The sequence below is a fragment of the Paraburkholderia sp. NMBU_R16 genome (assembly GCF_013282575.1).
Classification (GTDB): Bacteria; Pseudomonadota; Gammaproteobacteria; order Burkholderiales; family Burkholderiaceae; genus Trinickia.
Map to the genome: position 1 here is coordinate 1 of NZ_JAAAYE010000029.1, position 57,671 is coordinate 57,671.

The 57,671-nt window shown below is 63.7% G+C and carries 40 protein-coding genes and 1 pseudogene (1 of these 41 running past the window's edge); 20 read left to right on the forward strand and 21 right to left on the reverse strand.

Annotated features, from left to right (window positions below):
* Positions 1–333: 333 nt before the first annotated feature.
* From tssJ to GWC77_RS16155, 17 genes are all read left to right on the forward strand, one after another.
* Positions 334–858, forward strand: coding sequence for a type VI secretion system lipoprotein TssJ (gene tssJ, locus GWC77_RS16075; protein ID WP_173258475.1), 525 nt, complete (start codon positions 334–336; stop codon positions 856–858).
* Positions 855–2,225 (forward strand): type VI secretion system baseplate subunit TssK, encoded by a 1,371-nt coding sequence (tssK, locus tag GWC77_RS16080; RefSeq protein WP_173258477.1) that lies wholly within the window; start codon positions 855–857, stop codon positions 2,223–2,225. Before tssJ ends, tssK begins: the two co-directional genes overlap by 4 nt.
* Positions 2,226–2,252: 27 nt before the next feature.
* Positions 2,253–3,566 carry a DotU family type VI secretion system protein gene (locus GWC77_RS16085; RefSeq protein WP_173258479.1) on the forward strand — a complete coding sequence of 438 codons (1,314 nt, stop codon included), beginning with the start codon at positions 2,253–2,255 and terminating at the stop codon, positions 3,564–3,566.
* A 2-nt stretch (positions 3,567–3,568) separates the two neighbouring features.
* On the forward strand, positions 3,569–7,207 hold the full coding sequence (tssM, locus tag GWC77_RS16090; protein WP_173258481.1) for a type VI secretion system membrane subunit TssM: 3,639 nt from the start codon (positions 3,569–3,571) through the stop codon (positions 7,205–7,207).
* Positions 7,204–7,881: a type VI secretion system-associated protein TagF gene (gene tagF / locus GWC77_RS16095; protein ID WP_173258483.1), complete on the forward strand. Its 678-nt coding sequence runs from the start codon at positions 7,204–7,206 to the stop codon at positions 7,879–7,881. The genes tssM and tagF overlap by 4 nt, the downstream gene beginning before the upstream one ends.
* Before the next feature lie 69 nt (positions 7,882–7,950).
* Positions 7,951–9,831 carry a serine/threonine-protein kinase gene (locus tag GWC77_RS16100; RefSeq protein WP_173258485.1) on the forward strand — a complete coding sequence of 627 codons (1,881 nt, stop codon included), beginning with the start codon at positions 7,951–7,953 and terminating at the stop codon, positions 9,829–9,831.
* Between the two features lie 28 nt (positions 9,832–9,859).
* Positions 9,860–10,900: a type VI secretion system protein TssA gene (tssA, locus tag GWC77_RS16105; protein ID WP_173258487.1), complete on the forward strand. Its 1,041-nt coding sequence runs from the start codon at positions 9,860–9,862 to the stop codon at positions 10,898–10,900.
* A gap of 72 nt (positions 10,901–10,972) precedes the next feature.
* Positions 10,973–11,560, forward strand: a complete 588-nt coding sequence (gene tssB / locus GWC77_RS16110) for a type VI secretion system contractile sheath small subunit (protein WP_173258489.1) — start codon at positions 10,973–10,975, stop codon at positions 11,558–11,560.
* A complete protein-coding gene (gene tssC / locus GWC77_RS16115) occupies positions 11,553–13,055 on the forward strand; it encodes a type VI secretion system contractile sheath large subunit (protein WP_173258491.1) in 1,503 nt (500 codons plus the stop codon). The genes tssB and tssC overlap by 8 nt, the downstream gene beginning before the upstream one ends.
* A gap of 34 nt (positions 13,056–13,089) precedes the next feature.
* Complete coding sequence (locus tag GWC77_RS16120) at positions 13,090–13,581, forward strand: type VI secretion system tube protein Hcp (protein ID WP_173258493.1); 492 nt, start codon at positions 13,090–13,092, stop codon at positions 13,579–13,581.
* Positions 13,582–13,597: 16 nt separating this feature from the next.
* On the forward strand, positions 13,598–14,167 hold the full coding sequence (tssE, locus tag GWC77_RS16125) for a type VI secretion system baseplate subunit TssE (protein ID WP_173258495.1): 570 nt from the start codon (positions 13,598–13,600) through the stop codon (positions 14,165–14,167).
* 2 nt (positions 14,168–14,169) lie between these two features.
* Complete coding sequence (gene tssF, locus GWC77_RS16130) at positions 14,170–16,041, forward strand: type VI secretion system baseplate subunit TssF (protein ID WP_173258497.1); 1,872 nt, start codon at positions 14,170–14,172, stop codon at positions 16,039–16,041.
* Positions 16,038–17,105, forward strand: coding sequence for a type VI secretion system baseplate subunit TssG (gene tssG / locus GWC77_RS16135; protein ID WP_254366991.1), 1,068 nt, complete (start codon positions 16,038–16,040; stop codon positions 17,103–17,105). Before tssF ends, tssG begins: the two co-directional genes overlap by 4 nt.
* 13 nt (positions 17,106–17,118) lie before the next feature.
* Positions 17,119–19,779, forward strand: a complete 2,661-nt coding sequence (gene tssH / locus GWC77_RS16140; RefSeq protein ID WP_173258502.1) for a type VI secretion system ATPase TssH — start codon at positions 17,119–17,121, stop codon at positions 19,777–19,779.
* Entirely contained in the window at positions 19,758–21,962 is a 2,205-nt protein-coding gene (locus tag GWC77_RS16145; protein WP_173258504.1) for a type VI secretion system Vgr family protein, read from the forward strand. Before tssH ends, GWC77_RS16145 begins: the two co-directional genes overlap by 22 nt.
* Positions 21,963–21,970: 8 nt before the next feature.
* A complete protein-coding gene (locus GWC77_RS16150) occupies positions 21,971–23,251 on the forward strand; it encodes a hypothetical protein (protein ID WP_173258580.1) in 1,281 nt (426 codons plus the stop codon).
* Between the two features lie 16 nt (positions 23,252–23,267).
* Positions 23,268–27,881, forward strand: coding sequence for an RHS repeat-associated core domain-containing protein (locus GWC77_RS16155; RefSeq protein WP_173258506.1), 4,614 nt, complete (start codon positions 23,268–23,270; stop codon positions 27,879–27,881).
* A 91-nt stretch (positions 27,882–27,972) separates the two neighbouring features.
* Here GWC77_RS16155 and GWC77_RS16160 read toward each other — a convergent pair whose 3' ends face one another.
* The 7 genes from GWC77_RS16160 to kdpF form a co-directional block, all read right to left on the reverse strand.
* Positions 27,973–28,449 carry a putative adhesin gene (locus GWC77_RS16160; protein WP_173258508.1) on the reverse strand — a complete coding sequence of 159 codons (477 nt, stop codon included), beginning with the start codon at positions 28,447–28,449 and terminating at the stop codon, positions 27,973–27,975.
* A 197-nt stretch (positions 28,450–28,646) separates the two neighbouring features.
* Positions 28,647–29,351 (reverse strand): response regulator, encoded by a 705-nt coding sequence (locus GWC77_RS16165; RefSeq protein WP_173258510.1) that lies wholly within the window; start codon positions 29,349–29,351, stop codon positions 28,647–28,649.
* A gap of 3 nt (positions 29,352–29,354) precedes the next feature.
* Positions 29,355–32,138, reverse strand: coding sequence for a DUF4118 domain-containing protein (locus GWC77_RS16170; protein ID WP_173258512.1), 2,784 nt, complete (start codon positions 32,136–32,138; stop codon positions 29,355–29,357).
* A gap of 63 nt (positions 32,139–32,201) precedes the next feature.
* Positions 32,202–32,783, reverse strand: coding sequence for a potassium-transporting ATPase subunit KdpC (gene kdpC / locus GWC77_RS16175; protein WP_173258514.1), 582 nt, complete (start codon positions 32,781–32,783; stop codon positions 32,202–32,204).
* 28 nt (positions 32,784–32,811) lie between these two features.
* On the reverse strand, positions 32,812–34,938 hold the full coding sequence (kdpB, locus tag GWC77_RS16180; protein ID WP_173258582.1) for a potassium-transporting ATPase subunit KdpB: 2,127 nt from the start codon (positions 34,936–34,938) through the stop codon (positions 32,812–32,814).
* 86 nt (positions 34,939–35,024) lie between these two features.
* A complete protein-coding gene (gene kdpA / locus GWC77_RS16185; RefSeq protein ID WP_173258516.1) occupies positions 35,025–36,833 on the reverse strand; it encodes a potassium-transporting ATPase subunit KdpA in 1,809 nt (602 codons plus the stop codon).
* Positions 36,830–36,922, reverse strand: coding sequence for a K(+)-transporting ATPase subunit F (kdpF, locus tag GWC77_RS16190; protein ID WP_173258584.1), 93 nt, complete (start codon positions 36,920–36,922; stop codon positions 36,830–36,832). Before kdpF ends, kdpA begins: the two co-directional genes overlap by 4 nt.
* Before the next feature lie 385 nt (positions 36,923–37,307).
* On the opposite strand from kdpF, the gene GWC77_RS16195 reads away from it, so the two are divergent.
* Positions 37,308–37,907, forward strand: a complete 600-nt coding sequence (locus GWC77_RS16195; RefSeq protein ID WP_173258518.1) for a chorismate pyruvate-lyase family protein — start codon at positions 37,308–37,310, stop codon at positions 37,905–37,907.
* Positions 37,900–39,099 carry an FAD-dependent monooxygenase gene (locus GWC77_RS16200; protein ID WP_173258520.1) on the forward strand — a complete coding sequence of 400 codons (1,200 nt, stop codon included), beginning with the start codon at positions 37,900–37,902 and terminating at the stop codon, positions 39,097–39,099. Before GWC77_RS16195 ends, GWC77_RS16200 begins: the two co-directional genes overlap by 8 nt.
* A gap of 145 nt (positions 39,100–39,244) precedes the next feature.
* On the opposite strand, the gene GWC77_RS16205 is transcribed toward GWC77_RS16200, so the two are convergent.
* From GWC77_RS16205 to GWC77_RS16220, 4 genes are all read right to left on the reverse strand, one after another.
* Positions 39,245–39,823, reverse strand: a complete 579-nt coding sequence (locus tag GWC77_RS16205) for a carboxymuconolactone decarboxylase family protein (protein ID WP_173258522.1) — start codon at positions 39,821–39,823, stop codon at positions 39,245–39,247.
* A gap of 16 nt (positions 39,824–39,839) precedes the next feature.
* Positions 39,840–41,177 (reverse strand): aspartate aminotransferase family protein, encoded by a 1,338-nt coding sequence (locus tag GWC77_RS16210; RefSeq protein WP_173258524.1) that lies wholly within the window; start codon positions 41,175–41,177, stop codon positions 39,840–39,842.
* 21 nt (positions 41,178–41,198) lie between these two features.
* Positions 41,199–41,537, reverse strand: a complete 339-nt coding sequence (fdxA, locus tag GWC77_RS16215; protein ID WP_173258526.1) for a ferredoxin FdxA — start codon at positions 41,535–41,537, stop codon at positions 41,199–41,201.
* A gap of 78 nt (positions 41,538–41,615) precedes the next feature.
* Positions 41,616–43,010: a KamA family radical SAM protein gene (locus GWC77_RS16220; protein WP_173258528.1), complete on the reverse strand. Its 1,395-nt coding sequence runs from the start codon at positions 43,008–43,010 to the stop codon at positions 41,616–41,618.
* A gap of 193 nt (positions 43,011–43,203) precedes the next feature.
* Here GWC77_RS16220 and GWC77_RS16225 point away from each other — a divergent pair, with 193 nt between their 5' ends.
* The gene (locus GWC77_RS16225) at positions 43,204–44,115 is read left to right on the forward strand and encodes a LysR family transcriptional regulator (protein WP_173258530.1); all 912 of its coding nucleotides are present in this window, start codon (positions 43,204–43,206) and stop codon (positions 44,113–44,115) included.
* Between the two features lie 139 nt (positions 44,116–44,254).
* Here the strand turns inward: GWC77_RS16225 and GWC77_RS16230 are convergent, their stop codons facing one another.
* The 10 genes and pseudogenes from GWC77_RS16230 to GWC77_RS16270 all read right to left on the reverse strand — a co-directional run.
* Positions 44,255–45,952, reverse strand: coding sequence for a DUF4157 domain-containing protein (locus GWC77_RS16230; RefSeq protein ID WP_173258532.1), 1,698 nt, complete (start codon positions 45,950–45,952; stop codon positions 44,255–44,257).
* 5 nt (positions 45,953–45,957) lie between these two features.
* Positions 45,958–48,084, reverse strand: a complete 2,127-nt coding sequence (locus GWC77_RS16235) for a hypothetical protein (RefSeq protein ID WP_254366999.1) — start codon at positions 48,082–48,084, stop codon at positions 45,958–45,960.
* A gap of 90 nt (positions 48,085–48,174) precedes the next feature.
* Positions 48,175–48,606, reverse strand: a pseudogene (locus tag GWC77_RS29620) (DUF4157 domain-containing protein); the annotation flags it as partial.
* Between the two features lie 51 nt (positions 48,607–48,657).
* A complete protein-coding gene (locus GWC77_RS16240) occupies positions 48,658–50,898 on the reverse strand; it encodes an ATP-binding protein (RefSeq protein ID WP_173258534.1) in 2,241 nt (746 codons plus the stop codon).
* Positions 50,885–51,394 carry an aspartyl/asparaginyl beta-hydroxylase domain-containing protein gene (locus tag GWC77_RS16245; RefSeq protein WP_173258536.1) on the reverse strand — a complete coding sequence of 170 codons (510 nt, stop codon included), beginning with the start codon at positions 51,392–51,394 and terminating at the stop codon, positions 50,885–50,887. Before GWC77_RS16245 ends, GWC77_RS16240 begins: the two co-directional genes overlap by 14 nt.
* A 10-nt stretch (positions 51,395–51,404) precedes the next feature.
* A complete protein-coding gene (locus GWC77_RS16250) occupies positions 51,405–52,220 on the reverse strand; it encodes a hypothetical protein (protein ID WP_173258538.1) in 816 nt (271 codons plus the stop codon).
* 21 nt (positions 52,221–52,241) lie between these two features.
* Positions 52,242–52,931 (reverse strand): hypothetical protein, encoded by a 690-nt coding sequence (locus GWC77_RS16255; protein WP_254366993.1) that lies wholly within the window; start codon positions 52,929–52,931, stop codon positions 52,242–52,244.
* 6 nt (positions 52,932–52,937) lie between these two features.
* Entirely contained in the window at positions 52,938–53,891 is a 954-nt protein-coding gene (locus GWC77_RS16260) for a hypothetical protein (RefSeq protein ID WP_173258541.1), read from the reverse strand.
* Positions 53,892–53,984: 93 nt separating this feature from the next.
* A complete protein-coding gene (locus GWC77_RS29625) occupies positions 53,985–57,392 on the reverse strand; it encodes a hypothetical protein (protein WP_254366994.1) in 3,408 nt (1,135 codons plus the stop codon).
* Positions 57,389–57,671, reverse strand: partial view of a hypothetical protein gene (locus GWC77_RS16270; protein WP_173258542.1) — the 3' end only. 542 nt of this gene lie beyond the right edge of the window; 283 of the gene's 825 nt are visible here — the last part of the coding sequence; the start codon falls outside the window, past its right edge; the stop codon is at positions 57,389–57,391. The genes GWC77_RS29625 and GWC77_RS16270 overlap by 4 nt, the downstream gene beginning before the upstream one ends.

The following is a 57,671-nucleotide window of genomic DNA, read 5'->3' on the forward strand; positions in this document are numbered from 1 at the left end:
GCCGCATTCTGCCGCAACCAGCCATACCTCAGCTTGTCGATTCAGAGCGCCTCAAGGGTTCGCTGCGCCGGGCTTACGCCCGCCCTTGACCCGCTAACATCACCCACTCGGAATTCAAAAGAGGCATAAAAAGGGTAGTTCACTGCTGGAATATTGATCCTTATCGGCCCTGAATATGCTCGGCTGAGGGGCGTTTTATTGCGTATCAACATCCGAGCGAAGCTGTCGCGTATAAAGTTTTTTTATGTCGCGGATTAAATTTGTTTGCTTGAATTAGGCGATCTTCCATGTCGATAAAGCGAAGTGCCAGATATCAAGCGTAGGAAACATCAAATGACTCACTGGCAATGGCCTGCCGGCCGGATTCTGTCGGCGTGTCTCGTATTGCTCCCGGGCTGCGCTGCGACCGAGCACCTGGCCGCGGCGCCCTATTCGGTCACGTTCGATGTCGCTGCAGACGTGAATCGGGATACGAACCGCAACCCTGCACCGATCGTACTGAAGGTCTTCCAACTGAAGACCGCATCGGCATTCGAGGGCGCCGACTTCTTTTCGTTGCAGAGCAAACCGGATGCGGCCCTCGGCGGCGAGCTCTTGAGCGTCGAGCGCGTCATCCTGCGCCCGGGCGAATCGCGGACGCTGCGCTATGTGGGCAATGTGGAGGCGCATGCGCTCGGCGTCGTCGCAGAGTATCGCTCGCTCGAGCAGAATCGTTGGAAGCTGACCGTCGCGCTGCCGCAGCCGAAACAACTTAACTTCTACCGTTTTTGGCAGACCTCGCCCAGCGAGATGAAAGTGACGATCGCCGTCAGGAGCGGTGGCTTGGCGCTCGGCAACGACAAGCGAGGCGGTTCATGAGCGAAGCGCTTTCGTCTTCGACATCGGTTGCGGCGTTGCGCCAGCGCGTGGTCTGGACCGAGGGAATGTTCTTGCGGCCCCAGCATTTCCAGCAATTGGAGCGGCACTGGGAACGCTATGTCCGCGTGCGTTGCGCAGCACTTCAAGGATTTTTCTGGGGCTTCGACGAACTCGAGATCGATCGGGATCTGCTCGCGCTCGGCAAAATCGCTTTGCTCGCGGCGTCAGGCGTCATGCGCGACGGCACGCCATTCGACTTGGCGCACCCAGAGGACCGACCCGAGCCGTTGGACGTACCCGCGCACGCGAAGAACCAACTCGTCGTGCTGGCGCTGCCATTATGGCGCGGTGGCGCCGAAGAGATATCGTTCGGCGGCGAAACGCATACGGATCTGGCGCGCTATCTGGTGCGCGAGCACGAGGTGGCGGACGCCAATACCGTTGCACTTGGTCCGGCACTCGTGCAAACGGGCCGCCTCAATGCACGGCTCATGCTCGAATCGGAGTTGAGCGGGGAGTGGCAGGCGCTCGGCGCGATACGCGTCATCGAGCGCGGCACGGACGGGCGTTTGCTCGTCGACGAAACCTATATTCCGCCGAGGCTCGTCGCGGCTCGCGATCCGGTGCTGGTGGGCTATACGCGCGAACTGCATGCACTGCTGTCGCAACGCGGCGAGGCGCTAGGCGAACGGCTTGCGCAGCCGGGCCGTGCGGGCGTTTCCGAAGTGGCGGACTTTCTGCTGCTGCAACTCGTCAACCGCTATCTGGCGCTCACCTGGCACGCGCAGCAGGAGGTGGTCGTACACCCCGAGACGCTCTTTTGCGATTGGCTGAAGCTCGCCTGCGATCTCAGCACGTTCACGGCTGCGGGCAGACGTCCGCAGGTCTTGCCGGTCTACTGCCACGACGATCTGCATGCGAGCTTCGCTGCGCTGATGGTCGAGCTGCGGCGCTCGCTGTCGACTGTGCTTGAACAGAACGCGATCCAACTCGAGCTGACGGACGCAGGCAATCGCGTCCGGGTTGCCGTAATTGCCGATCCAGCATTGCGCGAACACGCCGGTTTCGTGCTCGCGGTGCACGCCGACGTGCCGGCCGAGACGTTGCGTGAGCGCTTTCCCGCGCAGGCGAAGGTGGGTCCCGTCGAGCGCATTCAAGACCTCGTGCATTTGCAACTGCCGGGCATCGGCATGCGGCAACTGCCGGTCGCACCGCGACAAATTCCCTACCACGCCGGCCACACCTATTTCGAAATCGACAAGGGCAGCGAGCTTTGGCGTCAGTTGGAGCGCTCGGGCGGGCTGGCCTTTCACATCGCCGGCGATTTTCCCGCGCTGTCGATGGCGCTTTGGGCGATCCGGGGCTAATAGCTGGATTAGAAGCAGACATTTTCGATGAACTACTCTTCCGATTCGTTTGCCGCCGGTGCGGGCGGCTTCGTTGCGCCGAATCCCGGAGGCGCGCAGCCGCCTGGACCGTCGGCCGCGCGCGCGGACGCCGAGCCGGCGCCCGGCCAGTGGGCCGCGAGCGGCACGAATCCGCTCGTCGCAGCGGCCAATCCGCTGCTGAACCTGCTGCCGCAGATTCGCTCGACGGTGCATCACCCGAACCCCGCCTGGTTGCGCGAACATCTCGCAACGGAGATTCGCCGGTTCGAAGCGCGGGCTCAGGAGGCCGGCGTCGCGCCCGAGGCGATCATCGGCGCGCGCTATTGTCTGTGCACCGCGCTCGATGAAGTTGCGGCGCTCACGCCATGGGGCGGCGGCGTCTGGTCGGCGCATAGCCTGCTCGTGCTGTTTCACAACGAGACGTGGGGCGGCGAAAAATTCTTCCAAGTGCTCGAACGTCTTTCGCAACAGCCGCGTCAGCATATCGAGTTGCTCGAACTGCTCTACTTTTGTCTGGCGCTAGGCTTCGAAGGACGCTATCGAGTTCTCGACAACGGCCGGTCTCAACTGGAGGCGCTTCGGCAGCAACTCGCGCAGACGATCCGTTCAGTGCGCGGCGAATACGACCCGGCACTCTCTCCGCACTGGCGCGACGAACTCACGCGCGAAGCCGTGCGGGGTCCCGCCGTGCCCCTATGGGTGTGCGCGGCGCTTGCGCTGCTTGTGTGCCTGGGCGTGTTCGGCGCATTGCGCATCATGCTCGCGAGCCATTCCGATCAATTGTTCGCATCGATCGATTCGCTGCATTTGCCGCAATTGCAGCCGAGCCCGCCGGTGCCGCGTCCCGCGCCGCCGCCGCGCCTCGCGCGATTCCTCGAGCCCGAGATACAGGCCGGTCTCGTCACCGTGCGCGATGAAGCAGATCGCAGCGTCGTGGTGCTGCGCGGCGACGGCTTGTTCGAATCGGGCTCGGTGGATGTGATCGGTCGATACCTGCCGGTTCTCACCCGCATCGCGGACGCCTTGAACCGTGTGCCGGGCAATGTTCGCGTGACAGGGTACACAGACGATATCCCCGTGCATACCGTGCGCTTCGCATCGAATTGGGACCTCTCGCGCGAGCGGGCCGAAGCGGTTCGCAGCCTGCTCGCGGCCCGGCTCGGTCAGCCGCAGCGCGTCGTCGCGCAAGGACGCGGCGCGCTCGACCCGATCGCACCCAACGACAGTCCGGCCGGGCGCGCCCGTAACCGGCGCGTAGAGATTACGCTGATGCTCGCCCCTGTGGACAGCGCGGCATCGGCAGCCACGGAGACGCACTGAGCATGAGCCAAGTCTTTGAGCGTATTGCGCGTGCGCTGCGGCGAGGTGAAGCAATGACCTTGGCGGGCCTCGTCGTGCTCGCTGTCCTGATCTGGATTGCCGGCCCGCTGTTCGCGTTTGCAGGTTACCGTCCACTCGAAAGCGCATGGGTGCGCTGCTCGGTCATCGGCTTGATATTCGCGGCGTGGGCGATACGCTTCGCCTGGCGTCGCTGGCGAGCCGCGCAGCTCAATACGCAGATGCTGAATCAGTTGCGTAGCGCGAGCTCGCGCGCGGCGGGTCAGGAGCCGGCGCAACCGCACCTGGAGGAGTTGCGCAGCCGCTTCGACGAAGCTGCGACGCTGCTGAAGCGCGTCAGCTTCGGCCGGGTCGACGGCGCGCGCAAAGGGGTGGCGAGCTGGTTCGAACGGATGTCGCGTCAGTATCTGTATCAGTTGCCCTGGTACGTCTTCATCGGTGCACCCGGATCGGGCAAGACCACGGCGCTCGTCAATTCGGGGCTCAGCTTTCCGCTTGCGGAGCAGTTCGGCCGTGCGGCGATTCGCGGCGTGGGCGGCACGCGCCATTGCGACTGGTGGTTCACGAACGATGCGGTGTTGATCGACACGGCCGGCCGATACACGACGCACGAAAGCAACCGCGCGCTCGACGAAGGCGAATGGAACGGGTTCGTCGAGCTGCTCAAGAAGTACCGCGCCCGCCAGCCTTTGAACGGTGCGATGCTGACCATCAGCGTAGCCGATTTGCTGAGCGCCTCCGAAGCGGAGCGCACGCAGCACGCGATGGTGCTGCGCCGGCGTCTGCAGGAGTTACGCGCGCAGCTTGGCATTCAGTTCCCTGTCTATCTACTCGTGACGAAAGCCGATCTGCTCGCCGGCTTCATGGAATATTTCAGCGCGTTCGGGCGGACCGAGCGTGCGCAAGTCTGGGGTTTCACGTTTGCCTTGCGTGAGAGCGGCGCACCCACGTTCGATTTGCGCGAAGCATTCGATCGCGAGTATCGACTGCTGAATCGGCGCTTGAACGACGCGTTGCCGGAACTGCTCAGCGGCCAAAGCGACGCTCGCCATTGCGAGATGGCCTATCTGCTGCCGCAGCAATTCGCGGACTTGCAGGACATGTTGGGACAGTTCGTGGCCGAAGTGTTTTCGGTGTCGAGCCTCGAGCCGATGCCGTTGCTCCGCGGCGTCTATTTCACGAGCGGCACGCAGGAGGGCACGGCATTCGACCGCGTGATGAGCGGCATCAAGCGCTATCTGAAGATCGAGGGCGTGCCGCCTGCGGCGCAAGCCGGCTCGACGGGGCGCAGTTTTTTCCTGAAGAACCTGCTGCAGGAACACATCTTCCGTGAGGCGGCGCTGGCCGGCACCAACATGCGCTGGCATGAACGGCGGCGCGCGCTGCGAATCGCCGGCTATGTCGCGCTCGGTCTCGTGCTGTGCCTGACGGTCGCGGCCTGGATGCGCAGCTACACACGCAATCGCCTGTATCTGGACGAGGTGGCCGCGCGCGTGCCGGTGGTGGATGCCGAGGTCAGCCGCGCGAAACTCGCCGATGCCGACGATATCGCACGTCTGCTGCCTGCGCTCGATAAGTTGCGGGCATTGCCGGCCTCGCAGCGGTTCGACCTGCATCGTCCGCCGCTCGCGTATCGATGGGGACTGTTCCAGGGCGAGAAGATCGAGGAGGCCGCCGACGCCGTCTATCGCCGCGCGCTCGAGAACGTGCTGCTGCCGCTTGCTGCGCGCCGGATGGAATCGGCGCTGCAAGAGGCCCGCAACGGGAGCGGCGAATACGCGTATGCAGCGTTGAAAGCCTATCTGATGCTGTACGAAAGCGCGCACTACGACCCGGCATTCGTGCAGGCAGTCGTGGACCTCGAACTGGAGCGCTCGCTGCCGGCCGACTTTCCGGTAGCGCAACGTGCGTCCCTGCGCTCACATCTGGCCTCGCTGTTCGGCGATCGTGTTGCCGTGTCGCCGTTTCCGATGAACGAGCGCCTCGTCGCCGACGTGCGCGACCGCCTGCGGCAGATCCCATTCTCGCAACGGCTCTACGGCCAGCTCGCCAGCACGATGCGCGCGAGCACGGCGGCTTACGACTTCAGCGTCGCGCAGGCAGTGGGGCCGGACGCGTCGCTCGTGTTCCGGCGTCGCAGCGGCAAGGGGCTCGACGAGGGCGTCCCCGGTCTTTATACGCCCGAGGGCTACTGGAACGTGTTCGCCAAGCGGCTGAACGACGAGATCGACCGTTTCGGCCGTGAGGAAATGTGGGTGCTGAATCGGGGTGCCTCCGAAGTTCCGAGTGCGGCCGACGAAGCCAACTGGGCGCGCAACATCCGACAGCTCTACCTGAACGACTACGTCAAGACCTGGGACGATTATTTGGCCGACATCGCCCTGCAGCGCGGCGCCACCCTCACGCAGAGCATCCAGATTGCACGGATGCTGTCCTCGCAGGATTCGCCGCTCGTGCGCCTCGTTCGTGCGCTGGCACGCGAAACAGCGCTCGGGGAGGCCGACGGCGGTGGCGAGCACGCGCTCGAGGTGCAGGTGCAGGACAAGGTCGGCGAAGCCCGAAGCTCGCTCGCGCAGGTTTTCGGGGGCGTGCCGGCAGGCGACACGCGTAGCGCACCGTCGCCCACTCGGCCCGAAGACGCGGTCGACGCCCATTTCGCCGGCTTGCGCGCGCTGGCGCCTGCCAGCGGCGGCAAGGGCGAGCAGGGGGCGGGGCCGTTGGATACGACGCTCAAGATGATCGATGCGCTTTACACCTACCTGTCGGCAACCGACGACGCGCTGCGCGGTGGCGCGACGCCGCCGCCGTCCAGCGCCATGGACCAGGTCCGCGCACAGGCAGGGCGCTTGCCGACGCCGGTGCGCGAGATGCTCTACGACCTTTCGAATGCGGCGAACGGCAATGTCGCCGCCGTCGAACAGAAGAACATCGCGCAAAGCGCGGGCACGAGCGTCGGCGACTTCTGCCGGCAGGCCATCGCGGGACGCTACCCATTCGCGCGTGGTGCGGCGCGTGATGTCGCGCCGGCGGACTTCGCTCATCTGTTTGCGCCGGGCGCACTGATGGACGACTTTTTCCAGAAACACCTGCAAACGCTCGTGAATACGTCGGCCCAGCCCTGGCGCTTCGACAACCGTCCGACCGACGCGAATCCGTCGGACGCGGCGATGCTTGCGTCGTTCGAGAAAGCGGCCGTGATCCGCGATGTCTACTTCGCCGGTGCAAGCCACGATGCGCAATTGAAGGTCGAGATCATGCCGCTCGACATGGACCCGTCGATTACAGAGATGGTCCTCGACGTCGACGGACAAATCATCCGCTATGCGCACGGGCCGCAGGTACCGGCCACGGTGCAGTGGCCCGGTCCGCGCGGCAGCAACCAGGTCCGGCTGCAGGTCTTCGAGCAGTCGGGCGCGACCGGCGGCTTCATGACCGAAGGACCGTGGGCGCTGCATCGACTCTTCGATCGCGCGTCGCTTTCGTTAGGGCGTGCGCCCGAGCAGATGGTCGCAAGCTTCACCGTCGACGGCAAGCCGTTGTCGTTACGCGTGACGGCCGGCAGCATCCGCAACCCGTTCCGGCTGCCGCAGATGGAGTCGTTTTCGTGTCCGGCGAAGTCATGAGCGCTGTCCCTATGTCCGACGACGCGACGTTGCCAGCCTGGTACGGGAAGATTCCGAGCGCCGGCGACTTCGTCAACCGACGGCTGCCGCACGAGCTTGCGCTCTGGTGGGAGCGCTGGATGCAGCTAGGCGTGAGCGCAATGCGGCAGCGCGGCGCGGGCGAGATCGAGCGCTATTACACGATCGCACCGGCGTGGAATTTCCTGATTCCCGCAGGCGCCGGAGCATCGTGCGTTCAAGCCGGGTGTCTCGCGCCGAGTTGCGATCGCGTCGGGCGCTATTACCCGCTGATCGTCACCCAACCGATCGCGGTGGCGGACTACTGGAGCGGATTGCCCGATGACGCCGACGCGTTTTATCGGCAGATCGGTATCGCTCTGATCGAAACGATCCGCTTCGCGCATTCGCCCGGGCACTTCGAGCAGGCGCTTGCGCAAGCGCGGCTCCTGCCGCGCGGCGCGGTCGGTGGCAGCTCGACCTGGGCGAGCGAGGCCGCGCCGTCGGCCGAGCCGGTCGCATGGCCCGCGCTGTCGCAGTACTTCGATCCGCACGGGGCGACGAGCTTCTGGTGGACTCATCGCATCGACGGCTCCCCATTGCGCACGCATGCGCATACCGGTGTGCCCGACGCGCGGCTGTTCGTCAGGCTATTCGGCGCGCAGCCGGATGGTTAGCCGAACGCGCGGCGACGAGAGAAGGCCTGCGCGAACAGCGTGGGAGGAGAACGGTTCAAGAGGTCGCAAATGACGGAACAGCTATCGAGGGAAAACGAACAGGACGCAGGCGTCGCCGTGGCCGGACAGGCCGTGCGGCCGCTGCCGCTCGGCCATCGGCTCGGCGAATTGCAGATCGAGGCGGTGCTCGGCGGCGGCGGCTTCGGAATCGTCTATCGTGCGTTCGATTTGGCGCTGCAGCGGGTGGTGGCGATCAAGGAGTACATGCCCTCGATGCTTGCGGTACGCGACGGCGACCAGACTGTCGCGCTGCGCTCGGAGCGCTTCGCGCAGGCGTTCGACGCGGGCAGGAGCGCGTTTCTCAACGAGGCGCGGCTGCTCGCGCAGTTCGATCACCCGGGTCTCGTGAAGGTCTTGCACTTCGGCGCCAGTCACGGCACGGCATACATGGTGACGCCGTTCTACGAGGGCCGCACACTCAAGCAGATGTTCGACGGCGGCGTGCGGACGAGCGAGGCCGAACTGCGCGACATCGTTGCCGCTTTGCTCGGCGCGCTCGATACGCTGCACCGCGCGCAGTGCTTTCATCGCGATATCTCGCTCGACAACATCTTGATCCGGCCCGACGGCAAGCCCGTGCTGCTCGATTTCGGCGCGGCGCGCAAGAAGATCGGCGATGTCGTCGACGACAGCGCGATGATGCTCAAGCCCGGGTATGCGCCGATCGAGCAGTACACCGACGATCCGGCTTTCAGCCAGGGCCCGTGGACCGATCTTTACGCGCTGGGCGCCGTGCTGCATGCGATGGTGTCGGGCGAGCTGCCGCCGGCGGCCGTCGTGCGCAGCATCCAGGACAATTACCAGCCGCTTGCAGCGCGCGCGTTGCCGCAGCGAGAGCGGTACAGTTTGCCGTTCCTCGCGGCGATCGACCACGCGTTGCAACTGCGTATCGCGGATCGGCCCGAATCGATCGCCGAGTTTGCCGCCGAACTCGGCCTGCATGATTTCGATCGCGGCTCGTATCCGTCTGCGCCCTCGACATCACCTGCTGTCGAACTTGCGCCTGAGGTCGAATCGGCGCCCGAGGCCGAATCGGCGCGTCCGGCCAAATCGACGTGCTCGGCCGAATCGGCACCTTCGGTCGGGGCAGCGCCTACGGCCGAACCGCCACCTGCGATCGAATCGACGACGGCCGCCGCGCTCGCACGACAGCAAGCGCCAGAGATAACAGGGGAGCCGCCCGGCGTGCGCGCGACGCAACCCGCCGAGGCCCGAACGGGCATCGCCAAACTCGCTGATCGAGTAGCCCACCGCTTCGGGCCCACACCTCGGCTTTTAGCCGGAACCGCGCTGATCGCGGTCGTAGCGGGCACCGTTGCCATCGCACACTTCGCCAAGCCGGCGAAGCCGGTGACCGCGCCGGTATCGGCATCGGCGGGCGCGCGACCGAGCGCCGCGCGAATCGTCTCGGGCGCAGCGGCCACTGCAACAGTCGCCGGCCAACATCAAACGGCTTCCGCGGCGCCCGCACCGGCCACGGCGGCGCCTCAGCGCGACTTGTCGTTCACGACGAGCGCGAGCGGTACGCCCGCCGCGCAACCGGCGGCGGCCGCGAGCCGTGAAGCGCCGGCCGCCAGCCTCGACGCATCGGAGTCCGTCGTCGCGCCGGCAGGCGCCAGCGCGCAAAGCGCCTCCACACCGGTACAGGCATCCGCGCCGCAGCCGCTCAAAGTCGCCGATACGGTCTTCGTGCGCCTGCACATCCGGCCATGGGGCGAAATCTATGTCGGCGGTGTCAAGCGCGGCGTGAGCCCGCCACTCAGATCGTTGGCACTGAGTCCCGGCGTCTATCAGATCGAGGTCCGCAACGGCAGCCTGCCGCCGCTGCGCCGTACCTTGAGGGTCGACCCGGGCAGCAAGTCGATCAACATCGACTACGCATTCGAGTGACATGGAACGATTCATAGACAGGAAAGCCATGGACAGAGCACAACGGGTCGAAGCGTTGCTTGCCGAGATCGAGCACGACGCGCCATGCGGGCCGAACCTCGAGTACGAACCGGAGTACCTCGCGCTCGAGCAAAGTGCCGTAGGCAAGCCCGAGCAGCAATACGGCGACACGGTGATTCCTGCCGAGGCGCCCGACTGGGTAGCCGTCGAGCGGCTTGCGCTCGCCTTGTTCAGCCGCACGAAGGACCTGCGCATCGCGTCGCACCTGACGCGCAGTTGGATCGAGCTACGCGGCCTCGTGGGTTACGCGGATGGCCTTCATGTCGCCGCGGCGCTCGTCGAGCGATGGTGGGAAGACGTGCATCCCCGGCTCGACAGCGACGGCGAGGCGGATCCCACGCCGCGCATGAACGCGCTGGCCGAAATGGTGGGCGCCCATGGCTGCGCGCAGGCGGCGCGGGCGCAGAGCTTGATCGATACCCTCAGCGTGCGCGATGCCGGGCGCGTGATCGACGGCCTCGGTGCCGAGCTCGAGCGCTACCCCGGCGGATGCGATCGTTTGCAGGCGGACTTGCTGCGCTCGCACGAAGCGGGGCAGCCGGCGTTACGAGCCGGGCTCGATGCGCTCGATGCCATCGACGCCATTCGCGCGTGCGTCGCGGCTCGACTCGGACAGGAATGGTCGTTCGATGCGAGCGAATGCGAAAAGACGCTGCGGCGGATTCGGCATGACCTGCTGGCTGCGGCCGGCACACAACACTTAGATGTCGCATCCACAACGGGGGATCCGACTGCAGCGGAGGGCGGACAGGGCCAGGCGGACCCGACAGGAAGCGCGCGTCATGCCCGTCTTTGGCAAGCGGCGGAACTGTCGAGCCGCGACGACGTACGCATCGGCCTCGAAAAAATGTGCCGTTACTTCGAGGTTCACGAGCCCAGCCACCCCGCGCCGATCTTGCTGCGCCGCGCTCAACGGCTCTTGACGCTGGACTTTTACGAAATCATCCGCGATCTCGTGCCCGAGAGCCTGCCTCGGCTCGACGAGCTGAGCGGGCAGCGCGGCGAATGACGGGTTCGACGACGAGCGGCCGATAGGGCGGCACTTTCAACGTTCAACGGCGCGAGCCGGAAAGAGGAGCATATGACGACCGACAAGCAAAAGGCCAAGACAGCGAGCGGACAGAAGTTCATCGCTCGCAACCGCGCACCGCGAGTGCAGATCGAGTACGACGTCGAGACGTACGGATCCGAACGCAAGGTTCAACTGCCCTTCGTGATGGGCGTGCTCTCGGAGCTGGCCGGCAAGCGGGCCGAGCCGTTGCCGGATCTGGCCGAGCGCAAGTTCCTGGAGATCGATATCGACAATTTCGACGAGCGAATGAAGTCGATTGCACCGCGCGTCGCTTTTCAAGTGCCGAACACGTTGACGGGCGACGGCCTGCTCAATGTCGACATGACGTTCGAGCGTATGGACGATTTCTCGCCGGCGGCGATCGCGCGCAACGTCGACGCCTTACGGCAGTTGCTCGACGCGCGCACCGAGCTGTCGAACCTGCTGTCGTACATGGATGGCAAGCACGGCGCCGAGCAACTGATCGAGAACGCGATCAACGATCCGGCGCTGCTGCAGTCGCTGGCGCGCCACGCTGCGCAAGACAGCGCGGAGCGTGGTGCGCAGACCTCCGAAGTCGAAGATGCGGGGTCGCAGCCGGAGAGCCGTCATGACTGAGCGCATGCAAACCCTCGTTGAGCGCGAGAGCGCCCCGCCCGCCGCGCAGGCCGAATTCGCCGCGCTGCTGCAAAAGGAGTTCAAGCCGAAGACAGAGCAGGCGCGCGAGTCGGTCGAGCGTGCGGTACGCACGCTCGCTCAGCAGGCGCTCGAAAATACAGTCGGTGTGACGAGCGATGCCTACGGGACGGTCAAGCAGATCATCGCCGAAATCGACCGCAAGCTGAGCGAGCAGATCAATCAGATCCTGCATCACGAATCGTTCCAAGCGCTCGAAGGAGCCTGGCGCGGGCTCCACTACCTCGTGAATCAGACCGAGACCGACGAGCTGCTGAAAATCAAGGTGCTGCCGGTGGCAAGAAACGAACTGGCACGCACGCTCAAGCGCTACAAGGGAGTGGGATGGGATCAGAGCCCGCTCTTCAAGAAGGTCTACGAGGAGGAATACGGACAGTTCGGCGGCGAGCCGTTCGGCTGCCTCGTCGGAGATTTCCATTTCAATCACAGCCCACCCGACGTTGCGATGCTGGGCGAGCTCGCGAAGATCGCCGCCGCCGCGCACGCGCCGTTCATCGGTGGGGCGTCGCCGGAACTCATGCAGATGGATTCGTGGCAGGAACTCGCGAATCCGCGCGATCTCACGAAGATTTTTCAGAATACCGAGTACGCCGCCTGGCGCAGCCTGCGCCAGTCCGACGACTCGCGTTATCTGGGCCTTGCACTGCCGCGATTTCTTGCGAGGCTTCCGTATGGCGCGCGCACCAATCCGGTCGACGAATTCGATTTCGAAGAGGAAACGGACGGCGCGAGTCACGGCCGCTACACCTGGGCCAACTCCGCTTATGCGATGGCAGCCAACATCAATCGCTCGTTCAAGCTGTACGGCTGGTGCTCGTCGATTCGCGGCGTCGAATCGGGCGGCGCCGTGGAGGAGTTGCCGTGCCACACGTTCCCGACCGACGACGGCGGCGTGGACTTGAAGTGCCCGACCGAGATCGCCATCAGCGACCGGCGCGAGGCGGAGCTCGCGAAGAACGGTTTCATGCCGCTCGTGCATCGCAAGAATTCGGATTTCGCGGCGTTCATCGGTGCGCAATCGCTGCTGCAGCCGGCCGAATATCACGACCCCGACGCTACGGCCAACGCGCGCCTTTCGGGCCGGCTGCCGTACCTGTTCGCATGCTGCCGCTTCGCCCATTACCTCAAGTGCATCGTGCGCGACAAGATCGGCTCGTTCCAGGAGCGCTCCGACATGGAGCGCTGGCTCAACGACTGGATCATGAATTACGTGGACGGCGACCCCGCCAACTCGTCGCAGGAAACCAAGGCGCGCAAGCCACTGGCCGCGGCGCAGGTTGTCGTCGAAGAGATCGAAGACAACCCGGGGTACTACGCCTCGAAGTTTTTCCTGCGGCCGCATTACCAGCTCGAGGGCCTGACGGTCTCGCTGCGGCTTGTTTCGAAGCTGCCGTCGGCGAAGTCGGCGACCGCATGAACCTCAATGGAAATCAACGCGTAAGGAGCGATCGATGGGAGTAGCACTGTTTATGAAAGTGGAAGGCGTGACCGGCGAATCGGAGGACTCGCAGCACAAAGGCTGGACCGATATCCAGTCGTTCTCCTGGGGGGCGAGCCAGCCGGGCGCCATGGCGAGCGGCAGCGGCGGCAACGCGGGAAGGGCGAGCTTCAACGACCTCGTCGCGGTCGCCTACATGGACAAGGGAACAGCCGCGATTCTCAAGAACTGCGTAACCGGCAAGCATCTGGACAAAGTGGAAATCTCGGCTTGCAAGACGGGCGGCAAGCAGCTCGAGTTCATGCGCATCACGCTGCAGGAGGTGCTCGTCACCTCGGCGCAGGTCACCGGCGTCGATCCCAGTGATCCCGCGGATCGCCTGCTGATGAACTACGGCTTCCAGGCCGCGAAGGTCAAGAAGCAGTACTGGCAGCAGACGGATACCGGCGGCAAGGGGGCAGAGGTGTCGGCCGGCTGGAACATCAAGGAAAACACCGAGATGTAAGGCCGGTAGGACCTCCATGGAACACACGCTATCGCGCGGCGCGGGAGAGACTGCGGCGCGTACACCGGCCAAGACGCGCGACCGTCTGCAGCCCGCGCTGCTCGATCGGCTGACCGACGATGCGCCGCAGCAGCGCGCGGAGGCACCCGACGCGCAGGCGATCGGCGGGGAGCGCCTGCGCGCGGCGGTGCTGCGCGATCTCGCGTGGCTGCTCAACACCGCGAATGCGGAAGATGGACACATCGATTGGAGCGGGTTCGACGAGGCGCGTGCATCGGTCCTCAACTTCGGTATGCGTCCGCTGGCGGGCAAACAGATGTCGGGCCTCGAGCGCATGGAAATCGAGGCATCGATGCGCGAAGCGATCTTGCGCTTCGAGCCGCGTCTGTTGCCGCAGAGCGTCGAGATTCGCAGCCTCGCGGAGCTCGACGCGCGCCACGGCGCGTTGGCGCAGCGCCAGAACGTGCTCGCGTTCGAGATCAAGGGCACGCTTTGGCTCTCGCCTTATCCGGTCGAGTTGGTGCTGCGCTCCGATCTCGACCTCGAGACGGGTGCGGTGTCGCTGCAATCCCTCGGAGGCGCCTGAGCGTGGATACCCGCCTACTCGACTACTACAACCGCGAGCTCGCCTACCTGCGCGAACTCGGCGCCGAATTCGCCGAGCAGTTTCCGAAGGTGGCCGCGCGCCTGCGCATGGACGACGCGGGGCCGCCGGACCCGTATGTCGAGCGCCTCCTCGAAGGCTTCAGCTTCCTGACCGCGCGCGTTCAGATGAAGATGGACGCCGAGTTTCCACGCTTTACGCAGGGCTTGCTGGAGGCCGTCTATCCCGGCTATGCGGCGCCTTTGCCGTCCATGGCCGTCGTGCAGTTCACACCGCGCATGAACGAGGGTACGGTCGCGCAAGGCTACCGGCTGCCGGCCGGGACCGCCTTGCAGGCTCGGCTTGCCGACGGCGAGCAAACCGCCTGCGAGTTTCGCACAGCGCATGAGCTGACGTTATGGCCGCTCGAATTGACGCGCGTGGCGCTGACCGGCGTACCGGCCGACCTGTCGCTCGCCGGGCCATCGCTGCGCCGCGGGGTGTGCAGCGCATTGCGCATTCGGGTGAAGGCCCACGCGGGTGTGAATCTGCGCGACTTGCCGTTGGACAGGTTGACGTTCCATCTCGCCGGACCGGAGCGCGATGCGCTGCAACTGCTAGAGCTGGTGGCAGCGCATACGCTCGGCGTCGTATGCCACGACACCGCGAGTCCGCCGCGCTGGCAGCATGCCTTGAGCGCAGGAGCCCTCGAGCAGCGGGGCTTCGCCGCCGATGAGGCGCTTTTGCCCGACGACGGCCGCAGTTTTCACGGGTATCGTCTTCTGCGCGAGTACTTCGCGTTTCCGGCGCGGTTCCTGTTTTTCAGCATCGACGGTTTGCGGCCCGCCGTCGCTCGAGCGCACGGGGACGAATTCGATGTGACCGTGCTGTTGGGCCGGCACGATGCGGCGCTGGAAAGCCTCGTCGATACACGCCATCTCGCGCTTTACTGCACGCCCGCGGTCAACCTGTTTCCACGCCGGGCGGACCGGATCGCCGTAACGCCCGGCGCGCGCGAGCATCACGTGGTGGTGGATCGAACTCGCCCGCTCGACTACGAGGTCTACGCTGTTCAGAGGCTCGTGGGCGAGCGTCTCGAGCACGGATCGGAGCGCGAATTTCGTCCGTTCCATGCGAGCTTCGGCTCGGACGCCGGCAACTTCGGAGCGTATTTCACGATTCGCCGCGAGCCACGGCTGATGTCGTCGCAAGCGCGCACGCACGGCACGCGCACGGGCTACGCGGGCAGCGAAACCTATGTGTCGCTGGTGGACACGCAGTGCGCGCCATTCGACGAGGCGACGCGCTACCTCGCCGTCGATACGCTGTGCACCAATCGCGATCTCGCGCTCATGCTGCCGCCGGGCGGCACCTCGGCGTTCACTTTGCGAATCTCCGCCCCGGTCGAGCGAATCGCGATGGTGCGCGGTCCGTCTCGACCGCGCGAGCCGATCGGTGACGAACAAAGCGCGTGGCGTCTCATCAGCCACCTGGGGCTGGCCAGGCAGACGTTGACGGACCTCGACGACGAAGAGGGAGGGGCGCGGCTGCGCGAGTTGCTGGAGTTGCACGCGGACCCCGCGGATGCGGCGATGCGCAGGCAAATCGACGGCGTGCTTCGCGTGGCGTTCGCGCCGGTGGTTCGCCGACTGCCGGGCGCCGGGCCCGTGATGTTCGGGCGGGGTGTGCGAGTCGAGCTGACCGTCGACGATCATGCGTTTTCCGGTGACAGTCCTTATCTCATCGGCGCGGTCCTCGAACAGTTTTTTGCGCGGCACGTCTCGATCAACTCCTTCGCCGAATGCGTGCTGCGCAGCATCCAGCGCGGCACGCTCACGCAATGGCCGGCACGCATCGGCAGGCGACCCGCGATATGAATGCGCCCGGTTCCCGCGCTGCCGATGCGCAGCGGCTCGATTCATGGTGGGCGCGGCTGCGCGACGCACCGCACGCGCATGACCTGTTCCAGGCGCTGCGCTGGCTCGATGCGCTAGCGCCCGGTGCAGCGCCGCTCGGCCGTGCGGCGCGCCCTATCGGCGAGCCGGTGCGATTGGGCGTCGAGCCGTCGCTCGGCTTCGCGCCCGCGATGCTAGCAGGCGTGCGCGACAGCGGTGCGCGTCCTCATCTGGCGATTCGCGGGTTCGGGCTCTTCGGACCCAACGGACCGCTGCCGCTCCATCTGACCGAATACGCGCGCGAGCGCGCGCAGCAGTATGACGATCCGACTTTTGCCGCATTCGCGGACGTCTTTCATCATCGGCTGATTCTGCTGTTCTATCGCGCGTGGGCCGACGCGCAACCGGCCGCGAGTCTCGATCGTCCCGGGCGCGCGCGTTTCGACGCGTATCTCGCGAGCCTCATCGGACGCGCTGCGCCCGATGCTGTCGCCAAGCGTATGCACGAGGACATCGCGCCGCATGCGCAATATTTTCACGCGGGCCATCTGGTGCGGCACACACGCAACCCCGAAGGGCTCGCGCAAATCCTGCGGCGCCATTTCGGTGTGCCCGTGCGCATCGTCGAGCATGTCGCGCAATGGTTGCCGCTCGACCGTGCGCAGCGCTGCGTGGTGGGTGAGGCTCACCTCGCGCCGCCGCTCGGCAGCGCGGCACTCGGCGTCGCGGTGCGGGATGCGCAATCGCGCATCAAGATCGTGCTCGGTCCGCTCACGCTGGCCGAGTACCGGCGGTTTCTGCCGGGCGGCACAGCGGCGCGCGCGCTCGAACAATGGGTACGCGACTACGTGGGCATCGAGTTCGACTGGAAGGTGCAGCTGGAACTCGCGCCCGACGAAGTGCCTGCGCTCGCGTTGGGCAGCCGCGAAACGCTGGGGCTCGGCGCATGGATCGGGCGGCGGCTCGACCCGGCACCCGCGCGTGAGCTCGTGCTCGATTATTCCGTCCGCCGTCGTCCACTTCAATCTCAACCTCGATCTGCTTGAACGGGAAATCCCTATGTCCGAAATTGGCCGGATGGCCCTGTTCGGGAAACTGAACCCATTCCTCTACCAAACGCTGGAGCAGGCAACTGGCGCTTGCCGGCTACGTGGCAATCCGTACGTGGAGATCGCCCACTGGCTGCATCAGATACTGCAGCACCCGGACAGCGATCTGCATCGCGTACTGCGTCGCTTCGGCATCGACACCGCGGCCGTCGAGCGCGGTGTCGCCACCGCACTCGAGCGGTTGCCGCGCGGCGCCGGTTCCGTGTCGGACTTGTCGGCGCATATCGATGACGCCGTCGAGCGCGCGTGGGTCTATGCGACGCTTAAGTACGACGCGTCGAGCATCCGCGGCGCGGTGCTGCTGCTCGGCATCGTCAAGACGCCGCAGTTGCGCAATGTGCTGTACGCCGCGGCACGCGAGTTCGAACGCATCGTACCCGACGTGCTGGCCGACGAACTCGATAGCATCGTCGCCGGTTCGCCCGAAGCGCCGCAGCCGGCCTCGGGTCAGCCTGCCGCACCGCGCGCCGGCGAGTCGGCGCTGCGGCGCTACGCCGTCGATCTGACCGCACGGGCGCGTGCAGGCGAGATCGACCCGGTGCTCGGCCGCGACGTGGAAATTCGCCAGATCGTCGACATCCTGTTGCGGCGGCGGCAGAACAATCCGCTGCTGGTCGGCGAGGCAGGCGTCGGCAAGACCGCGGTCGCCGAAGGGTTCGCCCTGCGCATCGTCGCGGGCGACGTTCCGCCGCCGCTTGCCGATGTCGAACTCCATTTGCTCGATATCGGCCTGCTGCAGGCCGGCGCGAGCGTCAAGGGCGAGTTCGAGAGCCGCTTGCGCGCCGTCATCGACGAGGCCATGTCGGGCGAGCGCAACATCATCCTGTTCGTCGACGAGGTCCATACGCTCGTCGGCGCGGGTGGCCCGGCCGGCACAGGCGACGCCGCGAATCTGCTGAAGCCCGCGCTCGCCCGCGGGCAATTGCGCACGATCGGCGCGACGACGTGGTCCGAGTACAAGCAGTACATCGAGAAGGACCCCGCATTGACGCGGCGGTTCCAGGTTGTCCAGGTGAGCGAGCCGGAGGAGCCTGCGGCGCTGACGATGCTGCGTGGGATCGCCGGCAAGCTCGAGCAGCACCATCGCGTGCTCGTGCTCGACGACGCGCTCGTGGCCGCGGTCACGCTGTCGCGCCGCTATATCCCGGCCCGGCAACTGCCCGACAAGGCGATCAGTTTGCTCGATACTGCCTGCGCCCGCGTTGCCGTGAGCCAGCATAGCGTGCCGGCCGCGATCGAGGACGCTCGGCAGCGCATCGAGAGCCTGCGCATCGAACGCGCCTTGGTCGATCGCGAGCGGACGCTCGGCCTTTGCGACGAATCGCGGCTCGCGGCGATCGATGCCTCGATCGACCGCGAAGCGACCGCGCTCGCAGAGCTCGATGTGCGCTGGCAGGCCGAGCGCGAGGCGCTGACACGCATCGTCGCATGGCGCAACGCGCTGCTCGTCGACGCATCGAGCGAAACGCCCGAGCCTGACCTCTCGGTACGCGCCGATACGCAAGCCAAGGTCGACGCGGCGCTGCGCGAGTTGGCTCAGCTGCAAGGCGAGACGCCGCTCGTGCTGCCCGCCGTCGATACGCATGCGGTGGCCGCTGTCGTCGCGGATTGGACGGGCATCCCGCTCGGCCGGATGGTCAGCAACGAGATGCAGGCCGTCCTGCGGCTTGCCGATACGCTCGGCGAGCGCGTGATCGGACAACGCCATGCCGTCGAAACGATTGCGGAACGGATTCAGATCGCGCGTGCGCGCCTCGACGACCCGGTTAAGCCGCACGGCGTGTTCCTGCTGTGCGGGCCCTCCGGTGTCGGCAAGACCGAGACGGCGCTCGCGCTTGCCGAAACGTTGTACGGGGGCGAGCACAACCTGATCGCGATCAACATGAGCGAGTTTCAGGAGGCGCATACCGTTTCCACGCTGAAAGGGGCCCCGCCCGGCTATGTCGGCTACGGACAGGGCGGCGTGCTGACGGAAGCCGTTCGGCGGCGGCCGTACAGTGTCGTGCTGCTCGATGAGATCGAGAAAGCGCACCGCGACGTGCACGAGATCTTTTTCCAGGTATTCGACAAGGGCTGGATGGAGGATGGCGAAGGACGGTTCATCGATTTTCGGAATACGGTGATCATTCTGACGTCGAACGTCGGCACGGAGCGCGTGATGCAGTTGTGCCGCGACCCGCAGCGCCTGCCCGATGCAGCGACGCTCGCCGACGCGTTGCGCGGCCCGCTGCTCGAAGTGTTTCCCGCAGCGCTGCTCGGACGGCTGTCGGTCGTGCCGTATTTCCCGCTGACCGACGAGATGCTGGCGCGCATCGTGGCGCTCCAATTGCGCCGCATCGAACGCCGTCTCGAAGCGCACCATCGGATTGCATTCCATTGCGCGGATTCGGCCACTGCGCTGATCGTCGAGCGATGCCGCACGATCGAATCCGGTGGGCGCATGGTCGATGCCATCCTGAACCATACCCTCCTTACCCGCATCAGCCGCGAAGTGCTCACGGCGACGATCGAAGGCCGGACGCTAGCGGCCATCGAGGTTAGTGCGACCGACGGCGAGTTCGTCTACCGGTTCAAGCACAAGGAAATCGCATGCCCAGAATCTTCACGCTAGAGGGCCCGCTTGGCGACACGCTGAAGTTTCATCGCCTGGAAGGCGAGGAGATGCTCGGGCAATGCTTCGAATTTCGGATCGAGGTGCTTGCCGACAGTCATAGCGTGTCGCTGACCGACCTGCTCGGCAAGGCCGTCACTGTGCGCATCGAGCAGCAGGACGGCTCGTCGCGCTATTTGACCGGACTGGTGGCGCACGCGCAGCTCCACGGCCGGCGTGCCGCGCGGCACTACGGCTACATGCTCGTGGTCCGCCCTTGGCTATGGCTTGCCACGCGCCGCTCCGATTGCCGAATCTTCCAGAACGAGACCGTGCCGCAAATCGTGCAGCAAGTGCTGGCGCCTTACGGCTACCCGATCAAGAACCGCCTCGTCGAAACCTACTCACCGCGCGAATACTGCGTGCAGTACAACGAGACCGACGCCGCGTTCGTGTCGCGTCTCATGGAGACCGAAGGCATTTACTACTACTTCGAGCACGCCGTTGGGACACACACGCTCGTACTGTGCGATGCGATGGCATCGCACAGTACGCTGCCGGGCTACGCGACCATTCCCTTCATCGGCCCGGATCGCACGGCGATCGCGGAGCGCGAGCATATCGACAGCTGGCAGCCCGCGCAACAGGTGAGTGTCGGCACGCACCAGGCCACGGACTACGACTACACGAAGCCCCGGGCGGATCTGCTGGCGCAACGCGTGGACCCGCGCGGGCACGACTACGACAGCTACGCGATATTCGAATGGCCTGGCGGCTATCGCGACGAGGCACCCGGCACGCGCTACGGCCGGGTTCGGCTGGAAGAACTGCAGGCCGAACATGAACGGGCCAGCGCATCGACCAACGTGCGCGGCATGGCGCCCGGCTATCTGTTCACGCTCGAGCGATGCCCACGCATCGATCAGAACCGCGAGTACCTGATCGTGCGTTGCGAGTACCGCTTTCAGGAGAACCCCTATGCAAGCGAGCGCGCCGACGACGAGGTGCGGCACGACACACTGGCCGTCGCGCAGCCGCACAGCCTGCCTTACCGTTCGCCACGGGCGACGCCGCGGCCACGCACCAACGGACCGCAGACGGCCACTGTCGTCGGCGCGAAGGGGGAGGAGATATGGACCGACCAATACGGCCGCGTGAAGCTGCAGTTCCGCTGGGATCGCTATGGGCAGTTCGACGAGAACTCGTCTTGCTGGGTGCGCGTCTCGAGCCCCTGGGCGGGCAGCGGATTCGGCGGTGTGCAGATCCCCCGTATCGGCGATGAAGTGGTCGTGGATTTTCTAAATGGCGATCCCGACTATCCGATCGTGACCGGACGCGTCTACAACGGCGAACGGATGCCGCCGTGGGGCTTGCCCGCGAATGCGACGCAAAGCGGGCTGCTGTCGCGTTCGTCGCCGGGCGGCGGGGCGACGCACGCGAACGCGCTGCGCTTCGAGGACCGAAAGGGGGCCGAGCAGCTTTGGATGCATGCCGAGCGCAATCTGGATGTCGAATCGGAGCTGGACCATGCCGTCAAGACAGGCCGGGATCATGCTCATACCGTCGGGCGCGACGAGACCGCGCAGGTACAACACGACCGTACCCGCAGCGTCGGGAACAACGAAACAGTGAATGTCGGACAGCATCGGACGGCGAGTGTCGGCGCAAACGAAACGATGCGTGTCGGACGCAACCGCAGCCGGGAAGTCGGGCAAAACGAAACGGTGACGATTGGGGCGAACCGCCGCGCGACAATAGGCGGCCATCATGCGGAAACCGTCGCGCTGACGAAGACCGAGGAAGTCGGGCAAAGCAAGACGTTGACGGTCGGGCAGCAGTACCGCACGGCGGCGACTACGATGACGACCGTCGTCAGTGCCGCACACACCGAGGAGATCGGCACGCGGACCTCGTCGATTGCGCGCGAGCACGTCGTGAATGTCGGCGGCTCGCAGCGCGTCAATGTGGCGGCGAACCAGTCCACGAACGTCGAACAACAGGTGCAGATCGTCGCGGGAAAGTGCATCAGCCTGATCTGCGGCCAGTCCAGTATCACGATGGACTCGGCTGGGAACATCACGATCCAGGGTGTCAACGTCAGTGCGCTCGGTGCCGCGAGTCACCGCATCGCGGGCGCGACCGTGACGTCTTCCGCGAGCGGCGAGCACACGATCGAGGGCGCAATTCTGAAACTCAACCCATGACGCGCGACATACATGGCTGGCAACCTGCCAATCCGATCGAGCGGCGACTGATGCTGGCCCATGAGGACTGGCTTGCTTTCGCGCGGGAAGCATCGGCCCGACTGATGGTCTGGCAGACGAACAGCGCCGATGCACCCCTCGTGCGCCTCTATTTTCAGGCGCAAGAAGAGATGTCGTGCGCGGTGATCATACTGCGCTCGGCCTGCGAGGACAGCGCGCAATATCCGTATGCGCTTGCGCAGGAACTGATCGACTTCTACGAAAGCCGGCGCGCTGCGTCGAACGCGCAGGGAGTCCGTGCCGATTGGCATCCGCCCGCGAATACGGCGCGCGACGGTGCGCTGTACCTGATGCAGGTCGTCGACAGCTTGATGCGTCATCACCCCGATCTGTTCCCCGGCATGGTGCTCGTGCTGGAACCGCAGCCAAGCGGGCATCGCAACGGCGACACCATGTTCGAACGGGCGGCCGGCGATCTGCTGGCGGCAGCGGCGCTGATGCCCCGGATATCGGCGCGTCTGCGGTTTGTCGTTCCTCGCGGCGCCGACAGTCCGCTGCCGTCGCTGAGCGCTCGTTGTTCGGACGTCGTGCGCGTCGTAGCGGGCCGATACGCGATGCAGGCCGTGCCGCGCGAATTGTTGGCGGAGTCCGGCGAGCGTGGGCCGGGCGCCGACTTACGGCGCCTTTTCGTAGAGATGGGAGAGACCATAGGAGAAGGCGATCCCGCCAAGACGATGCAGCTGCATGCAAGAGCGTTGGAGATCGCGGAGCGGGAGCAGTGGCTCGACCAATGCGTGGTGCTCCATTTGATTGCCGGCGCCGCATGGCTCAAGCAACGTCGTGACGAGAACGCGCTCGCTGCCTATCGCAATGCGGCGGAATGCGGCAGGCAGGCCTTGGCTGCCGGGCATGAGGCCGGACACAAGCTGGTGGCGAACGGGCTGTTCGGAGAAGCCAGCGTACACCTCATCCGTAGCGAATTCCCGCAGGCGGCCTGTTGCTATGAGTGCGCCGCGATCGAGATGGCTGCCGCGCGCGATGCAATGATGACGGTCGAGGCCTGGCGGATGTGTGCCGACAGCTGGGATAAGGCCGGCGAGCGCGAGCTCGCGCTCGAGGCGGGCTTTAACGCGCTCGATGCCGGGTTGGGAGTGGATGCGTCGATGCGCAGGACAGGTAGCCTGCCGCTCGTCGTCGAGTGGATGGCGCGGCGGGTGGGCGCGTTCGACAGGCGGCGCCCCGAATTGCGCGAAAAGGTCGATGCGCTGCTGAACGTGCCGCAGGCTTGACGGGGAGCGCGCGCATATGGCTTCGCCTGCCGTCAAGCATATGGACCCGGTGATTGGAGTCGACGTGCATACCGTCGCGGTCGGTCCGGTGCCGGAAGTGCCGCTGCCGCATCCGCATGTCGGGTTCGTGCTCGACTTGCGCGAGTACGTCGATGCGGCAATGGGTGTCATCGGCAGCATCGTGTTCACGTTCGTGGAAGACCAGGCGCAGTCGTATCTCGACGACCACCCGGACGCGCAAGCGAAACTGGACCGGACGATCGGGGCAGTGGCCGACGCCGCCGGCGACGCTCAGGCCGCGGTAATAAGCAATCCGCTCGGCGCGGGCGCCGCCCGCCTGGCCGAAGGCGGCCTCGGTGCGGCGGGCGCGCTTGGGGCCGGTGTCGGGATGGGAGGCGCGGCGGGCCGGCCCGTGTTCGTCAATGGCTTCTTGCGAGCCACCGCCGGCACGCATACGTGCCATCTGCCGGCGCTGCATTTCCCGCTCGGCGAGGCGTTCACCGCGCCGGACCCATTGCCGTCGAACGACGCCGAGTCGTACATGGGCAGCCGCACCGTGCTGGCCAACAACGATCCGATGTCGTTCATGGCGCTGCCTGCCATGAGTTGCTGGGCTACGGGAATGGAGCCGCCGCCGCACAATGGCGCGCATACGAAGCGCATCCATCTTTCGATGCCGTCTTCGGTGATGCTGCCGATCCCGGGCGGCCGTCCCGTGCTGGTAGGCGGCCCGCCGGTGATGAACATGATCGCGGCGGGCAAGGGCCTTTTCAAGGCGTTCCGCGGGTCGAAATGGGCGCACTCGCTGGCTGACAAGCTGCGCTTGAAACCGGGATTTTTGCGCTGCAAGGTGCTGCGCGCTGAGCCGGTGGATGTGACGACGGGAGAGGTAGTCGTCCAGCAGTGCGACTTTACGGTGGCGGGACGATTGCCGCTGGCATGGGATCGGTATTACGCGAGCCATGACACGCGTGGCGGGGCGGTCGGGATGCGTTGGCGGACGCCGGCTGACATTCGGCTGGAGTTGGTGCCGCATGAGGGCGCGTTCGGCGCGGCCGCGTACTTTCCCGATCATGCGACCGCATACGACGTGTTGCCTGCAGCCGACGGCTGGGCCGCCCGCGAATACGATTGGCAACACGGGCATGCGCTCTATCGAGTCGATGATCGGCTGGTGCTGCGCACGAGAGGCGGCGTCGAATACGGGTTCGCGCTGCCCCGTGACTGGGAGCAAACGGTCGCGGCGCTCCGGGACGATGCGCGGCTGACGCTGCCTGTGGAACGCATCGCCGATTTGAACGGCAATGCATGGGTTTTTGAGCGTAACCAATGGGGGCAGCTCGCGCGCATCGCCGAATGGACGCGCGAGGGCGCAACGGCTCGGGCGATCGAATGCGCTACGCGGGACTCGGCGCTTGATCGTGCGCGCGGCAGAGCGGATGCGGGATGGCTGGCCGCGCTGACCCTGATCGACGCGGACGGAGGCGCGCATCCGCTCGTTTCCTACGAGTACGACGGTGAGCGCAACCTGCGCGCCGCGGTCGACGCAATGGCGCACCCGCACCGCTTCGACTATGTGGATGGGCATCGGATGGTCGCCCACACGAGCGCACGGGGCGTGTCGTTCTACTACCAGTACTCCGTCGACGAAGAGGGAGTATGGCGCGTCGATCGCGCGTGGGGCGACGACGGCCTGTTCGATTACCGCTTCGAGTACGACCGGGCCCGCATGGAAACGTGCGTGATCGATTCGCGTGGGCATACGTGGGTGTTGCAATTGAACGAGCGCGGCATGCCGGTGGCCGAAATCGACCCGTTGGGCGGCGTGACCAGCTATCGCTACGATGAGCGAGGACGCGCGAATTCGAAGACCGATCCGGCTGGCCATACGAGCGCATGGCAATACGATCGGTATGGCAATCTTCTCGCGCAAACGCTGCCGGACGCGAGCGTGATCCGCAGTGAATACGATGCCCACCACCGCCCCGTGCGCGTGACGTTACCCCGGGACCGACAGTGGCACTACGCATGGGATGCGCACGGCAATTTGCTGACCCAAACGACGCCCTCGGGCGCGACCTCGACCTATACATACGACCGATTCGGACAGCCGAGTTCACACATTGGCGCCCTTGGCGCCTGCACGCGGTTCGAGTACGACCGCGACGGCAATCTCGTCGCAGTAACGGACGCCCTTGGCCGTCGTAAGCAGTATCGACACGATGCGAGTGGATATCTCGTCGAAGCGATTGACGCGATCGGGCAAGTGAGCCGCTATGAATATGACCACAAGGGCAATTTGACCCGCGCCATCGAGCCGGGCGGATGCGAGACTCACTGCGCTTACGATGCCGATGGCAATCTGGTGCGTCACCGCGATGTGGCCGGCGCCCCGACGAACATGGAGTATTCCGCGCTCGGACAGCTCACCAAGCGGATTTCACCCGACGGCGGCGTTGTCGAGTATCGCTACGATACCGAGGGGCAACTGACGGGCCTGCTCAACGAACGTGGCGAGCTGTACCAATTCAAGCGCGATCCGTTGGGCCGGATTACCGAGGAAATCGACTATTGGGGGCAACAGCGTCGATACGAATACGGGAAGTCGGGGCATCTGCTGCGAACGGTCGATGCGTTGGGGCGAAGCATCGATTTCGAAACAGATGCACTGGGGCGCGTGATTCGAAAGCATGTTCCGGATCCGACTCAACCGGGTGGGCTTCGTACGGAGGTGTTTTGTTACGATCGAAGCGGCAATCTGGTCTGCGCCGAAAGTCATGGCCACCGGATCGAGCTGGCATATGACGCGGCAGGACGCATCGTCGAGGAAAGGCAGGGCGACGCGTTTTCGGTGACCCATGCGTTCGACCCAGCGGGCAACTACCTCGAGCGCAAGACGAGGCTGGTGAAAGGCAATCGCGAAATCGAACATGTGATCCGCTATGGATATGACGCGCTCGGCCTGCTCGAATCGATCCAGGTCGACGATGAGCCTCCGGTACGCATCGAGCGCGACGCAGCAGGGTTGGTCTGTATCGAACGACTCGACGATCGCGTACGGCGAGAACTGGTTTATGCGTCCGACGGGAAACTCGCCAGCCAGACCGTTCGGCGCACCGATGGCGCTGCGTTTGCGAGCGAATACACATACGACGCTTACGGCGAAATGCTTGCCAGGCAAGACTCCCGGCTGGGTCTCGACTGCTTCGAATACGATCGGGCAGGCCGGATCGTTGCCCATCGAGATCCGACTGGCCGATTACTGCAATTCCCGTACGACCCTACCGGTAACTTGCTCGTGACACGCATGCGCGACGGCGTGCATCTTGGAGGGAGCGGTGCAGATCCGCACTCGCATGGCTGGATCCGAGACGGAGAACTGAACGGTTGCCGATATGTGTTCGACCGCGTTGGCAATCTCATCGCCAAGCACGACGCGCAACAGGAAATGACCCTGTGCTGGGACGGGGACGGGTTACTGCTCGAATCCACGGTAAGGCGACACCGCGATGCGAGCGCAAATGCGGATCGTGGAGCGTACGTCCATACCCACTACATCTACGATGCGTTTCATAGACGTATTGGAAAAACATCGCGCAGCCGAGGCCGAATCGACTGCTCGGCAGAACACGGCGAGCTCGAAGAATCCCTATCCACGACCAGTCTGTATTTTTGGGATGGAGACGTGCTGACGGGTGAATGGTCGACTGAAACACGAACGTGGCGCGAATGGTTCTACTATCCTGCGACGTTCGTTCCGTTAGCGGTCGTGGAAGACAACATCCGCGAGTGCGAAGAAAATGTGCAGTGCGATCCTGCAGTTCGCTTGCGGACCAATGACTGTGAGCGGTACTGGCTGAATACGGAGCCCAATGGGGCGCCCACGCGTGTATTCGATACACTGGGCAACGTCGTTTGGGAGGCCGGGTATGGCGCGTGGGCGACGGTACGCCAGCTTGCGTCCGACAAAGGCTTCAGGCAACCGTTGCGCCTCCAAGGGCAGTACTGTGACGAAGAGACGGGCTTTTACTACAACCGTCACAGGTATTTCGATCCGGCTCATGGAGGTTTTATCAGTCAGGACCCGTTAGGCATCGCGGCTGGGACGAACGCGTTTGCTTATGGGCCCAACAGCCTTGGCTGGACCGATCCGCTTGGACTGGCCGCTGCCAAGGATTCGCCTCATCTGCTTTTTGCCGCGATTGTCCGGGACAACCGAGTCGTGCACAGTGACATCCTGGAGAGCGGCGGCATTACCGCCGAGGAAGCGGCGGATATCAAGCTGCGCAAGGCATCGCATACCGAGCCCAAGTTCTTCGAGCCCATTCTTTCAAAACTGCGCCCCGGCGATACCGTTTTGATGCGCGGAGTAGAGGACCCGTGTGCTGCTCATTGCAAGCGATATTTGCAGATCGTCGCATTTTCGGGGCATCGGGTAAGCTATGCCGCGTCTCGAAGCAACGAGGCCTGGATTTTTCGTCGAACCACCCACGGCGAACGCGGGCACATCGCGATCGAGCGACGGCATTTCGACAATATGACCGGCGCGGTCGGAGAAATCATCAAGGTCGACCACTTCCGGGTGCAGTTCAACGGTGAGACCAACAACCCCAAGATTTGCAAGATCTGACGAGGGCGCTGAAGTGCCGGCCGGGGACAGAGCACCTACAGGAAGACCGGGCGGAAGCAACGCCGCCATGCTCGAGCGCGGACGGGGCGGCTCATCCGAGACGCTGAATAGTATGTTCGAACGTCAATTTATTGACGCGACAAGCGAAGCTGTGAAGTGATTCATAGTTTTTGTTGTTGACCCGAATGGCGTCGAACACCTCGTTCATATGCGCCTTTCCGTCCGGAGAAACTATAATAAGGTCATACTCTTCATTCGGTTGATAAGTCCCAAATTTGCTATCGTATTCCAGTGAATAATTTTTAATTATGTTGCCCTCCGATTTGGTATCAACCGGATCAACCTGATACCCTTGCAAAAGATGGGCGGCTCTGGTGCCAATGGACACACGATCTTCTGTACTGTTGAAGTGCAGTGTCAAGCCTTGCGGCACGCTAACCTGGCCGGAGCCATGCCGGAGAAAACCTCGGTCCGGGGTATATCCTCCATGCGACAACAATAGCGCCTTCCTGGCGGTGCCGTCTGCACTCTTGATCACGACGTTTTTATACTTTATGACGGTTGTCATTTAAAATATCCGAAAAATATAAAAAATTTCAAGGACGAAGAATTTAACGCCACTTGGCCACTGGATTGAATTGACCATGCTCTCGATTAAAACAAACTTTACTCATTCCAGCGATAACGTGCAACCGACGAATCGCATAACTTGAGCGAGTACGAACAGGTCGAGCCTTGTTGGTACCAGGTAGCGGTGGACCGACGTCAATTCAAACCGGCAAGCCGGTAGCCGACGCCGGTCTCGGTGATGATGTACTGAGGCTGCGTCGGATCCCGCTCGAGCTTGTGCCGGAGGTTCCGCATATAAATGCGCAGATAGTGCGCGTTTTCGGTACGCGCAGGCCCCCAGACTTCCCTCAGCAACTGCTGGTGCGTCAACACGCGGCCCGCGTGCCGTATCAGCAGGACGAGCAGGCGATACTCGATCGGCGTGAGATGCACGGCGGTGCCATCGCGCTCGACGGCACGCAACTCCAGATCGACCGTCACGTCACCGAAGCGCGCTTTCGATGTTTCCGATGCACCATTTGCGTTGCGATTATGCCGCCGCAGATGCGCGCGGATGCGCGCCAACAGCTCGGCAGCACCGAACGGCTTCGTCAGAAAATCGTCCGCACCCGCATCGAGCGCGGCGACTTTCTCCTCCTCGCGCGTACGCGCCGATAACACGATCACCGGCATCGATGACCACTCGCGCAGCCGCCGGATGACGTCGACACCATCGATATCCGGTAACCCCAGGTCGACGATGGCGAGGTCCGGCCGCGCGTTCGCCGCAAGCGACAACCCTCGGCGCCCGGACTCGGCGTCGAGCATGCGCATCGCTTCGCTCTCCAGGCATGTTTGCACGAAGCGTCGGATGCGGCTGTCATCTTCGATCAGCAGTACGGTGATGGCGGGTTCCGACATGAGTTATCCGTTCCTGTCGCCAGGCGTAGCATCGAGACCTTCGATCGGCACCGTCTCCAACGGCGACTCGTTCGCAGGCAACATGAACCAGAACGTCGCACCGAGCACCGTACCATCCGCCGCGACGCGGTTCATGGCGCCTATTTTGCCTCCATGGGCTTCCACGATCGCGCGGCAGATGGCAAGACCGAGGCCGATGCCCGGCTTCGCGGATTCCTTTTCGCCGCGCGTAAACTTCTCGAATATGCGCGACGCCATGGCCACAGGCAAGCCCGGACCGTCATCCTGGACTTCGACCTTGACGTAACGCTCGTCGCCTTCATGCAGCACCGATGCCACCACGCAGATCGGCGAGCCGGCCGGCGTGTACTTCGAGGCATTCTCGAAGAGGTTGGCAAAGAGCCGCTCCACGAGCACTGCATCGAGCTCGATGAGCGGCAGGTCCGCAGGCACGCGCGTGCGAATCGGCCGGCCCGCGAGTATACGCCGGCACGCGGCGAGCGCGGAGCCGATGACTTCCTCGATCGACGACCACTGACGATTGATCTTCATGCTGCCTTCCTGCAGCCGAGCCATGTCGAGCAGATTGGTGACGACGCCCGTCATGCGCAGCGCCTCGTCGTGAATGGCCTCGGCAAGCTCGAACGAACGTGCCTCGTCGACCTTCACCCCACCGGGCTCTCCGGCCAGCATGGACGCAAAGCCGACGATGGACGTCAACGGCGTACGCAGATCGTGCGAAATGGCCGACAAAAGCGAATTTCGCAATCTTTCGGACTCCATATTGACCAGCGCGTCCTGGGCGATTTCGACGTAGTGCACGCGTTCGAGTGCCAGCGCGATCTGTGCGGCGAACGTCTCGATCATCCGCCGCTGCTCGGGGACCTGGAGATCCTCCATGCGCGGCGAAACCAGCGCCATGACGCCGCGCGTGCGCATCGGCGCCTTGAGCGGCAAGTAAAGCGCACTCGTGGCGGGAAGTGTGTCCGTGCCGTGCCCGGCTGGCCTCTGCTGATCGTAGACCCACTGCGCGATGTCCTTGTCGATCTCGGCCTCGGCGAGCGTGACGGCCGGGTCCGGGTTCTCGATCTTGGACCGCACGCTCTCGTTGCTGTCCGGCAAAAGAATCGCGACGCGTGCCTGGAAGACTTCGGCCACGTGCCGGGAGCCAGTCTCGATGATCTGCACCGTAGCGAGCGCGGCACCGAGTTCCCGCGTCATGGCGAACATCGCGCCCGTGCGGCGCTCGCGCAGGTTCGCGATACGCGCCTGGCCGCGCAAGCTCGCCGTGAGATGACTGATCGTCAACGACGTGGCGAGCATGACCGCAAACGTCAGCACGTATTGCGTATCCGATACAGTGAACGAAAGGCGCGGCGGCACGAAGAAGAAGTCGAACGAGGCGACGCCGAGAAACGAAATCAGCACGCCCGGTCCGCGCCCGAGCCGGGCCGCCGTGAAAATCGTGCCGAGCAGGTAAAGCATGACCAGGTTGGCGAGCGAAATCCGCCCAAGCGCGTGGCTGGCGATGACGGTGATGGCCGCGCACAGACCGATCGCGTACAGATACGACGAGGGCTTCGAACGCTGTACCTCGGCGCCCAGGCCCGCGAAACGTGCAGTTGACTCGCGACGCTCGGCTTGTTCGCGTACGGCGCCCGAGTTCACGAGTGTCACATCGATGTCGCGTGCCGCACCGATTAGCCGCTCCCCGGTTGAGCGACGCAGCCATGCGAACCCGCCGGAAGCAGGGGATGCGCCTACCACGAGCTTCGACACATTACGCATGCGTGCATAGGCGATCAGCGTTTTCGGTGCATCTTCTCCCTGCAGCGTGACCGTTTCGGCGCCGAGTTCGGACGCAAGCTTCAGCGCATCGAGCGTTCGCTTGCGAATGGCATCCGGCAGGCGCTGCAGTTTTGGCGTTTCGACGTAGACGGCGAGCCAGTCTGCCTTGAGACTTGCCGCGAGCCGGGCGGCAGCGCGTACGAGCGTCGCGCTCTCGGGGCCCGCGCCGACACACACGATGATGCGCTCGCGCGCTTGCCAGATGCGCTCGATCGACTGGTCCGCGCGATATTCCCGCATCTGTGCGTCCACCCGGTCGGCCGTGCGGCGCAAGGCTAGTTCGCGCAGCGCGATCAGGTTGCCCTTGCGGAAGAAATTCCGGACAGCGTGCTCCGCCTGACGGGGGAGATAGACCTTGCCCTCTTGCAGGCGTTCGAGCAATTCGTCTGCCGGCAGATCGACGAGTGTCACGTCGTCGGCCAGATCGAACACGCGATCCGGGACGGTTTCCCATACACGGATACCGGTGATCTGTCCGACGATATCGTTCAGGCTCTCGAGATGTTGAACATTGACGGTCGTATAGACATCGACGCCGGCGTCCAGCAGTTCGTACACATCCTGCCAGCGCTTCATGTGCCGCGAACCCTGCACGTTGGAATGTGCAAGCTCGTCGACCAGAATCAGCCCGGGCTTGCGCACAAGCGCCGCATCGAGATCGAACTCGGACAGCGGGTGTCCGCGATAGTCGATCGTTGCGGGAGGGATGACTTCGAGCCCTTCGATGAGGTCTACCGTTTCCTTGCGGCCGTGCGTCTCCACGACGCCGACGACGACGTCGACACCTTCGTCGCGGCGGTGCCGCGCCGCCTGCAGCATCGCATAGGTCTTGCCGACGCCGGCGGATGCGCCGAAGAACATCTTCAGCCGGCCGCGACTGCGCTTTTCTTCGTCTCGCTGAATTTTTTCGAGCAGCGCGTCCGGATCGGGACGTTCCATAGTGCCTCGTTGCAGAAATGGGCCATACCATGCGAGCTTAGCCCAATTCCGACCGATTCCCGATCAATGCACAGGGTGGATTCGATCGAGTGCAAGGTTCAGCCGCAGTACGTTCACGCGCGGTTCGCCCAGCACGCCGAACTGCCGCCCGGACGTGTTCTGCTCGATCACGCGATACACCTGATCGAGCGTCAGGCCGCGTGCCTTTGCCACCCGGGACGCCTGATATACCGCGGCGGCCGGCGAGATATCGGGATCGAGCCCACTGCCCGACGAGGTGACGAGATCGACGGGAATCGGCGCCGTATTCGTCGGATCCGCTGCGCGCAGCGCCTGGATTCTTCCCTTCACTTCGTCGGCGAGCGCGGGATTCGTCGGCCCCAGGTTCGAGCCGCCCGAGTTCTGAGCGTTGTAGGGGTTCGGCGTGGTGGCCGATAACCGTCCCCAGAAATAATCGGGCGCATCGAACTGCTGGCCGATCAATTCGGAGCCGACCGGCTTGCTGTCTCTCTCGAGGATGCTGCCATTCGCCTGACGAGGAAATACCGCTTGGCCTATCGCCGTCACGATGACCGGATAGGCGATACCCGTGATCAGTGTCATCGCTGCAAACAGGACGAGCGTCGGTCGCAACAGGTTTTTCATGATCGATCGAATAAGAAGAGGATTCGGTTCAGGCCCAGCCCATCGCGGCCAGGGACATATCGATCAGCTTGATGAACGGAAACGGCAGCATGATGCCGCCAAGCCCGTAGATCAGCAGATTGCGGCGCAGCAGCGCGGCTGCGCCAAGCGCGCGATACCTCACGCCTTTCAGCGCGAGCGGAATCAGGAAGACGATGATGAGCGCATTGAAGATGACTGCGGAGAGAATGGCCGAAGCCGGCGAGCTCAGATGCATCACGTCCAGCACGCGCAGCTGTGGGTACGTCGTCGCAAACGCAGCCGGAATGATCGCAAAGTACTTCGCGATGTCGTTCGCTATCGAGAACGTCGTGAGCGAACCGCGGGTCATCAGCATTTGCTTGCCGATTTCGACGATCTCGATCAGCTTCGTCGGATTCGAATCGAGATCCACCATGTTGCCGGCTTCCTTGGCCGCTTGCGTACCGGTGTTCATCGCCACTGCAACGTCGGCCTGGGCGAGCGCCGGAGCGTCGTTGGTCCCGTCGCCCGTCATCGCGACGAGCCGGCCTTCGGTCTGGTGCGCGCGGATCGTCGCGAGCTTCGTCTCGGGCGTCGCCTCGGCAAGAAAATCGTCGACTCCGGCTTCGGCCGCGATCGCCGCGGCCGTCAACCGGTTATCGCCGGTCACCATCACGGTCTTGATGCCCATTTTGCGCAATTCGGCAAATCGCTCCTTGATGCCGCCTTTGACGATGTCCTTCAACTCGATGACACCGAGCACGCGGGCGGCTTCGCTGGCATCGTCGCCGCCGGCCTTTTCCGCGACCACGAGCGGCGTGCTGCCGCGCCGTGCAATATCGTCGACTGCCTTGCTGACTTCCTGCGCAAACCGGCCGCCGTTCTCCTCGACGTATTTGCGCACCGCATCGGCCGCGCCCTTGCGGATTTTGCGGCCAGGCGCCCCGAAGGAAGTCCCCTTGGGGGGCGCCCCGGCGGGCGTGCCCTTCGGGTGCAGATCGACGCCGCTCATCCGCGTTTGCGCCGTGAACCCGAGAAAGGCTGCCTGCAATTGCGCCATGTCGCGCTCGCGGATATTGAACCGCTGCTTCGCGAGCACGACGATGCTGCGGCCTTCCGGCGTTTCATCGGCGAGCGAAGCAAGCTGCGCCGCATCGGCGAGATCATGCTCCGTGACCCCGGGCGCCGGGACGAATGCCGAGGCTTGCCGGTTGCCGAGCGTGATCGTGCCTGTCTTGTCGAGCAAAAGCACATCGACATCGCCCGCGGCTTCCACCGCCCGGCCGGACGTCGCGATGACGTTGGCCTGCATCATGCGGCTCATGCCCGCCACGCCGATGGCGGAGAGCAGCCCCCCGATCGTCGTCGGAATCAGGCAGACGAGCAGGGCAACGAGCGCGGTGATCGTCACGACGCTGCCCGATTTCACCGCCGCGACCGAAAAATGCGAGAACGGCAAAAGCGTCGCCGTTGCAAGCAGGAGCACCAGCGTCAACGCGACGAGCAGAATCGTGAGCGCGATCTCGTTCGGCGTCTTTTGCCGCTTCGCGCCTTCGACCATAGCGATCATGCGGTCGAGGAACGCCTCGCCGGGGTTCACGCTGACCCGCACGACGATCCAGTCGGACAGCACGCGCGTGCCGCCCGTCACGGACGAGAAATCGCCACCCGACTCGCGGATGACGGGAGCGGACTCGCCCGTGATCGCGGATTCGTCGACGGAAGCCACACCCTCGAGGACTTCGCCGTCGGCGGGAATCGTGTCGCCGGCCTCGACGAGCACGACGTCGCCCCGGCGAAGATCGGTCGACGCCACGATGCGAATGGGCGACTTCGGATGCGGCTCGTTGAGCTTCTTCGCCGTGACATTGTGTTTTGCGCTGCGCAATGACGCGGCTTGCGCTTTCGAGCGTCCCTCCGCAAGCGCTTCGGCGAAATTGGCGAACAGCACCGTGAACCAGAGCCAGAGGGCGACGGCCAGGATGAAGCCGGCCGGCGCTTCGGCCTGCCCACACAGGGCCGCGATCCACAGCACGGTCGTCAGGATGCTGCCGACATAGACGCAGAACATCACGGGATTGCGCAATTGCGTGTGCGGCCCGAGTTTCCTGAACGAATCGACGATGGCCGGCTTGAGGAGCCCGGGATCGAACATCGTGCGCGCGGCCGTGCGTGCTTGCCCTTGATTATCGGGGCGATGCGCGGGCGTGGGATTGACTGTTGTCATGCTTTTCCTCGAGATCAATGGCCCGAAATCATCACCAGATGTTCGACGATCGGGCCCAGCGCCAGTGCTGGCACGTAGGTCAGCGCGCCGACGAGCACGAGTGTGCCGAGCAGCAAAACGACGAAGAGCGGCCCATGCGTCGGCAAGGTGCCGGACGTGACGGCGATGCGCTTCTTGTTGGCGAGGGATCCTGCAATGGCGAGCACAGGCACGATGGTGCCGAAGCGGCCAAACCACATCGCGATCCCAAGCAGCACGTTGTAGAACGGGGTATTGACCGTCAAACCGGCAAACGCACTGCCGTTGTTGTTTGCGGCGGAGCTGAACGCGTAAAGCACTTCCGAGAAGCCGTGCGGGCCTGGATTGGCAATCCCGCCCGTACCGAGCGGCGAGAGTAGGCCGATGGAAGTGCCGACGAGCACGAGCAACGGGGTCAGCAGGATCGCGATCGAGACCATCTTCATCTCGTACGATTCGATTTTCTTGCCGACGTATTCGGGGGTCCGGCCGATCATCAGGCCCGCGACGAATACCGCGAGCAATGCGAAGACGAGCATGCCGTAGAGCCCGGAGCCGACGCCGCCGTAGACCACTTCGCCAAGCTGGATCAACAGCAGCGGCACGAAGCCGCCCATCGGCGTCAGCGAATCATGGGTGTTGTCGACGGCGCCGCACGACGCTGCCGTCGTCGCCACCGTGAACATGCCCGATTGAGCGATGCCGAATCGCACTTCCTTGCCTTCCGCGTTACCGCCTGCCTGGCCATCCGATGCACGTTGGTCGACCGATAGCGTCGAGAAAAGCGGATTGCCCGCCTGCTCGGCACTGATTTCGCCCCAGCAGGCGATCGCGAACGCAATCGTCATGGCCGCGAGTACGGCGACGCCCTGGCGGCGATCGCCGATCATTCGGCCGAACACGATGGGCAGCGCCGCGGGAATCACGAGCATCGCGATCAGCTGCACGAAGTTCGATAACGGCGTCGGGTTCTCGTACGGGTGCGCGGAGTTGGCATTGAAGAATCCACCGCCGTTCGTGCCCAGCATCTTGATCGCTTCTTGCGACGCGGCCGGGCCCATGGCGAGCGTCTGCTTGTCCGCCTGCTGGTCCTGCACGATCGGGTTGCCCTTCGCGTCCTTCAGGGGGTTACCTTGCGCGTCGGTCTTCGGCGCCTGGTAGGTCGTAACCTGCAGCGTCGACACATCTTCGTAGGGCTTGAAGTTCTGTATCGCGCCTTGGCTCACGAATACGAGCGAGACGACGATCGCAAGCGGCGCAAGGACGAAGAGCGTGATGCGCGTGAGGTCGACCCAGAAGTTGCCGATGGTCTGGGCCGTGTGCCGCGCGAACCCGCGGATCAGCGCGACCACGACAGCGATGCCGGTCGCTGCCGACAGGAAGTTCTGGACCGCGAGCGCCGCCATCTGCGTCAAGTAGCTGACTGTGGCTTCCGGCGTGTAGTTCTGCCAGTTCGTGTTCGTCACGAAGCTCACGGCCGTATTGAACGCCGCGTCGGGCGTCACCGGGCCAAAGCCCTGCGGGTATGCGGGCAGCCATGACTGCAACCGCAGGAACGCATAGAGGGCGAGGGCACCCAGCGCGTTGAAAAGCAGCACGGCCAGTGCATAGTGCTTCCACGACATTTCCGCCTCCGCTTCGACGCCGGCAAGCTTGAACAACAGGCGTTCGATGGGACGACCGATACGACGCACGACCATCGACGATCCGTCGAGCACGGCTGTCATGTACCGGCCGAGTGGCACGGCGAGCGCGATCAGCATGACGATGAAAAGCGCGGTCTGCAACAGGTCATTCGCATTCATTCGAGTTCCTCCGCCCTGAGGAGCGCGTACACGAGGTAGGCGAACAACAACGCTGTGGCGGCCCCGGCGAGCCAGATCATCCAGGTCATCATGGCCGGCCTCCCGGAGCGCGGTTACCGAGCCTCTCGCATCCGGCCGTCAATCCAACGGTCATTGCCAGGAAAAAGGCAATCCCCGCGATATAGATCAAGTCCATTCTTCTCGTCTCGCTTGCGAACCATGACAGCCTGAAGCGTAGAGGAGGGGGCGTAAATGCAACGACAAGAGTGGGGGCGGGGGCGTAAAAAACGCGTAAAGACGGTTCTTCGATCGCTGAAGAGACCGACCGGACGTTCTGGCATTTCCGTAGGAATACCCGAAGCGCTTATCGAGAGTTACAGAAAGTCGTGTCATTCGTCCGCCCGAACAACTGAACAATGGAGCCCCCGTCTTACGGCACGCTCTGCAAGCGTCGCCTTACATCGAGGTTTCGGTATGTCCGTTCACACAGAGCACGCGAGGTTCTTTTCGCCCCCCGCCACGACGGCTACGGAGCAAGACCGCGCAAAGCACGAGGTATGGCAATCGTTGGGATCGCGCACAAAGGCCTTGCTGAGCACCGACGGCACATTGACATTGCTGCTCGACGCGTTTTCAGGCGAAAGCATCGAGACCGTCCTGCTCGGGCAATACGCCGAAAGCGACGATTCGGTATCGGCCTGCGCGACCATGAGCCTCGGTCCAAACGAAGCAACGACACGGCGCGAGGTCGTGCTGCGCACTGCGCTGAGCAAGCGCAATCTCGTGTATGCCGAGTCTCGTATCGCCGATGCACGCTTGCCGCCGAAGCTGCGCGCACCGCTGACGCAAGGCACGCTTCCCATCGGACTGCTGATGCGCTCGGCGCGTATCGAATCGTTCCGCGAACTGCTCGACTGGGGTATTCACCCGCTCGACGAAGCGCCTTGCCCGAACGCATGCTTCGACGCCACCGAGCTCGTCTATCGCAGCTACCACATCGTCGTCGCGGGCCGCCCTTTAATGCGCATTACCGAGTACTTTCCGCGCGGCCTGTTCGGGGACGACGATGAGTAGCACGACATCACCGGTTCTGATCGTCGGCGCAGGTCCTGTCGGGCTGACCACCGCATTGCTGCTGGCAAGACAAGGGATCCGTTCGACGATCCTGCAACGTGGCTCCGACATCCTGCGAACCGGATCGCGCGCCATCGTGCTGTTGCGCGACACACTCGAAGCGTTCGACGAAGCGGCGCCCGGCACGGGCGCTCGGTTGGCCGCACGCGGTATCACCTGGCTTGTGAAGCGGACCTACCACAAAGATCGGCTTCTTTTCAGCGAAACCTATCCGGAATCGAAGGACGCGCGCTATCCCCTCTTCGTGAACGTCTCGCAACAGGAAACCGACAACGCGCTACTGGATGCCGCGCGCACGCAGTATCCCGATCACATCTCGGTCGTCTTCGATCAGCACGTGACGGGATTGCGGCAAACGGAGCGACAGGTCGTGGTCGTTACAGAACAAGGCCGGGAGTTCGTTGCGGATTTCGTCGTCGGCGCGGACGGCGCACATTCGAATATCCGCAAGCTCCTGCGCATCGAGTTGATCGGTCGGCGATCCGAAAACCGTTTCCTCATTGCCGATGTTCGCGCCGAATTGAACATCGATTACGAGCGCCGTTTTTATTACAGCCCGCCCGGCAATCCCGGCTATCAGGCCTTTATGCTGCCGCAACCCGATCGGGTCTGGCGTTTCGATTGGCAGGTCGCGCCCACTACGCGTCTCGAGGACCTGACCAAGGGCGACGGCCTCCACACGAAAATACGCGCGCTCATCGGGCCGGATATCCCTTATGAGGTGCTATGGACGAGTCTCTATCAGTTCAACAATACGCATGCGAAGACATTCGGCGCGGGCCGGGTTTTCCTGGCTGGCGATGCCGCGCATCAGTTCAGCCCGTTCGGCGGGCGTGGGCTCAACTCGGGCATCGGCGATGCGCGCGCGCTGGCTGCGCATCTGGCCCGCGCGATCGAGGATAAGACAGCGATTTATTCGCTCCCCAGCTACAACACCGAGCGACAGAAGGCCGCCATCGCCAACCTCGGTGCAACGGGAAAAGTACTTCGTGTACTCGTTCCGGCTACTCCGCTGCATCGCGCGGTCCGTCATCTTGCACTGCGGGGCGCGCGGCATTTTGCGTTCTGCCGTCGATACGTCGACTCCGGGCCGTACGCGGTATCCCAACGCCCAACGACGCAAATCGATTGAAAGATCGGCCGCGGCTGGCGCACCGAGCCGATCGACCAATGCACGTCGGTCGCGAACTCACGTGCTCATTTGCTCGATGAGTTCGAACCCCACATCGACGCGCCGCAGCTTGAGCGGACTCACTCGCGTCGGACTGCCATTCACGTCACTCGGGAAACGGCAGCGCCGTTTGGTCATCGGCACGCATGTCGAACACGTTCAGTGTCATCGCCACCAGCGCGTAGTAACCGAGCAGACCGACCAAGTTGATCGTCACTTGATGACCAAAACGCTCGACTGCCCTTTGAAACGTCGGACCCGAGACACGCTGCGTGTCGTAGAGTTCGGTGGCGAAAGCGAAGATCAGCGCGTCGTCTCCATCATCGAAATCGGGCTGCCGCCCGCTGCGGATTGCCTCGGCTGTCGCCGCGGGCACGCCGGCATCGAGCGCGATCGGATAGTGGATGTGCCACTCGGCCTGCGAACGCCAGCGTGCGGCGGTGACCAGTATCGCCAACTCAGAGAGGCGCAGCGGCAGCCCGGTACGATAGCGGCAGAACGCGCCGAGGCGCTGTGCATGCTGTGCGAGCTCGGGGCTGTGAATCCATCCGAGGAACGGACCGTTTAAATTGCCTCGCGGTCCCGACCGAATCTCCGTCAGGACGGCTTCCTGTTCGGGCGTGGCATGCGCTTGATCAAAGACCGGCAAGCGGTTTGCGGGAGGGGCGGATGAGGGTGGCGTCATGGTTGGACTCCTGAATTCAGCGTACGCCCACGACGCGCAGCGCGTCATCGATCGCATCGGTCAGGCAGCTGACGATGCGATCGATGTCCTCGGCCGTGCAAATGAAGGGCGGCGCCAGCAAAACGTGATCGCCCGATACGCCATCGACGGTCCCTCCCATCGGATAGACCATCAGCCCACGCTTCATCGCCTCACGCTTGATGGTCACGTTAAGCGCCAGCTCGTGTGCAAACGGCACCTTGGTCGCGCGGTCCTCGACGAGTTCGACGCCGACGAACATCCCGCGGCCGCGCACGTCGCCGATATGGTCGTGCCGCGAGTAGTGCTCGCGCAGCGACGCGCGCAATTGCTCTCCGCGCGCCTTGACGTTATCGAGCAGGCGGTCTTCTTCGATCACACGCTGAACCTCCAGTGCCGCAGCACAAGCGGTTGCGTGGCCGATATAGGTATGGCCGTGCTGGAAGAATCCCGAGCCTTCGACGATCGCGTCGAAAATCCTGTCGCTGACGAGCGTTGCGCCGATCGGCTGATACCCGGCGCCGAGGCCCTTCGCGATCGTGAGCAGGTCGGGCGCAACGTTGTCCTCGTCGCATGCATACAGATGCCCGGTGCGGCCCATTCCACACATGATCTCGTCCAGGATCAGAAGAATGCCGTATTTGTCGCAGACCGCGCGGATCTTGCGCAAATAGTCACCCACCGGCGGCACGGCGCCTGCCGTCGCACCAACGACCGTCTCTGCGACGAACGCTGCCACGGTGTCGGCCCCGAGCTCCAGAATCTTGCTTTCGAGTTCGTCCGCGAGGCGCTGCGTGAATGCGTTATCGGATTCACCGGGGCGCTGCTCGCGATAGGCGTAGCAGGGACTGACGTGATGCGCCTCGATCAGGATCGGGAGAAATGGCTCGCGCCGCCACGCGTTGCCGCCGATTGCCAACGCGCCGAGCGTATTGCCATGATAGCTTTGACGGCGCGCGATGAAATGACGCCGTTGCGGCTCACCGATCTCCACAAAATATTGCCGGGCCAGCTTGAGCGCAGCTTCGATCGCTTCGGAGCCGCCTGACACGAAGTACACGTGGCCCAGACCCTGCGGGGCCCGCTCCACCAGCCAGTCGGCCAGTGCCTCGGCCGGCTCCGTCGTGAAGAACGAGGTATGGGCGTAAGGGAGCTGCTGGACCTGTCGTTCGATCGCGTCGATGACCCGCTGGTTGCTATGCCCGAGGCACGACACCGCAGCACCACCCGACGCATCGATATAGCGTTTGCCTTCGGAATCGATGATCTCGATACCATCGCCGGCGACGGCAACCGGCAGCGTCCGCTTCGGCGCACGGTGAAAAACGGTGGTCATGCGGTTTCCTCTGAAAGTGCGTTAGTCAGCAACGGATTCTGTGACGAGGTGCCGTAGCTTGTCGCGTACGTCTTTCCAATCGTCCGCGTCCGGAAGAGGCGCTTGCCTGCCGATGATTGTAGGCCATTGTTTCGCCAGAGAAGCATTCAACTCGACGAAGGATCGCTGATCATCGGCAATGTCCTCCGCCGAGACGATCGCGTCGGCCGGGCACTCGGGCACACAGACGGCGCAATCGATACACTCGTTCGGATCGATGACGAGGAAGTTGGGCCCTTGGCGGAAGCAATCGGCTGGGCATACTTCAACGCAATCGGTGTAACGACATCGAATGCAGTTTTCAGTCACGACATAAGCCATTGACCCTCCTGGCAAAGCCAATCCGATTGAGAGGCGGAGAGCCGAACGCGACCGCATAGACGCCTGAGGCCGCCTCTCTCATGCGTTAGAAGCGATTGCATAGGCGGGCTCGGTCGACGCGCTGGAAAGGGCATGGCCCGCATGGCGTACAACGCTGATGTTCGTCATGCTTTCCTCTTCGAAGAAAAACTTCCTTTCGCCGAACGCCGGCTTCAGATCATGCAGCCAGGTTGCCGCAGGATCGAACTTTGCATAGAAGGGCCTGCGCACCCAGTTTGGATTGCGTGCTTGCAAGAACTGAAGGGCGAACACCTTTTCGCCGCGAATATCGACGATGCCATCGATGACTACTTTGCCGGGGAACGCGCTCATCGAAGGGCCGCGGACCGTGCGCGCGAGTCCCGATACGGTCTGATAGGCCGCCTGGAAAATCTCATAGGCTTTCGCCAGCGGCAACTGGAAATAGTGGCTGGGACCGGTGTCGCGTTCGACGAACATGTAGTAGGGAATCGCACCGAGCCGCACGCCTGTCGTCCACAGCTCCGCCCATCCCTTGGGGTCTTCGTTGATATGGCGAATCAGCGGCGCCTGCATACGAAGGGTCGCGCCGGACGAGACGATGCGTTTGACCGCACGTTGTGCGATGGCCGGACGCAGTTCCGCCGGGTGATTGTAGTGGCCCATGATCGCGAGGTTTTTGCCGGCCGCAACGACCTTCTCGAACAGGCGCATGAGGTCGTCCGAATCCTTGTCCGTCACGAAGCGCTGAGGCCAGTACGATACAGACTTCGTACCAATGCGGATGTTCTGGATATGGGAGAGATCAGGCGCCAACAGAGGTTCGATATATCCGGCGAGAGATCGCGTATTCATGATGAGCGGATCGCCGCCGGTGATCAGCACATCGGTCACTTCGGGATGTTGCTTCAGATAGGCAACCAGCTCGTTGGATTCCCGCGCATCGAACTTGAGATCGTCCATGCCGACGAATTGAGGCCAACGAAAGCAGAAGGTGCAATAAGCGTGGCAGGTCTGTCCAGAGCTGGGGAAGAACAGCACGGTTTCCTTGTATTTGTGTTGCAGGCCGCTTACCGGTTGACCGTCCAGGAACGGGACGTTGTGCGTCATTTGGCCTGCCGGATGCGGATTCATGCGCATACGGATCGCACGCACCATTTTCTCGATGGCGGCCTCATCCTTTTCCTCGAGTACGAGATTGCGCAGCTGCGCATATTCGGACGGCGGCAGCATGTCCTCGTGAGGAAATGTGAGGCGATAGATTGGATCGTTCGGGATGTCGGTCCAATCGATCAGTTCGTTCATGACGTACTGATTCGTGCGAAACGGCAAGACGCGAGAGACGACCTGTACTGCTTCGCGAAGCTTCGGAGGAAGCTGTTGCCATTGGGGGGCTTGGCTGATCGTTTGGCGGGTGTACGGTTTGAATTTTACGGGAAGCTCGTCGTTGGACATGATGCTCCTTCGATTCGAAAGAAAGTATTTATATAAAGAAAGGAACGCTAATAAGTTTCTCTGCAGAAATTCCTCGCCGCAGTCGGTTCGATGGCCAAGTCCTACGAGAACGCTATGGAAGACATTGTTGCGATATGGTTCGCCACTAGCAAACGATATAAACTCGCGACGTTGTGCGTTTGAGGAAGGATCTGTGAAACGAAAGATACCGAGTATTGAAGCGCTGATCGCCTTCGAGGCGGCGGCCCGTCATTTGAGCTTCACACGCAGCGCCGACGAACTCGCCGTGACGCAGAGCGCCGTAGGACGGCAGGTTGCGGTCCTCGAGGAGTATCTAGGCATTGCGCTGTTCAACCGGGTCAAGAAGCGTCTCACGTTGACAGAGGTCGGCCAGCTCTACGCGAAGCAGGTGCGAGAGAACCTCGGGAGAATGGAGCGCGACACCCTCGCGGTGATGGCCCATCGGAATGCCGGCGGTATCCTCGAACTCGCTGTTATTCCCACGTTCGCCACGCGATGGTTGATTCCGCGGCTTCCGCAATTCTACGAGGCGCACGAAAACATCGTCGTCAACCTGTCGACGCGGGCCGAGCCGTTCCTGTTCACCGATACTCAGTTCGATGCAGCGATTCACTTCGGCGATCCCATCTGGCCTGGGGCAATCGCCAAATATTTGTTCGGCGAAGAGATGACTGCCGTATGCAGTCCTCAACTCATGAACGGGCAGTCTAGCCTGGAACCTCACGATGTTCCGAATTTCACGTTGCTGCATCAGTCGGCGCGCCCCGATGCATGGCGACAATGGCTCGCGCAGGCGGGCGTTCACGACGCGGACAGCATGAAAGGTCAGCGATACGAACTCTTTTCGATGTTGGTGGAAGCCGCCCGCGCAGGATTGGGGATCGCGCTCGTGCCGCGATTCCTCGTTTCGCACGAGTTGGCTACGGGGGAACTCATATGTCCTTGCAATCTGCCCTTGCGGAGCGACAAGGGCTACTACCTCGTGTACCCGGAGCACAAACAGAATTCGCCGTGGTTGCAGGCGTTTGAGGCATGGCTGCTGTCGGCCGCGAGCTGGTACATTGAGCGCGGCGGGGAGTATTAGGAGGAGGGTGCTGAACGCGGCGCAGCTTCTCATGTCGTCGACGACGCGCAGAATGGGGCCCCGCGCGTCGTTCGATCCAAAGCCCAAGCACATCGCGCGTGCTATCGGCTGGCTGCGACGGTGCCTGAATTGGATGGCGTTACAGTTCTCGGAGCCTGTCGGCGATGGCGTCCAACAGACCAATTGCGCTCGAGGTGTCTGTCGGCAAATTGTCGTAGACCTGTTCCAGATAGTTGTCGGCGAGCGACGCCAACGTGCCTTCGCCCTCGGTCGCCCCTTCGTCGGAGACGGCCAGCTCCAGACGTTCGAGCACATCGCCAAGGCCACGCCAACGGTTGCGGACGCTTTCCGTGACCAGCAACGTTTCGGCCTCGTCATAAATTTCGCGCACCTCGTTGAGACTCGCTGTCTCGACCTGATCTTGCAGCGATGCCGACGTTTCCGCGCGCTCCCGATGACTGTTGTAGGCTTCCAGCGTCGGCCGGGTGAATCCACCCTGTTCTTTCGTGACGATCCCCGTCAATGGCGTCCCTGTTCTCTTCCATAGCTGGTGGTAGTCGCCGTCGAGCGTATTGGCCGTCTTGTTTACGGGATGCAGGCCCATGCCGGAATGAGGCTGTCCCGTCCAAAACGTGTCCGGATGGTGCGACAAGGTCTTGCCTTCGCTGCGCTTCTCGTTCTGTTTGCGGGCCTCTTTGAGAATGACGGCGGATTGCGATTGGATGGGTTTCGTGCTCCGGCCTGTCAATGGTCGCGGTAAGGGCAGGGAAGACGAATAGTCGACGAAGCTATTCGTGAGCATGGCGCCGGAGCGCACGTCGCTGCGTACGTCCGGGGTCAGCGTGAGTTGCCCGCCACGGTGGTACTGCAGTTGATCCCGGGTCAAATCGACGACCAGATCTGTGGGCTTCACCTCGTCGTCTTCGATTTGCATCTCTTGATGCTGGGATGCGTTCGGCTCGTCGATCTCTTCCGGTTCCACCAGGATGGGTGGCCCGCCCGGGTTGTGCGTTGTCGTCGAGACGACCCACGACGCCGGGATGCTCTGAGTCTGCGGAAATATCGGCTGGACATCTCTTCTAAATGCCGCCTGGATAGCTCTGAGCTCCATCTGCTCGCGCAATGCACCGAGTTCGATGCCGAGATTCTCCTCTACCCAGGCCTGCAGTGTCCCGTGGTCGGTTGTATTGTCATCGGCCAGGTCGTTGAACTCGTCGAGATCGGGAGACCCCTTCCACTTCATATAACTTCGAACGAGCTCAATATCCTTCGGCGACGCCTTCACCTTCATTAAGGTCTTGAAGGGCGTGACTTTGCTTTTATCGGTGAAGTAGCCCTGCACGACGCTTGCACCGCGCGGATAAGACGATGGCATCGCGCCCGGCGCGCTTCGCGCGGCCGGCGCCGGTAGCGATGTCGGCGTGGGTATCGATGTGGCTGCGTATGTCCCCGACGTCGCCACCCCAAGCGCCTTGGCGCCCATCGTATCCGCCTCGCGCTCGAGCCTCGGATCGTCGTTGACGCTCGCGCCTTGCGGCAGGCTCGCCGTGGGCGGCACGCGGCCCCGCGCCTGCTGCACGACGTGCCACGCCTCGTGCGCGAGCCGGTGTTCGCGGCCAGGCGCGAGATGGATGTCGGCGTTACGAGCGAAAGCCTCGGCGCCCATCTCGGCCGGCCGCGGCGAATTGCGGTGTACCGCGACGCCGCTGAGGTCCACTCCCGAGAGCGTCTCGAGGCCCGTTCTCAAGGCCTCGGGCAGTTGCCCGATCTGGCGGGGACTGGCCCGCGAGCTTTCGGGCTCACGCTTGCCGCTATTACGTCGTTCGTATGCGTACATGGCCGTTAGTCGTCGTTATCGCTCGCGTCTTCGTCGTCCGCTTCCGAGCCGTCCGAGTCCGAATCGGAGGCTTTTTCTTTTCCTTTGACGCTCGCTTTCGTCGGTGCTTTCCGCTTCCGTTTTTTTCGCTGCGGCTTTTCCTCTTCTTCCTCCTCATCGGGATCGACGCTCAGGGTCTCGCCACCGCCCGAGCCGGATGCCAGTTCATCGAGCCCCTTGTCACCCAGTCCACCGAATACAGCGGGATTTTCTTTCCGCCATCCTCTCGGGTTCTCGGACTTGCGTCGGAGGATCTTGCCGATCGGCGTTTTCGCGTAGAACTCCTCGAGTGTCTGTTTCTTGAGCTCGAGCCCCCGCGTTCCGGCATCGAGCTGTTTCACATAGATTTCGATTGCCTTTTTCAAGGGTACGGCTTCGGTCTGGAGTTCAGAGAACTTGGCCTTGCTGAGTCTTGCGGTCTTCTTGAGAAAGGCCGTCACCATCGTATAAGCCGGGTTCTTCGTGGAAATCTTTTTGAGCTCCGCCCTGCCGATCCGATGGGTCTTGCCGAGCAATACGTCGCAGATAGCTTGCTCGGCCCGCAGACGCGCCACCCGGCTCTCGATCGCGGATATCTTGTCCGCCCGGAACTTCGTCTCCGAAGCAATGCCGGCGAATCGCTCCCCGTAATGTCGATTGAGGTGCGTCACCCGGCGATCGTTGCCTCGTCTGATACGCGCGCGCTTTTTGGGACCACCGTCTTTATCCTTGTCGAGCGCCGATTTCTGATTTTCCAATTTCACGAACACGCCCAACGTGTTCAATATGGTCTTGCGCTTTTTGTTCGCTCGATCGAGGTTGTCTTGAGACGCGTAGAGCTCCGTATCGGTGGGGGGATCCCTGTCTGTGTCGGTTGGGGCCTCGTCGAACGATTCGGCGTCCTCGTCGTAAAGGAGATTCGCATGCTTCGCGACGTATGTCTTGCCGCCGCCGCTTGGAATGACGGTAGACGTGTCTTTTTCCAGCGTTTGGAAAAACGCCGGGTTCAGGTGCGAGCGCAGATCGGACACCTGTATTGAGCCTGAGGTCGAGCTCGGAGCGGACGTGCGCGCCTGCTGCTGCCTTGCGCGATCGTAAGCGTCGCGGAGCAGCCCCTGACTGAGCTTGAACACGCCTTTGTAAATCTCGCCGGTGAATGACGAATGCGCGAGCGCACGATTACTGTCGATGGGCGCGGGTAGTGCGTCGTGGAGGCTGCCTCCTTCGGCCAAGTCCGGAACCGGGGGCACGATGCTGGGCAGATCGTTCGCGGCCTTACGAATGATTTCCTTCGTTTGTTCCACCAGGAATGCTCTGAATGCGTTTTCGTCCCGATTTTCGGGGCGGTCCTGCAAGGGGCCGTGGTTGAACGTCTGGTACCTGAGCAGATGGTGGACGATCAGCTGAATGTCGGTATTGAAGCGAGCGTCCAGTTTTACCGCGTTTCCCGTGGCATCGAAGTGCGCCAACGCGGCGTTGACCGCGTCCGTGATGATTTTCTCGGCCTGATCTTTCGGCAAGAGTCCAATGGTTCGCAAGGCGCCCGCGAGCAAAGCGTTGAGGTCGGTATAGGACAAGTCGGTCTTGTCGTTTTCGCTTTCGGTCCCGTCGGAGGCTGTCGACTTGCGCTTGCGAGAGGGCTTCTTGGCGGAGGTTCCGGCGGACTTGTTCTTCGCCTTCAGGCGCCCCCGTTCAGCCAGAACACCGTGAAACGACGAGCGTCGGGGAGGAAAATTGGCGGTATCCCCAATATGGGTTTCAAGGCGCCTGCCGACCCGTTCGAAAGAAAATGTCTCGCGAACGATGCCTTCGTCAAGAAGCTTTTTAAAATACGGAAGCGACAACTCGCCGTGGTTACCGTATAGCGCAAGCTCCTCGATTGCCAGCGTGAAATCCTCGATAGACAACGCTGAGTCGGCGTCGCTACCGGAGACCTCGTCATAGAGCGACTTCGCCAGGTTCTTCGCCGTTTCGTCGTCGTCGATCTCCTTGCCGTCGTATAGGAATACACCTTGCATGACATCTGTTTGCGGGCTGGGTGGGGAAGTTCGCGGCGCATCAACCGGCGAAGCGTCCCCCGGCGTCGTGCCGATGCGCAGCGCGGCGTCGCCCATACGGTCTGCCTCGCGTTCGAGTTCTATATCGTCATTGACGGGAATATCGCTCTTCAATTGCCGCGTCGGTTCGACACGGCCCTGGGCTTGTTGTGCGACGTGCCACGCCTCATGGGGCAAGTGCCGCTCCTCGCCGGTAGCGAGATGGATTTGCCTACCCTGTGCGTACGCGTGCGCTTGATATTGCGCTGGCTTCGCCGAGCGGTAGTGCACTCTGACGTCGTCGAGATTCACGCCGGAAAGGGCCTCGACACCGGCTTTCAAGCCGTCGGGCAGGCCCGTGCGGTTGACCGGCGCAGGCGAGCGTGCAGCCGGTGTGCCGGGCACCTCCGGCACATCCGGCGTGGCTTGCCCAGCCCCTTCGTCTTGCCCGGACGCTCGCCGCTGCACGACGCTGCGCGCGTAGTGGTACTCGCCCATCGCGACGAGCCCCGTTGCGGAGTCACCGGTTGGCGCAGCCTGCGCCGACGGCGCAGCCGGCTCGCTTTGCGCGCCGCGCCTCACGGGTGCGCCGGGTGTCATCTTCGCCACGTTCACCTCCGTGTCGCATCCTGTTTTCGCGAACGAGACCGGTCAATCATCGTCGCCCCACTCGAAATCGCGCACGTTGAACACTTTGCCGAGCTTTCCGTATTCGCGTTGCGTGGCTTCCAGCAAGTGCCGCTGCGACACGGGCTGCCCTTGTGCCGCCGCGAGAAACGCCGCGCCGATCGCGATGTTGTTGATGTTGCCGCCCGAAAGCGGTGCTCGCTCGGCGAGCAGTTCGAAATCGATGTCCTGGGCCATCGGCACCGCAGAGGGAAACGCGCTCTTCCACAACGTCAAGCGCTGCGGCGTGCTCGGAAACGGATATTCGATCATGAACTTGAAGCGGCGCACGAAGGCCTTGTCGATGTTTTGCATCAGGTTCGTCGACAGCACGACGATGCCCGGATAGGTCTCGATCCGCTGCAGCAGATAGCCCGTTTGCAGATTGGCGTAGCGGTCGTGCGCGTCCTTCGTGTCGGTGCGTTTCGCGAAGAGGCTCTCGGCCTCGTCGAAGAACAGCACGACGTTCATCGCCTCCGCCTGGTCGAACAATTGGGCGAGCTGCTTCTCGGTCTCGCCGATGTATTTGCTGACGACGCTCGCCAGATCGATTCGGTAGAGGCCCAGGTTCAGTTCGTTGGCGATGATCGACGCCGCCATCGTCTTGCCGGTGCCCGACGGGCCATGGAACAGCACGCACAGGTTGCGGCTGTTGCGATGCTTGACGTCGAAGCCCCATTGTTCGACGACCTGATGACGGTGGCGCGCATAGTGCAGCACTTCGGCGAGCGCGCGCCGCGTATCGGCCGGCAGCACGATGTCGTCGAACCGGTAGGGCGTCTTGACTTCCTGCGCGACGCTCAGTTGCTCGCGTTGGCTCTCCTCGCGGCATGCGTCGAAGAGCAGCGCTTGTTCGTCCTCGCCTGCGGCGTCGATGATCTCGCGGCTCGCGGCGTCCTTCAACGCCGAGACGATCTGGCCTTCGGTGAACGGATATTGATTGACGAGTTGATCGAGTGTCGCTGTGCTCACCGCGAAGCCGAACGTGGGCAGATGACGTTGCCATACCCCGCGCCGCAGCCGCGTATCGGGGGCTGCGCTGCGCACGAGGACCGCGACCGCGCGATGCCGGCGAAAGCCGTGCGCGAGATCGGCGATGCGGCGGGCGGGGCCGTTCAGGACGGCGACGTAGCGCTGGCTGTCGAAGAGCGTCCGGCACACGTCGTCGAGCAAATCGTCGGCGCCGTCGTACGCGCCGAGCGATTGGCAGTCGACGAGCACGAGCACGCGGTTGCATAGCAGTGCGTCGCGGCACAGGATGCGCAGGCGCGCGGTCAGCGCAGCGGCGTTGCGGCCAGCGTTGACATACGCTTGCCGGAGCGCGCGCCCGTCGAGCCGCGTGCAGCGCATGGCGGCCCGCCTGAACAGTGCGGCGCACAAGCTCTCTTGCAGCGCCGGGTCCGGGCCTTGCAGATGCAGCACGTAGCTCGTCGGCTCCGCGTCGTTCGCCGTGGCGCGAGCGAGGAAATTCGACAACTGCTGCTTGACGGTGTCGTCGACGAAGTGGTCGTCGAGTTCGAGATCGCCTTCGATCTCTTCGAGCGGCCGTTCGAGCCGCAACTGCGGTGCTGCTCGCGCAAGCAGATACGCGGCGATCGCGGGCGGCAGGCGGCAGCCGCCCGCGAGCGTGCCGAGCCGGCTGCCGGGCGCAAGCTCGACGAGATCCCAGTTGCGCAACGCGGCGTCGCTCATGAGGCGTTGCTGGACTTCGAGCCGCGCGGTCGGCTCACCTCCGAGCATGCGCGCCATGCTCGCTAACGGCACGAACGGTGCGAATGACGCGAGCGGCTCGCGCGCTTCTGCACGAGGCTCGTCGGACAACGTCTGGAGGATCGCTCCATAGCGCCCATCGAGCTCCGGTAACAGGGCGCAGAGCAGCAGCGCGAGATCTTGCCGCTCGAGCTGGAACAGCAGCGCGAGGTGCACCCAGGGCAGAAACACCTGCGCGTCGACGCTCTTGGCGCTGCGCGCGGCGAGGCTCGACCACTGGCGGCGCAGCGTTGCGTCGAGCTGCTGCAGCGGATGCTGGAGCCGGGCGTCGGACAGCCCTTGACGGTTCGCCTGACGGTAGAGGTCGGTGAGCCGGTCGGCAGGCAGGGCCGGGTCCGGCTGCTCCGTCGTCTGCCGCTGCAACAAGGCCCGCTCGATCATGGTGTCGCCGAGCTGGCGTAACGCCTGCAGCAGATCGGCGTTGTCGTCGTAGGGGAGGGCGTCAGCGATGCTCATCGGCGGAGAATCCCGGTGGTTTGACGAAATCGGCGAGCAGCACCACGCGATCGGCGCTGCCGCGATTCCAGGCTTCGTGCTCGACCGTGTCGTCGAAGATCAGGCACTCGCCGGCACGCCACCGCCGCATTTCGCCGCCGACGCGCAGGCCGCATCCATCTGGTGTTTGGAGTGCGAGATGAAGCCGCAGCACGTCGCGGCTGTAGCCGACGTGCGGCGCGATCACGGTGCCCGGCGCGAGCCGCGAGAATCCCGCCGTGCGCAGACCCGGAATGTCCCGCACGAGCGCGGTCGTGCGTGGACAGAAGACGCAGTTCTCGACGAGCGGTTGGTCCATCAGATAGAGGCCATAGACGTCCCAGCCGTGGTTGTACAGGGCGGTCTCGGGCCACGCGTCGAATTCGAGCGTGGGCAGCGCCTGACATTCGTCGAGCACGTCTTGCCACTGCGCGAGGAGGCGTCGCGTGAAGGGGAACGAGGCGGGATCGAGGAACATGACGTTCGTTTCACCAGAAGAGCCGCCATGCGCCGTCGATCCAGATGCCGTGCCCCTGAAGCGTGATGCGGTGGTCGCCGGGTGTGACCGGGAGGCCGCGCGCCTGGTGATAGCACGTGCCCGAATGCAGGAACAGTGTGCCGGGGCGATAGGCGACGAAACGCGTCGGGCTTGCGCGCAGGCGTTCGAGCTGGCTCGCGCCGTCGAGATGCGCAAGGTCGGCGACGCCGAGCGGCCAAAGCGCCATGCCGGCGCCTTCACGCGGCAGGCCGAGCGGCAGCGTGAACGACAGCGTCGGCGGAAGATTCGGCACGGACACGTTCGCGAGGTCGAGCGCGCCGTGTGCCGTATCGACGTGGATCGGATTGCCCGGAAACTCGGGGCCGTCGCGCCGCGTGAACCAGACACGGTGCAGCACATCGTGCTCGGCGCGCGGGGCGAACTCGGGGTGGCCGTCGAAGATGTGAAAGCCCGGCAGCGCCGAGCCGGCAAGAAACGTTACGGGCCGCCGCAGATGCTCGGCAAGGCCAGCGACGAGTGTGTCGTACAGCTGAGCGAAGCACTCCCGCAACAGCGGATTGTACTGCCGGGCCAGGCGCTCGTAAGGCCGCGCCGGATTCGCGGTGATGTCATAGTAGTTCGTTGCGCCGAGCGTATAGAACGGCAATCGCGCGTGGCGCGGCAGCCAGAACGCGTCGAGATCGCGCGCGCGCTCGGCGAACGCCGCGCCTTGTCCGGCCGAGAAGAGCGGTAATTCGGCTTCGAGTTGGTCAGGATGGCCCGTTAACGGGTGCGTTGCCGCGTTCGTTACAAAAGTCGCTTCCATGTTCGTCGCGCCTTGTGGTCGCTACCAGTAAAGCAGGATTTCCCGCTTGGTCGTCCGGATGCCGTGCCCTTGCAGCGTGATGCGCTCGATTTCGCCGTCGCAGGCGAGCACGGCCTGATGCTTGAGCAGGCCGTCATGCACGACGAGCGTGCCGGTGCGATAAGCGTGCCGCTCGGGCTCGCCCGCACCGAGCGGCCACAGTGAAAGGCCGCTGCCGAGTGGCGTGCTCAACGGCAGCGTAAAGCTGAAGAGGCTGTCGTCGGACGGGGCGAGCCGCGCAAACACGTCGCGGTATTGCAGATCGCGGTGCACGCTCGCCACCGGCAAGCCGAACGCCGGGTCCGGGAGGTAGATATGAAAGCCCGGCCGCGCCGCTTCGTCGGTCAACCGCGCAGGCAGGCCGAAATGCGCGCCGAGCGCAGCCGCGACCCGCGCCACGAGCGGCGCGAAATGCGCGTCGATGAGCGCGTTGTTTTCGCGCCGCAGCGCCTCGTCGCGATACGCGCTCGCGCCTGCCGCCGCGGCCCAGTCGAGATAGGCTGCGAGCCCGAGCGTGAAGAACGGGGCGTGCGCGTGCCGTCGCCGCCAGTGGCGTCGCATCAGCAGCACGCGCAGCACCCAGTCCTCGCAGTCGGCTTCGTCGAAGAGTTCGAGCGTTGCCAGCCGCGCGCTGCTTCGCGCCGCGTTGCCTTCGTCCATGGCGGCAAGCATTGCGGCTCAGCGCTCGCCCTGCGACCCGTCGCCGACGATGCGCACGAGCGCGCGTGTCAGCAAACGCCGCTCGTTGACGACGAACCGATGGTCCAGCACTCGTTCGGTGTTGTCGAGAAAAAGGCCGATATTGCGGTTGATGAGGGCAAGGTCGTGGCGGTTCGTGTCGTTATCGTTGATCTGCACGAGCGCGCGCACGCCCGTTTCGAGCAGCGCGTGTTGCTCGGCCGTGAAGGTGCGCCCGGCTAGCCGGCCGAACGTCGCGATGAGCGCTTGCAGGTCGTCCGGTGCCACGCGGTTGTCGGCGCGTTCGCCGGGCGGCGTAGCCGAGCACACGATTTTTTGCAAATCCTGGAGGAACTGCCTGCGTTCGGTTTCGCCGCTCGCCGGGTTCACGGCGTCGCCGAGAATCTGGGCGAGATCGTCGACGCGCGCGTCGATGGCGCGTTGCGTCGAGACCAGCATCTCGCTTTGCACCTTGCCAGAGCCGATGTCGGCGCGCAGCGTGCTCAGCGCTTGCGCCATCGCGCTTGCTTGCCGCGCTGGCAATGCGGCTTGCGCGGCTTCGCCTTCCGCCGGAATCCAGTAGAACTCGATATCCGGTGCGGGCCCGATCGCTGGGTTCCAGGTCAACTGCAACGTCCAGGTTTCCCCCCGACGCACGGGCATAGTGAACGAGCCAGGCACCGGGACGACGATCGACTGCGGGCCCTTCTTCGAGTTCGACATGTATCGGTAAGACAATCCCGTCGCATAGACGAAGCTCGTCATTTCGCCCTGCGGCGTGAAGGTGGAGCCTTCGAGCGTGCCGAGGTAGTTGGTGGTGAACGTCGGCTGCCCGACGGTCGCCATCACGAAGCCGGCGACTTGAGCGACCTGGCTGAATGTCGTGCCGTTGGTCAGGTCATGCTGCGTGTAGGCCACGCGTTGACCGAAGTCCATGTCTGCAACGTTTGCCATGTTCGTTCCTTTCGAGTGAGTGAGCGTTTCGAAGCATGCAGTGAAACTGGGGTCGTCCATCGCTTGCACCGTGCCGGCCATTCATGCCGGCCGCTAACCGCCGCCAGCGGGCGCCGACCCGTCGCCGACGAGACGCACGAGCGCCCGCGTCAGCAAGCGCCGCTGGCTGCTGTCGAACTGCATTCGCAAGACCTGCTGCACGTTGTCGATGAAGCGTTCGACATTGCTCTTGATGAGCACGAGGTCGTGCCGATTCGCGTCGTTGTCGTTGATCTGCACGAGCGCGCGCACGCCGGCCACGAGGAGGTCACGTTCGTCGGATGTGAACTCCCGGCCGGTCACGCGCGCGAAGACATCGACGAGGCTTTGCACGTTGCTCGCGAACTCGGGTGACTCGGAGGTGTTCGGCTCAGCCTGCGGCGCGCAGACGATCTTGGCGAGCTCCTGCATGAAGCGCTGCCGCGCATCGGGATCGGCGCTCATGCCGGTAGCGTCGCCGAACGCGCGGGTGAGATCGTCCATCCGCTGCGTGATCGCCTGCTGCGCGCTTTGCGTCATGCTCGCGCGCAGGCGACCGCTCGAGAGATCGTCGCGCAACTGATCGAGCATGGCGCCCATGCCACCGTTCGGCAGCGTCGCGGGGGCGGGCTCCGCCGCCATGGCGTCGGGCGGCATCCCGATCGGGATCCAATAGAACTCGACCTTCGGCGGCCCGCCGAAAGCGCTGTTCCAAGTGAGTGTCAGCTCCCATCTTTCGCCGTTTCGGACGGGCATCGTGAATGCGCCGGGTACGGGGATCGTGTAGGACCTGCCGCTCTTTTTGCCGCCTGTATCGTAGAGGTACGAAAGCCCCGTCGCATAGACGAAGCTCGTGCGCGTATTGCCGCTGTAAGTGGCGCCCGACAAGGCGCCAGCGTAGTTGCCGGTGTAAGTCGGCTCGCCGACCGTCGCCATGACGTAGCCGTCGGTCGACGCCGTCTGGGTAAAGTAGGTGCCGCCGTCGGTCAGCGCGGATTGGTCGTAGGCGGCCCGAGCGCCGATCATCTGTGTGCTGCCGTTCGTGGCGATCCGGTTGCCGGCCACCGCCAGTGCCGCGCCTTGCAGCGTGGCGCCGGTGACGAGGTTGCCGCTCGCGTGAATGACGCCTTGCGCGTCGAGCGCATAGTCGGCGCTCGTCGGGCCGACGACGACGTGGGTCTTGTTCACGGTGAGGAGCGGTGCCGCGCCGCTTGCGCCCACTGCGAGCAGTGGGTCGGCCGAGCCGTCGTCGCTCGCCACGGTGACGCTTTGGCTGGCCACGAGCGTTTTCACCTTCAGGTGGTCGACATCGAGTGTGCCGGTACCGAAGTTCACGTCGCCGGTGACTTGCAGCGCGTAATCCGTGTCGATGGAGGCGAGCTCGGTGTTGATCGCGACCGTGTTCGGCTTGTCTTTGTTGCCGTTCGTCGTGACCGCGAGCGCGGGCGGCAGCGTGGCGCTGGAGTCCGCCACCGTGATCTTGTTGTTGGCCTGCATCAGTGCGAGTAATGCAGGCGACACGACGTAGGCCGAGTTCCTCGCGTCGAACGCGACTGCTTTCGGCAGAGGGGCGCCGTCATGCTGGGTCAGCGTCAATTCCGTCTGGCCCTTGATGGATTTGACGAGCATCGTTTGTACCGTCGTGTCGTCACTCGCCTTGAACCGCTTGATGATGATCGCGCCGCCGACCGACATCGTGCTCGTGAACTTCGTTTCCTTGCCGACGACGGCGATGCCGCTCGTGCTGATCGTTCCCGGCCCATCGGTGGCTTTGTCGTAGTCGACGTCGACACCGGGCGGTTGATACCTGTAAGCCGTTTGGGTCAGCGGGATCGCCATCTGCTGCTCGAGCTGGAGATGCTCGTCGTCGATGATCTTTGCGACGGTGCCGATTTGTTCGACGAGCACGCCGACCGTGATGCTGTCGCCCACCATGATCTGGTCGCTGAACGCCGTCTGATAGCCGATCAGAACACCGTCGGAGATCGCGGTGAGGACACCTTTGCCGACGAACGCCGGGCCGTTGCCGACGGACAGCGAAGCGATCGGGTTGTTGTTCAGGATGCCGACATTGCCTTGCGTGTAGTAGAGATTGCTCGTCGGCGTGCCGACGGTCTCACGCGTCCAGTAGCTGAGAATCGGCAGGCCCTTGAGCTTCGAGCCGTTGCCATCGAAGCTTTGCGCGTAGACCGTGCCGCTCGCCACGACCGAGCCCGTCTGGATTTGCGCGCCGACCGTCAGCGCGTCGGCCTTGATCGTGCCGTTGACGTCGAGCGTGGCTTGCGGATCGCGGTCGGCGAGCGCGATCCCGACCTGCCGTTTCGGCGTGATCGTCAGTGCGCTGCGCCCGCCCGAGCCGATTCCCGACTGCGCGGACGCCTGCGCGCCGATCCCGATCGTGCCGTCGATGCGCATGTCGAACAGCATCTTGCCGCCGCTCCCAGAGAAACGCACGAGCGTCGTGCGGATATAGGTGTAGGGGATCGCCTGCAGCTCGGGGTCGAACGCGAGATCGACTTTGACTTGGCGTCGGGAGGAATCGACGGCGGTGATCGTACGCGTTTGCGAGACGCCGAAGGTCGGGACTCCGCCCGTCATCGTGAGCACAGGCGGATCGGAGATCAGGATGTCGCCGACCTGGAAGAACGGCGTAACGGTTTCGGAGATCGTCACCTCGACGCCGCTTGAGGTCAGCTTGCCGGGGCCTTTGAAGGTAATCGATTCGACTTGCAGGTTGGACACCGGTTGAGGCGCACCGATGCCAAGGTTGCCTTGCGTCGATGCGAAGCCCGTGAAGACGGTCTGCGTCGCATCGACTTCGAGATAGACGATGTCACCCTTGGCCTCCTTTTTGGCGCGCAAGCTGGGGTAGCGGACATCGTCGAGCAGATCGGCCTGGGCGCCTGACATGCTGGGCGTTGGGTTGCCGGATACGCCCGCACCTTCCGTGATCAGCGTGACCGCACCGAGCGTCGAGCTCACGTAGCGGCGCGCGGCGGCCCCTGATTTGTAGGTCAACGAATTGACGGCGCCTTGGTTCGAGAAGCCAATCACGGCGAGCAAGATGTTCAGGCCTGGATCCTGCAAATTGCGCACATAGCGGATTTGCGGGATCTCGACGATGCGCTTGTAACCGGCCACGCCGGTCTGGTCCTCGTAGTCGGCGTAGACCTCGTGGTAGTTGATCGTGAGGAAATAGGTGGCGCCGGGCACCACGTCCGTCAACTGCACGATTTGCGACTGAAGCAGGATGATCTGCCGCCCGAGCCGGTCGATCGCCATGCCGGCCCGCACTTCGACCTGATTGGCGTTCGTCTTCGCGTCCCAGATGACGTCGAGCCCCCGCGCGACGCCATAGGTGTAAAGGCTGCGGTTGTTCAGGCTCTGGATCGTCATGTGGTACTGCTGCTCGCAGACGAAGTCGTCCGTGACCAGTGCTTCGCCGGAGAAGTAGTGGGGGCGTTGAATCGAGGGCACGCTCATGGCAGGGCGATCCAGTTCACTTGTGCTGTCGGCGTGCCGTCGACGCGCGTTTGCAAGGCAGTGAGCGTGAGGACGAATTGCGCGGTGTCGATTTCCGAGACCCGGACGGCGTAGGGCGTATCGCCGACGACAGTCGCGTTGACGACGCTCGGCGACACGGCGAAGACCGCATTCTTGTCGGGGTGGTACGTCACGGACACCTGCGTGCTGTCGCCGGGCTTCAGCAGTCGGGTGGTGTCGACGTGCACGTTGCCGTGCCGCGCGCCGGTCAGGTTCGGC

What these genes read in the sequence shown, in the direction of transcription:
- tssB (WP_173258489.1), top strand. Translation starts at nt 10,973, where the DNA reads ATGACGACCGACAAGCAAAAGGCCAAGACAGCGAGCGGACAGAAGTTC.
- GWC77_RS16245 (WP_173258536.1), bottom strand. Translation starts at nt 51,394, where the DNA reads ATGTTCCTCGATCCCGCCTCGTTCCCCTTCACGCGACGCCTCCTCGCG.
- tssJ (WP_173258475.1), top strand. Translation starts at nt 334, where the DNA reads ATGACTCACTGGCAATGGCCTGCCGGCCGGATTCTGTCGGCGTGTCTC.
- tssC (WP_173258491.1), top strand. Translation starts at nt 11,553, where the DNA reads ATGACTGAGCGCATGCAAACCCTCGTTGAGCGCGAGAGCGCCCCGCCC.
- tssK (WP_173258477.1), top strand. Translation starts at nt 855, where the DNA reads ATGAGCGAAGCGCTTTCGTCTTCGACATCGGTTGCGGCGTTGCGCCAG.
- tssE (WP_173258495.1), top strand. Translation starts at nt 13,598, where the DNA reads ATGGAACACACGCTATCGCGCGGCGCGGGAGAGACTGCGGCGCGTACA.
- GWC77_RS16100 (WP_173258485.1), top strand. Translation starts at nt 7,951, where the DNA reads ATGACGGAACAGCTATCGAGGGAAAACGAACAGGACGCAGGCGTCGCC.
- GWC77_RS16155 (WP_173258506.1), top strand. Translation starts at nt 23,268, where the DNA reads ATGGCTTCGCCTGCCGTCAAGCATATGGACCCGGTGATTGGAGTCGAC.
- GWC77_RS16085 (WP_173258479.1), top strand. Translation starts at nt 2,253, where the DNA reads ATGAACTACTCTTCCGATTCGTTTGCCGCCGGTGCGGGCGGCTTCGTT.
- GWC77_RS16120 (WP_173258493.1), top strand. Translation starts at nt 13,090, where the DNA reads ATGGGAGTAGCACTGTTTATGAAAGTGGAAGGCGTGACCGGCGAATCG.
- GWC77_RS16195 (WP_173258518.1), top strand. Translation starts at nt 37,308, where the DNA reads ATGTCCGTTCACACAGAGCACGCGAGGTTCTTTTCGCCCCCCGCCACG.
- kdpA (WP_173258516.1), bottom strand. Translation starts at nt 36,833, where the DNA reads ATGAATGCGAATGACCTGTTGCAGACCGCGCTTTTCATCGTCATGCTG.
- kdpC (WP_173258514.1), bottom strand. Translation starts at nt 32,783, where the DNA reads ATGAAAAACCTGTTGCGACCGACGCTCGTCCTGTTTGCAGCGATGACA.
- GWC77_RS16235 (WP_254366999.1), bottom strand. Translation starts at nt 48,084, where the DNA reads ATGGGCGACGCCGCGCTGCGCATCGGCACGACGCCGGGGGACGCTTCG.
- GWC77_RS29625 (WP_254366994.1), bottom strand. Translation starts at nt 57,392, where the DNA reads ATGAGCGTGCCCTCGATTCAACGCCCCCACTACTTCTCCGGCGAAGCA.
- GWC77_RS16200 (WP_173258520.1), top strand. Translation starts at nt 37,900, where the DNA reads ATGAGTAGCACGACATCACCGGTTCTGATCGTCGGCGCAGGTCCTGTC.
- tssA (WP_173258487.1), top strand. Translation starts at nt 9,860, where the DNA reads ATGGACAGAGCACAACGGGTCGAAGCGTTGCTTGCCGAGATCGAGCAC.
- GWC77_RS16170 (WP_173258512.1), bottom strand. Translation starts at nt 32,138, where the DNA reads ATGGAACGTCCCGATCCGGACGCGCTGCTCGAAAAAATTCAGCGAGAC.
- GWC77_RS16250 (WP_173258538.1), bottom strand. Translation starts at nt 52,220, where the DNA reads ATGGAAGCGACTTTTGTAACGAACGCGGCAACGCACCCGTTAACGGGC.
- tssG (WP_254366991.1), top strand. Translation starts at nt 16,038, where the DNA reads ATGAATGCGCCCGGTTCCCGCGCTGCCGATGCGCAGCGGCTCGATTCA.
- GWC77_RS16160 (WP_173258508.1), bottom strand. Translation starts at nt 28,449, where the DNA reads ATGACAACCGTCATAAAGTATAAAAACGTCGTGATCAAGAGTGCAGAC.
- GWC77_RS16255 (WP_254366993.1), bottom strand. Translation starts at nt 52,931, where the DNA reads ATGCTTGCCGCCATGGACGAAGGCAACGCGGCGCGAAGCAGCGCGCGG.
- kdpF (WP_173258584.1), bottom strand. Translation starts at nt 36,922, where the DNA reads ATGACCTGGATGATCTGGCTCGCCGGGGCCGCCACAGCGTTGTTGTTC.
- fdxA (WP_173258526.1), bottom strand. Translation starts at nt 41,537, where the DNA reads ATGGCTTATGTCGTGACTGAAAACTGCATTCGATGTCGTTACACCGAT.
- GWC77_RS16145 (WP_173258504.1), top strand. Translation starts at nt 19,758, where the DNA reads ATGCCCAGAATCTTCACGCTAGAGGGCCCGCTTGGCGACACGCTGAAG.
- GWC77_RS16205 (WP_173258522.1), bottom strand. Translation starts at nt 39,823, where the DNA reads ATGACGCCACCCTCATCCGCCCCTCCCGCAAACCGCTTGCCGGTCTTT.
- tagF (WP_173258483.1), top strand. Translation starts at nt 7,204, where the DNA reads ATGAGCGCTGTCCCTATGTCCGACGACGCGACGTTGCCAGCCTGGTAC.
- GWC77_RS16260 (WP_173258541.1), bottom strand. Translation starts at nt 53,891, where the DNA reads ATGGCAAACGTTGCAGACATGGACTTCGGTCAACGCGTGGCCTACACG.
- GWC77_RS16240 (WP_173258534.1), bottom strand. Translation starts at nt 50,898, where the DNA reads ATGAGCATCGCTGACGCCCTCCCCTACGACGACAACGCCGATCTGCTG.
- GWC77_RS16210 (WP_173258524.1), bottom strand. Translation starts at nt 41,177, where the DNA reads ATGACCACCGTTTTTCACCGTGCGCCGAAGCGGACGCTGCCGGTTGCC.
- GWC77_RS16165 (WP_173258510.1), bottom strand. Translation starts at nt 29,351, where the DNA reads ATGTCGGAACCCGCCATCACCGTACTGCTGATCGAAGATGACAGCCGC.
- kdpB (WP_173258582.1), bottom strand. Translation starts at nt 34,938, where the DNA reads ATGTTCGATCCCGGGCTCCTCAAGCCGGCCATCGTCGATTCGTTCAGG.
- GWC77_RS16230 (WP_173258532.1), bottom strand. Translation starts at nt 45,952, where the DNA reads ATGTACGCATACGAACGACGTAATAGCGGCAAGCGTGAGCCCGAAAGC.
- GWC77_RS16220 (WP_173258528.1), bottom strand. Translation starts at nt 43,010, where the DNA reads ATGTCCAACGACGAGCTTCCCGTAAAATTCAAACCGTACACCCGCCAA.
- tssH (WP_173258502.1), top strand. Translation starts at nt 17,119, where the DNA reads ATGTCCGAAATTGGCCGGATGGCCCTGTTCGGGAAACTGAACCCATTC.
- tssM (WP_173258481.1), top strand. Translation starts at nt 3,569, where the DNA reads ATGAGCCAAGTCTTTGAGCGTATTGCGCGTGCGCTGCGGCGAGGTGAA.